General features: G+C 39.8%; 47 protein-coding genes and 1 tRNA gene (2 of these 48 running past the window's edge). 25 read left to right on the forward strand and 23 right to left on the reverse strand.

Annotation, left to right across the window (positions count from 1 at the left end):
• Positions 1-399 carry the 3' portion of a BamJ family beta-barrel-assembly machinery protein gene (gene bamJ / locus HMPREF9455_RS13625; RefSeq protein ID WP_006800293.1) on the forward strand. The gene continues 183 nt to the left of window position 1, outside the view, so 399 of the gene's 582 nt are visible here — the last part of the coding sequence; its start codon lies beyond the left edge, outside the window; its stop codon occupies positions 397-399.
• Between the two features lie 79 nt (positions 400-478).
• Here the strand turns inward: bamJ and cdaA are convergent, their stop codons facing one another.
• The 3 genes from cdaA to HMPREF9455_RS13640 all read right to left on the reverse strand — a co-directional run bounded on the left by cdaA (position 479) and on the right by HMPREF9455_RS13640 (position 3,208).
• Complete coding sequence (cdaA, locus tag HMPREF9455_RS13630) at positions 479-1,273, reverse strand: diadenylate cyclase CdaA (RefSeq protein ID WP_006800294.1); 795 nt, start codon at positions 1,271-1,273, stop codon at positions 479-481.
• Between the two features lie 94 nt (positions 1,274-1,367).
• A complete protein-coding gene (locus tag HMPREF9455_RS13635; protein ID WP_006800295.1) occupies positions 1,368-2,141 on the reverse strand; it encodes a GNAT family N-acetyltransferase in 774 nt (257 codons plus the stop codon).
• Between the two features lie 167 nt (positions 2,142-2,308).
• A complete protein-coding gene (locus HMPREF9455_RS13640) occupies positions 2,309-3,208 on the reverse strand; it encodes a DUF2156 domain-containing protein (protein ID WP_006800296.1) in 900 nt (299 codons plus the stop codon).
• 286 nt (positions 3,209-3,494) lie between these two features.
• Between HMPREF9455_RS13640 and HMPREF9455_RS13645 the strand changes: the two genes are divergently transcribed.
• Positions 3,495-4,103 (forward strand): helix-turn-helix transcriptional regulator, encoded by a 609-nt coding sequence (locus HMPREF9455_RS13645; protein WP_006800297.1) that lies wholly within the window; start codon positions 3,495-3,497, stop codon positions 4,101-4,103.
• Positions 4,104-4,115: 12 nt separating this feature from the next.
• On the forward strand, positions 4,116-4,814 hold the full coding sequence (locus HMPREF9455_RS13650; protein ID WP_006800298.1) for a hemerythrin domain-containing protein: 699 nt from the start codon (positions 4,116-4,118) through the stop codon (positions 4,812-4,814).
• A 6-nt stretch (positions 4,815-4,820) separates the two neighbouring features.
• On the opposite strand, the gene HMPREF9455_RS13655 is transcribed toward HMPREF9455_RS13650, so the two are convergent.
• Positions 4,821-6,299 carry an O-antigen translocase gene (locus HMPREF9455_RS13655; protein WP_006800299.1) on the reverse strand — a complete coding sequence of 493 codons (1,479 nt, stop codon included), beginning with the start codon at positions 6,297-6,299 and terminating at the stop codon, positions 4,821-4,823.
• Positions 6,300-7,044: 745 nt separating this feature from the next.
• Between HMPREF9455_RS13655 and thrC the strand changes: the two genes are divergently transcribed.
• Positions 7,045-8,343 carry a threonine synthase gene (gene thrC, locus HMPREF9455_RS13660; protein ID WP_006800300.1) on the forward strand — a complete coding sequence of 433 codons (1,299 nt, stop codon included), beginning with the start codon at positions 7,045-7,047 and terminating at the stop codon, positions 8,341-8,343.
• Between the two features lie 50 nt (positions 8,344-8,393).
• Here thrC and HMPREF9455_RS13665 read toward each other — a convergent pair whose 3' ends face one another.
• From HMPREF9455_RS13665 to HMPREF9455_RS13675, 3 genes are all read right to left on the reverse strand, one after another.
• Entirely contained in the window at positions 8,394-9,095 is a 702-nt protein-coding gene (locus tag HMPREF9455_RS13665; protein ID WP_006800301.1) for a porin family protein, read from the reverse strand.
• Positions 9,096-9,259: 164 nt separating this feature from the next.
• Positions 9,260-9,886, reverse strand: coding sequence for an outer membrane beta-barrel protein (locus HMPREF9455_RS13670; protein WP_006800303.1), 627 nt, complete (start codon positions 9,884-9,886; stop codon positions 9,260-9,262).
• 316 nt (positions 9,887-10,202) lie between these two features.
• Entirely contained in the window at positions 10,203-12,098 is a 1,896-nt protein-coding gene (locus HMPREF9455_RS13675) for an amidophosphoribosyltransferase (RefSeq protein ID WP_006800304.1), read from the reverse strand.
• 599 nt (positions 12,099-12,697) lie between these two features.
• On the opposite strand from HMPREF9455_RS13675, the gene HMPREF9455_RS21405 reads away from it, so the two are divergent.
• Complete coding sequence (locus HMPREF9455_RS21405) at positions 12,698-12,868, forward strand: hypothetical protein (protein ID WP_157256602.1); 171 nt, start codon at positions 12,698-12,700, stop codon at positions 12,866-12,868.
• Between the two features lie 71 nt (positions 12,869-12,939).
• Here HMPREF9455_RS21405 and HMPREF9455_RS20760 read toward each other — a convergent pair whose 3' ends face one another.
• The 4 genes from HMPREF9455_RS20760 to HMPREF9455_RS13695 all read right to left on the reverse strand — a co-directional run bounded on the left by HMPREF9455_RS20760 (position 12,940) and on the right by HMPREF9455_RS13695 (position 17,505).
• Positions 12,940-13,587, reverse strand: a complete 648-nt coding sequence (locus tag HMPREF9455_RS20760) for a helix-turn-helix domain-containing protein (RefSeq protein WP_006800305.1) — start codon at positions 13,585-13,587, stop codon at positions 12,940-12,942.
• A gap of 145 nt (positions 13,588-13,732) precedes the next feature.
• On the reverse strand, positions 13,733-14,233 hold the full coding sequence (locus HMPREF9455_RS13685; protein WP_006800306.1) for a DNA-deoxyinosine glycosylase: 501 nt from the start codon (positions 14,231-14,233) through the stop codon (positions 13,733-13,735).
• A gap of 61 nt (positions 14,234-14,294) precedes the next feature.
• Positions 14,295-16,061: a peptide MFS transporter gene (locus HMPREF9455_RS13690; RefSeq protein WP_006800307.1), complete on the reverse strand. Its 1,767-nt coding sequence runs from the start codon at positions 16,059-16,061 to the stop codon at positions 14,295-14,297.
• 73 nt (positions 16,062-16,134) lie between these two features.
• Positions 16,135-17,505 carry an MFS transporter gene (locus tag HMPREF9455_RS13695; protein WP_006800308.1) on the reverse strand — a complete coding sequence of 457 codons (1,371 nt, stop codon included), beginning with the start codon at positions 17,503-17,505 and terminating at the stop codon, positions 16,135-16,137.
• A gap of 281 nt (positions 17,506-17,786) precedes the next feature.
• Between HMPREF9455_RS13695 and coaBC the strand changes: the two genes are divergently transcribed.
• Complete coding sequence (gene coaBC, locus HMPREF9455_RS13700) at positions 17,787-18,980, forward strand: bifunctional phosphopantothenoylcysteine decarboxylase/phosphopantothenate--cysteine ligase CoaBC (RefSeq protein ID WP_006800309.1); 1,194 nt, start codon at positions 17,787-17,789, stop codon at positions 18,978-18,980.
• An 85-nt stretch (positions 18,981-19,065) separates the two neighbouring features.
• Complete coding sequence (locus HMPREF9455_RS13705) at positions 19,066-22,983, forward strand: hypothetical protein (RefSeq protein WP_006800310.1); 3,918 nt, start codon at positions 19,066-19,068, stop codon at positions 22,981-22,983.
• 2 nt (positions 22,984-22,985) lie between these two features.
• Here the strand turns inward: HMPREF9455_RS13705 and mnmL are convergent, their stop codons facing one another.
• Positions 22,986-23,909, reverse strand: coding sequence for a tRNA modification radical SAM protein MnmL/YtqA (gene mnmL / locus HMPREF9455_RS13710; RefSeq protein WP_006800311.1), 924 nt, complete (start codon positions 23,907-23,909; stop codon positions 22,986-22,988).
• A gap of 239 nt (positions 23,910-24,148) precedes the next feature.
• Between mnmL and polA the strand changes: the two genes are divergently transcribed.
• The 11 genes from polA (at position 24,149) to HMPREF9455_RS13770 (ending at position 39,542) form a co-directional block, all read left to right on the forward strand.
• A complete protein-coding gene (gene polA, locus HMPREF9455_RS13715) occupies positions 24,149-26,944 on the forward strand; it encodes a DNA polymerase I (RefSeq protein WP_006800312.1) in 2,796 nt (931 codons plus the stop codon).
• A 20-nt stretch (positions 26,945-26,964) separates the two neighbouring features.
• Positions 26,965-28,695: a hypothetical protein gene (locus HMPREF9455_RS13720; RefSeq protein WP_006800313.1), complete on the forward strand. Its 1,731-nt coding sequence runs from the start codon at positions 26,965-26,967 to the stop codon at positions 28,693-28,695.
• A complete protein-coding gene (locus tag HMPREF9455_RS13725; RefSeq protein WP_006800314.1) occupies positions 28,667-30,385 on the forward strand; it encodes a glycosyltransferase family protein in 1,719 nt (572 codons plus the stop codon). Before HMPREF9455_RS13720 ends, HMPREF9455_RS13725 begins: the two co-directional genes overlap by 29 nt.
• Positions 30,382-32,055 (forward strand): hypothetical protein, encoded by a 1,674-nt coding sequence (locus HMPREF9455_RS13730; RefSeq protein ID WP_006800315.1) that lies wholly within the window; start codon positions 30,382-30,384, stop codon positions 32,053-32,055. Before HMPREF9455_RS13725 ends, HMPREF9455_RS13730 begins: the two co-directional genes overlap by 4 nt.
• Positions 32,056-32,129: 74 nt before the next feature.
• The gene (locus tag HMPREF9455_RS13735; RefSeq protein WP_006800316.1) at positions 32,130-33,818 is read left to right on the forward strand and encodes a hypothetical protein; all 1,689 of its coding nucleotides are present in this window, start codon (positions 32,130-32,132) and stop codon (positions 33,816-33,818) included.
• Positions 33,815-35,515 carry a YfhO family protein gene (locus tag HMPREF9455_RS13740; RefSeq protein ID WP_052303094.1) on the forward strand — a complete coding sequence of 567 codons (1,701 nt, stop codon included), beginning with the start codon at positions 33,815-33,817 and terminating at the stop codon, positions 35,513-35,515. Before HMPREF9455_RS13735 ends, HMPREF9455_RS13740 begins: the two co-directional genes overlap by 4 nt.
• On the forward strand, positions 35,493-37,184 hold the full coding sequence (locus HMPREF9455_RS13745; protein WP_006800318.1) for a 6-pyruvoyl-tetrahydropterin synthase-related protein: 1,692 nt from the start codon (positions 35,493-35,495) through the stop codon (positions 37,182-37,184). Before HMPREF9455_RS13740 ends, HMPREF9455_RS13745 begins: the two co-directional genes overlap by 23 nt.
• Before the next feature lie 4 nt (positions 37,185-37,188).
• Positions 37,189-37,398, forward strand: coding sequence for a hypothetical protein (locus HMPREF9455_RS13750; RefSeq protein ID WP_006800319.1), 210 nt, complete (start codon positions 37,189-37,191; stop codon positions 37,396-37,398).
• Positions 37,391-37,834 carry a YqaA family protein gene (locus HMPREF9455_RS13755; protein ID WP_006800320.1) on the forward strand — a complete coding sequence of 148 codons (444 nt, stop codon included), beginning with the start codon at positions 37,391-37,393 and terminating at the stop codon, positions 37,832-37,834. Before HMPREF9455_RS13750 ends, HMPREF9455_RS13755 begins: the two co-directional genes overlap by 8 nt.
• Before the next feature lie 331 nt (positions 37,835-38,165).
• Positions 38,166-38,945, forward strand: coding sequence for a radical SAM protein (locus HMPREF9455_RS13765; protein ID WP_006800322.1), 780 nt, complete (start codon positions 38,166-38,168; stop codon positions 38,943-38,945).
• 45 nt (positions 38,946-38,990) lie between these two features.
• Positions 38,991-39,542 (forward strand): NAD(P)H-dependent oxidoreductase, encoded by a 552-nt coding sequence (locus tag HMPREF9455_RS13770; RefSeq protein WP_006800323.1) that lies wholly within the window; start codon positions 38,991-38,993, stop codon positions 39,540-39,542.
• A gap of 75 nt (positions 39,543-39,617) precedes the next feature.
• Here HMPREF9455_RS13770 and tsaE read toward each other — a convergent pair whose 3' ends face one another.
• Complete coding sequence (gene tsaE / locus HMPREF9455_RS13775; protein WP_006800324.1) at positions 39,618-40,034, reverse strand: tRNA (adenosine(37)-N6)-threonylcarbamoyltransferase complex ATPase subunit type 1 TsaE; 417 nt, start codon at positions 40,032-40,034, stop codon at positions 39,618-39,620.
• A gap of 423 nt (positions 40,035-40,457) precedes the next feature.
• On the opposite strand from tsaE, the gene HMPREF9455_RS13780 reads away from it, so the two are divergent.
• Positions 40,458-41,288, forward strand: coding sequence for an AbiH family protein (locus tag HMPREF9455_RS13780; protein ID WP_006800325.1), 831 nt, complete (start codon positions 40,458-40,460; stop codon positions 41,286-41,288).
• Positions 41,289-41,497: 209 nt separating this feature from the next.
• On the opposite strand, the gene HMPREF9455_RS13785 is transcribed toward HMPREF9455_RS13780, so the two are convergent.
• Positions 41,498-41,579, reverse strand: a tRNA-Leu gene (locus HMPREF9455_RS13785).
• Positions 41,580-41,804: 225 nt separating this feature from the next.
• On the opposite strand from HMPREF9455_RS13785, the gene HMPREF9455_RS13790 reads away from it, so the two are divergent.
• On the forward strand, positions 41,805-43,553 hold the full coding sequence (locus HMPREF9455_RS13790; protein ID WP_006800326.1) for a DNA polymerase III subunit gamma/tau: 1,749 nt from the start codon (positions 41,805-41,807) through the stop codon (positions 43,551-43,553).
• A 5-nt stretch (positions 43,554-43,558) separates the two neighbouring features.
• On the opposite strand, the gene HMPREF9455_RS13795 is transcribed toward HMPREF9455_RS13790, so the two are convergent.
• Complete coding sequence (locus HMPREF9455_RS13795; RefSeq protein WP_006800327.1) at positions 43,559-44,689, reverse strand: hypothetical protein; 1,131 nt, start codon at positions 44,687-44,689, stop codon at positions 43,559-43,561.
• 21 nt (positions 44,690-44,710) lie between these two features.
• Complete coding sequence (locus HMPREF9455_RS13800) at positions 44,711-45,874, reverse strand: exo-beta-N-acetylmuramidase NamZ family protein (RefSeq protein ID WP_006800328.1); 1,164 nt, start codon at positions 45,872-45,874, stop codon at positions 44,711-44,713.
• A gap of 76 nt (positions 45,875-45,950) precedes the next feature.
• Here HMPREF9455_RS13800 and HMPREF9455_RS13805 point away from each other — a divergent pair, with 76 nt between their 5' ends.
• The 3 genes from HMPREF9455_RS13805 (at position 45,951) to HMPREF9455_RS13815 (ending at position 47,672) form a co-directional block, all read left to right on the forward strand.
• A complete protein-coding gene (locus HMPREF9455_RS13805) occupies positions 45,951-46,487 on the forward strand; it encodes an HDIG domain-containing metalloprotein (protein WP_006800329.1) in 537 nt (178 codons plus the stop codon).
• An 87-nt stretch (positions 46,488-46,574) separates the two neighbouring features.
• On the forward strand, positions 46,575-47,072 hold the full coding sequence (locus tag HMPREF9455_RS13810) for an outer membrane beta-barrel protein (RefSeq protein ID WP_157256603.1): 498 nt from the start codon (positions 46,575-46,577) through the stop codon (positions 47,070-47,072).
• Between the two features lie 135 nt (positions 47,073-47,207).
• Entirely contained in the window at positions 47,208-47,672 is a 465-nt protein-coding gene (locus tag HMPREF9455_RS13815) for a hypothetical protein (RefSeq protein WP_006800331.1), read from the forward strand.
• Between the two features lie 66 nt (positions 47,673-47,738).
• Here HMPREF9455_RS13815 and HMPREF9455_RS13820 read toward each other — a convergent pair whose 3' ends face one another.
• The 6 genes from HMPREF9455_RS13820 to HMPREF9455_RS13845 form a co-directional block, all read right to left on the reverse strand.
• Complete coding sequence (locus HMPREF9455_RS13820) at positions 47,739-48,080, reverse strand: hypothetical protein (protein WP_006800332.1); 342 nt, start codon at positions 48,078-48,080, stop codon at positions 47,739-47,741.
• 80 nt (positions 48,081-48,160) lie between these two features.
• Positions 48,161-49,075 (reverse strand): ribonuclease Z, encoded by a 915-nt coding sequence (locus HMPREF9455_RS13825; RefSeq protein ID WP_044216294.1) that lies wholly within the window; start codon positions 49,073-49,075, stop codon positions 48,161-48,163.
• Between the two features lie 5 nt (positions 49,076-49,080).
• A complete protein-coding gene (locus tag HMPREF9455_RS13830) occupies positions 49,081-49,662 on the reverse strand; it encodes a 7-carboxy-7-deazaguanine synthase QueE (protein WP_006800334.1) in 582 nt (193 codons plus the stop codon).
• Entirely contained in the window at positions 49,643-50,005 is a 363-nt protein-coding gene (gene queD, locus HMPREF9455_RS13835) for a 6-carboxytetrahydropterin synthase QueD (RefSeq protein WP_006800335.1), read from the reverse strand. The genes HMPREF9455_RS13830 and queD overlap by 20 nt, the downstream gene beginning before the upstream one ends.
• Before the next feature lie 968 nt (positions 50,006-50,973).
• Entirely contained in the window at positions 50,974-51,525 is a 552-nt protein-coding gene (locus HMPREF9455_RS13840; RefSeq protein WP_157256604.1) for an RDD family protein, read from the reverse strand.
• Positions 51,526-51,572: 47 nt separating this feature from the next.
• Positions 51,573-53,732: a S9 family peptidase gene (locus tag HMPREF9455_RS13845; RefSeq protein ID WP_006800337.1), complete on the reverse strand. Its 2,160-nt coding sequence runs from the start codon at positions 53,730-53,732 to the stop codon at positions 51,573-51,575.
• Positions 53,733-54,148: 416 nt separating this feature from the next.
• Between HMPREF9455_RS13845 and HMPREF9455_RS13850 the strand changes: the two genes are divergently transcribed.
• The gene (locus HMPREF9455_RS13850) at positions 54,149-55,282 is read left to right on the forward strand and encodes a redoxin domain-containing protein (RefSeq protein WP_006800338.1); all 1,134 of its coding nucleotides are present in this window, start codon (positions 54,149-54,151) and stop codon (positions 55,280-55,282) included.
• A gap of 86 nt (positions 55,283-55,368) precedes the next feature.
• Here HMPREF9455_RS13850 and dacB read toward each other — a convergent pair whose 3' ends face one another.
• Positions 55,369-56,814 (reverse strand): D-alanyl-D-alanine carboxypeptidase/D-alanyl-D-alanine endopeptidase, encoded by a 1,446-nt coding sequence (gene dacB, locus HMPREF9455_RS13855; protein WP_044216333.1) that lies wholly within the window; start codon positions 56,812-56,814, stop codon positions 55,369-55,371.
• Between the two features lie 80 nt (positions 56,815-56,894).
• Here dacB and HMPREF9455_RS13860 point away from each other — a divergent pair, with 80 nt between their 5' ends.
• On the forward strand, positions 56,895-57,671 hold the 5' portion of the coding sequence (locus HMPREF9455_RS13860; protein WP_006800340.1) for an AI-2E family transporter. The gene runs 360 nt beyond the window's last position; the window shows 777 of its 1,137 coding nt (coding positions 1-777); the start codon lies at positions 56,895-56,897; its stop codon lies off the right edge, out of view.

Below are 57,671 nucleotides of genomic sequence, written 5' to 3' on the forward strand. Positions count from 1 at the left end.
ATATACTTTAAATATATAGATGATTATGATGCAGAAATAACCAAGACTGCCTCAACTAAAGTCACAGATACAGGAACTCCATATTTTACCGATAGTGTAGCTTATCGCTGCGAAGGTAATTTTCTCTTACAAGATGGAACAAAATATGTTTTTCAGAGTGACAACAATGGTTACATTATGCGTGGCCGGGTAGCTAATCATATCGATGGATTCAGAACAATGCTGCAACATATGCATAAAGGTGAGCAGGTTGAAGTAATTATTCCTTACCAGCTTGGGTATGGTACAACTGCTCAGTATGACTCAAACGGCAATGTGAAAATTCCGGCTTATACTACACTAAGATTTAAGATCTATCTGATAGATATAATTCCTGATAATCCGGGAGAGTTCGATTAGAAATAATAAATCCAGAAAAAAATATAAGGCGTAAAAGTGGGTACTTTTACGCCCTTTTATTTTAGTCCTATTATTAAACTTAACTTCCTGTCATTTTTGTTTTTTTCTTCTTGCGCATACTTCCAATAAGGAGTTCCTGCAACTTCTCAGGAGTTATATTTGCTTCAATCTTACCTTGGCTGACAAATGAAATCTTACCGCGTTCTTCCGATACCACAATTACTTTAGCATCGGTTTCCTGCGATATACCTATAGCCGCCCTGTGCCTTAATCCGAAAGATTTTGGAATATCATGATTCTGGGCTACCGGAAGAATACATCCTGCCGCCTTAATCCTGTTACCTCCTATAATCATCGCGCCGTCGTGCAAAGGAGTATTTTTGAAGAAAATATTCTCAATAAGGCGGGTACTTATATCAGCATCCATCGCTTCCCCGGTATCGGCAAAATTACCGAGTTTTATCTCCTGCTCTATCACAATCAGAGCTCCGGTATAGGTCTTAGCCATATTCATACAGGCCAGCACCAGAGAGGTTACAACAGAATCGTTTAACTCCCCCATATCTTTTGATCTGAATATCTTCGTTATAAAACGGAATGTACGGTTCGATCCCAGAGATATAAGGAACCGCTTTATTTCATCCTGAAAAATAATGATAAGAACAAACAGCCCGAAGTCGGTAAACTTATCGAGGATAGCCCCCATCAGCCGCATCTGCAATACCTGCGAAATAAGTACCCACAGGATTATAAACGCCAAAACACCTTTAAAGATAGCGCCTGTACCGGACCTCGATACAATTCGATACAATTGATACATCACTGTTGCAACCAACAGGATATCAATAATATCTTTTATTGTAAAATTTTCCATTAGCAGGATACAGCATTAAAAATCAAGTACCAAAGATAGTAGATTTCTTTCAGAATCAGCCTAAAAAATCATTCCGGTGTTCTTAAAAAATCTTTTATTCAAGCATCTGGTTCATTACAGGATGATGCAATGGGAATAGACTCCTGAAGGGTTTATCCAGTTCATCTGTTTTATAACCGAACAACAGGCGACAAAGAAAACGGATGTCTTTTATCTCCATATCGGTATGAGAATTCTTTTGTGAATACAAACCATATAGATAATCTGCATCCATTATCCGTGCCATTCCCGCAATGTCGTACTTCTCGGGAAATCCGTCGATAATTTGCTCTTCTACTATGGCTTTGAAATCCGTAAATGTTTTTTGCACACAAAAATCTTTATTGCGAAACAATGCGTCATACGCTTTATATGCCCCGGTTATATCAGGATTATCTTCCAGTATTTTCTTTAACGGATATAACGGAACAGTTCCCTTTTCAAATACTTTCTCATAACCATATTTTTCATAAAAACCATATAGCCAGTCCTCTGCCGGCACAAGAACAGATAGGGGTATTCCTCTCTCTCCGATCACATAATGTGCCCTGTGTATCAACTGGTCCATATAACCCCTTCTGCGATATTCGGGAAGAGTGCACAGTCCTGCTAAATAGGCAAAAGGAATTTCCTCTCCGTAAAATGTCATTGTATAGGGCAGCATTTGCAAAGAAGCGACAGCTTTATCTCCGTCAAAGTATATCAGCGTATTTTCATTCCTATACTTATACTTGAAAAGGATATCCAGAAAATCGTCAGCATCGCCAAAGCACGTTTTCCACATCTGGCGAACCAACGGCATTGTATGTTCATTTGCAAATTGTATCATCTGGGCCCCCTAACCCCCGGAGGGGGTATTTTAACTATATCACATAAACAAATCATTACCTATCACTTAAAGTTTATTATTTATCAAAAGTTGACAACTTTTCTCAAATTCATAATTTCTTACCTACCCTCTCTGCGAGTCCCCCTCCGGGGGATTAGGGGGCTAACTTATATTTTCGGTATCAACATCCCTTCCTCAAGAAGAATATCCGGATAGTAAGACATCTTGGCTTTGCGCAGATTGTCCAGCCCCATATCTTCCTCTCTGTTGATATACATAAATTCCGAGGCTTCGTGCTCAATAAACTGCTGATTGATGATAGTATAAGCACCATTCATATCACCAAATGCTTTTTCCACATGTACCACAAATGAATCTTCAGTCAGCGGTTCTCCTATTGTAAAAGCCACAATCCTGCCATTTACACGCACGGCGCCTCCACGCAGTTGTAAGTATTCGAAATGCTCGAGCATTAGCCTTGTGGCTATATAATCGTAACGCTGGGTTATATTAATCGCAGAGGTCGACTTCTCTTCCCACTCATCAAGCATTCGCACACACTCGTCCAACTCTTTCTTAGAGGTCAATGGAAAGTATTCCCAATCAGGATTGTCCGCTTTGAACCGGTTGATATGATTTCGTTTACTTTGCAGCTTTTTACCAGACAATTTTATCAGCTTTTCTGACAAGTAGATATACTCATCGTTATTCCTGTCGGGAAGGTAACGGAACTTATCAGGCATCTCCTTCTGTATATTCTCCCACATCCGGAGCGTGATTCCTTTCATCTGGAACGGAATTCTATTGTCCTCCGCATCTCTCATTATTAATTCGAAAGCGTCTCTCAGAGGCATTTTGCCTATCGGCATCATATAATAAAGTTGCCCGTCGGAATCCTGAAAGCGAAGAAATATCGTACGATGTTCTATAGCATACATCGTTTTAAACTTGGCATTCCATGCAAACAAGTTAGCAAAGCTGAAGTCACAGGCACGATAAATATTTCCGAAAAAACAGGCATCTATTTCTTTTTTATCGGATAGTGTAATTTGTTTAAAGTTGATCATAAATAACAGGTTACAAGTTTTAAATACAAGTAGTTGTGTAAACAGGCTGACGAGGTCTTTTTCAATTCAAGAATTGTTATATTAGCATATTATCCCATTTATCACTATTCTACTTATTTTCCATTTGCTAAACAAAGCTAGTACAAATATTGTTCTCAAACACATAGATAAAGATATTATCTTTTATTGACATTCTTTATGTCCAATAACATTTGTTAATAACATAATTTATAACGTAATTTGCACTTTATAAAGAATGATTCTATATAAGAAACTGTCATAAAAGATGTCGAATACAAAGAAAGTATTAGCAGTAGCCGAAACATCATATATTATACGAAAAGGGTTGGTCTATGTTCTCTCCCAATTATCCAGTGTGGGAAAGGTCGTAGAACTAAAAGAGATGGAGGATATCAATTATCAGCTCGATATACTCCGCCCCGATGCGGTACTCATCAATCCGATGCTTTTGGGACATACCTCAAAGCAGGATATACGCCAACAACTCAACTTAAATAAAAATATCGCAATCATAGCTCTGGTATATAATATTATTGATGAGCAGTTTTACAAATCGTATGATGCAGTTATCAAAATAAACGATTCGGAATCAAGGATTGAGGAAACATTGCTCAATTGCCTGAATAAAGAACAAGCCGGACAAAGTGACCAGGAAGAACTCAGCGACAGGGAAAAAGAGATCCTTATCAGCGTAGTAAAAGGGATGAGTAATAAAGAAATTGCCGAGCATCACAATATATCCATACACACAGCAATAACTCATCGCCGGAACATTACCCGCAAACTTAAAGTGCACAGTATATCCGGACTAACCATATATGCTATAATAAACAAACTTGTGGATATATCCGAAATAAAGTATCAGGACGAATAAAAATTCAACATCATGCAAAATATCACTATTATATTTAAGAAATCAATGAAGATGTCGGAACTGATAGATGCCGACTACCGGCTTCTTCTGTTGCTCAACCGTCTGAATATATCTTTGGGGTTTGGCGAGAAGAGTGTAGATGCTGTCTGTAAAGAAAACGGATTCGATACCGATTGCTTCCTGTTCCTTGCCAGCTATCAATCCAATAAATCCATCATCAATATAGAAGAGACTTTCAGGGCCCTTCCCCTGGAACCATTTCTCCGTTACCTGAAAAGCTCACATAGCTATTTTCTGGAAAAAAGACTGCCGAATATACGCCGTAAACTGGAGCTTGTTTTCGACACTTCCGAAAAAGGGTTGAAAGATGTTGTGCTTAACTTCTTCGACAACTATACCAAGGAAGTGGAAGAACATATGCTGTATGAAGATGAAGTTGTTTTCCCGTATGTATATTCCCTTATTAACGATTCGGGAGAAAAGAAATATTCCATTAATATATTCGAACAAAGGCACAACGACATAGAGGGTAAGATGAACGATCTGAAACAGATACTGATGAAATATCTGCCCGGAACCATAGACCAGATGCTTATGGTAAACATCCTTACCGAACTGTATATGTCAGAGGAAGAACTTGAAGCCCATACTTTCATCGAAGACAGCCTGGTAATACCAAGGGTAAAAGAAATAGAAAAAGGTAAAATCTAATTCCGCTTATTTCTTTCCGAACCAATCACGCAATTCCGCTATACTGAATACCTTTTTCAGTTTAATATACGCATATACAAGCGATATGGCTAAGATTCCTGTACCCAGTAGCAAACCATATCCTCCGGCATAATATTGCGCTATATAAAAAGCTATTCCTATAAACAACATGTTTATAACTGTCATCTTTATAATATTGCTATCCCATGTAAAGCCCGAAATAGTCTTACCCACGATGAAAACTACCGGAAGATAAACAATATAAGCTATCAGATAGCCCATACCCGTAGCCTCAAGCCCGTATTTCGGGAATAGTAAATAACCGGACAGCAGGTAAACCAGATAAAATATAATCTCTGTGGCTAAAAAAGCGGTCCCTTTGTTCTTTGCCAGCATAATAAAAGCTACAGGCCAGCACAGCACCTTAAAAAAGGTTCCCAGCACCTGCCATCTTAACACGGCATCTGCATGCCCGAATTCCGAGCTGTAGAGCACAGACAGGGCAAAGCCGGCAAACAGCAACATTCCCACAATGATGGGTGAAGCTACTACCAGAATAATATAACTCTGCTCATTCACCAGCTTCTTCACTTTTTCCCCTTCTCCCGCAATAGCCGATAGTCGTGGGAAGAAATCTGATCCCATAGACCGCAGAATAAGGCTCAGATAAACATTTGTAATCACCCATGCCGACTGAAACAGCCCGGCTGCATCGATATCTATACTCCGCGAAACAAAGGTTCTTACGAGGAACATACTTGCTGTACCTATAAATCCGGCGACAACGATGAAAAGGCCTAATTTCAGAGTTTTCAATCCCGATTCGAAAGCCTCTTTATTTGATATATCACTTTTCTTGAAATACAGTTTACGGTAATAGAATTCTACGCATAGAAATGAAAATAGTGATGAAAATACAAAAGCAGGAAGAATCCCATCCAGACCAAAAAGCAGATAAGCAGGTATGGATATAAGCAACCCGAAGAAGCTTCCCAGAAAAGCAGATTTTGCCATTTCGGGAATTCTACGCATCCCCTGCAATATGGAAGACCTGCCCATAGTCAGTATCGCAAGGAATACACAAACCGATAAGCAAGCGATGTAAAAGGTAAAACGACCGTCTTCAAAGGCCCAGACACTAATCGGATAAGAGAAAATGAGACAGGCCAATGCTCCGCAAAGTGCCATTACTCTGAACCATTTATTGAACCGGGTAACAGTTTTGAAAAGTATCTCCTTATCTCCGGAACTATCCGCTTCCGCAATCTCCTTCACACCTGTGGTATCCATACCCAGTCCTCCGGCAGAGCGTATCATCTCTATAACAGAATTATATATACCGATAATACCCACGCCGACCGGCCCCAGCAGAACAGCTATCATCTTATTGCGGATAACGCCGATCAGGATAATGAGTATCTGCGATCCTCCAAAAATAGATGTAGACTTTAGAATCTGATTATATGACGAGTTTTTCTTTTCCAATGCAAAGGCTTATACTGTTGTTATACATGCAAATGTAACAAATAACGTGAATCAGTAGTTGAAATTTAACGTTCTATTTTTTCTAACGCGCCAGCCGGCTTGTTTTTCTTAACTTTTTCTTGATAAAAAGTTACAAAAATCAAGGCTGCATCCCTTTGGCGACCCAAAACCGCAGCTGCGGTGGAGCAAAATAATACGGAATCATTTTCAGTTGGCTTATCAGCCGTGTATAGCAGCTACCCTATTTTGCCCTACACCTCCGCTTTACGGATTGGGTGCCCCGCCTGCGGGATGAGGCCGTTACCGCGATGCGGCGACAGGACAGAGGCTCTTCATGCTTTAGCCCCGCGTGCGTCAGCCCTTGCGCATTAGTGACGCAGGCAGGGTACCCAATCCGTTGCAGACGGCGTAGAATCAAACGGGGCGATAGCCCGTGTGTTTGATTCAGACGGCAAAACGGTTTTGGGTCGCCGAGGAATTGAAAATCGAGGAGCGTAGGCGACTCAACAGGAGTGCTAGCCTTTTGGTTCGTTTTGGGCAATGCCAAAATGAACATTCTGGCGGAACGAAGTGCAGCAGAAAAAAATAGAACGTTTCTATCCTACAATAATCACTTCAACTACTGATTGGCATGAATAACAGTCCGAAATATTTGTCAATCAAAAGAGTGAGATTCGAATATAATGTTTATTCGTTTGTCTCTTCTCTTTCATTTTATTATTTTTGTCTCTCAAATTAATGTAAAATGAAGTATTACAGTACAAATAAGAATGCACCGGAAGTCAGTCTGCAAGAAGCGGTAGTCAAAGGGCTGGCTCCTGATAACGGGCTATATATGCCCGAAACGATTAAAGAATTGCCTCAATCTTTTTTTGAAAATATAGGCAATATGAGCTTTCAGGAGATAGCATATACGGTTGCCGATGCTTTCTTTGGAGAAGATATAGAGCCGGATACGCTCAAGAGTATCGTATATGATACCCTCAGCTTCGATACACCTGTAGTACATGTAAAAGATAATATATACAGCCTTGAACTTTTTCATGGCCCTACTCTTGCTTTTAAAGATGTGGGAGGGCGTTTCATGGCCCGTCTGCTAGGCTATTTCATTAAGAAGCAAGGGCAGAAAGACGTGAAAGTCCTGGTGGCCACATCGGGAGATACAGGCAGTGCTGTTGCAAACGGATTCCTGGGAGTGGAAGGTATCCATGTATATGTTCTCTATCCGAAAGGGAAGGTAAGCCAGATACAGGAATGCCAGTTTACCACATTAGGCCGGAATATAACAGCCATAGAAATAGACGGGACATTTGATGACTGTCAGGCGTTGGTTAAAACCGCCTTTCTGGATGAAGAACTAAACCGGAAGCTGAATCTGACTTCTGCTAATTCCATAAATGTAGCCAGATTTCTCCCTCAGGCATTTTATTACTTCCATGCTTATGCTCAACTTGCTAAGCAGGGAAAGGCCGGAAATGTAGTATTTTCGGTACCTAGCGGCAACTTCGGGAATATTACTGCCGGATTGATAGCTAAACGCATGGGACTGCCTGTAACGCGTTTTATTGCGGCAAATAACAGCAATGATATTTTCTATAAGTATTTGCAAACCGGAGAGTATAATCCCCGTCCGTCTGTACAGACGATTGCGAATGCCATGGATGTGGGGAATCCCAGCAATTTTGTCCGCGTGCTCGACCTTTACGGTAAGTCATTGAACGAGATAAAGAGAGACATATCGGGAGAATGGTACAATGATGATTGTATAAAGAAGATCGTAAAAGCGACTTATGATGAGACCGGATATTTGCTCGATCCCCATGGTGCATGCGGTTATCAGGCATTAAAAGATGAATTGCAGCCGGGTGAGAAAGGTGTTTTCCTTGAAACAGCACACCCTGCCAAATTTCTTGAAACAGTAGAAAGCATCATAGGCAGGCAGGTGGCTATTCCTGAAAAGTTGCAGGCTTTTATGAAAGGGGAAAAACAAAGCGTAGATATGAGTAAAGAATTTGCTGATTTCAAGCAGTACTTACTGAAATAAAAATAATAAAGCCCGGAATTTCCGGGCTTTATTATTATATCAGAGAATGATCAGAATTTATATCCTAAAGTGACATAAGCATTCCTGTTTTTCACTTTTCCATCTCCTCGTGATATATCATATAATCCAAAGTCATACTTAAAGGAGATATTCACATGTTCATACTCTACTCCCAGGCCAATACCAATACCCCAGTCAAATTCACGGAAATGCGTATCGCTGAAGGTCTCTTCTCCCCTTCTCCAACCGTCAATCATTTTTATATAATCATTTAAGCCCATCGAGATAGTTCCTTCCGGTGTTTTTAAAACAACTTCGTCTCCGAGTTCTGTTTGTCCGCCAATTCCATAGGCTATATAAGGGCCTCCTTGTACCATCAGTCTTGTTTTTTGGGATAAGTCAAACTTATACCCTACATGCACCGGTACCTGAAGATAATTAGCCGCCACAGTCGATTTTTTAATACTTAAACTCGTGCCTGCGTTTTCATCTTTATTCAGGAGATCGTATTTAGTTCCCTTGTTTACAAATTCGATAGCAGAAGAAAGGTACAGGTCGCGATTCAGAAAATAGTCAAATGTTAGCCCACCCGTAAATGAATGTTTTATTTTAGTATCGTAAGAATACTCACTAAGATCGGAAAAAGCGAATCCGGCTTTGACTCCGAATAAGAATTTTTTCTCTTGGGCGTTAGCAGACAAGCCAACAATCAAAAATATTGAAGCTAAGGTAATTTTGATAATTTGTCTCATAAAAATGTTTTGGTTAAGATGATGTAGTTTATATTAAGCTGCTTAGAGAAGACAAAGATATATAAATTATTTGTACCCATATACATATAAAACAATTTTTATAATTTCAGAAAATAAAAAAGCCCGGAAATTCCGGGCCTCTTTATATAGTTTCAGAGTGTTTCTTAGAATAAGAATTTGACACCGATAGTCAAATCACCTATTTCGGTTCCATGTGTATCGCCATTGAATCTGAAAGAATTGCTGCTATCACCGCCTTTAGGCTTAGAGCTATTGTAACGGGCGCTCAATACAGTGAAAGATGTTTCTACCGAGATCCAATCGTTGATTATATAATCGAAACCAGGAGCTAATGCTACAGCTATGTTAGTGTCGTTTACTTTCAGTTTGGTATCTCCGCTTCCATATTCAGTACTTCCGAAAGAAACAGGAAGGGCTGCTTGTCCGAAGAAATAGAGTCCGCCACTGATGTTCCAGTATTTTCTGGCAAAAGGCATGATGGCGATATCTGTAGTTTTCTCAGTTTGTACGCCGGCTATTTTTACTTTTCCCGATTCGAATCCTAAAGCTGCACCTACAGCTACGGAAGGAGAAATAAAAGTTCCGACAAGAGGAGCTACAGCGAAGTCATTAACTTTTCTTTCAACAATTTGATCGGAAGAAGTTGTATACGACTTATCGCTTCCGAAGCCTACCTGACCTCCGACAAACCAAGTTCCTTTAAGACCATCTTGTGCATTTGCAAACAGGCATGACAATGCCAAAGCGCTGACTAGTAATATTTTTTTCATTATTTTCTAATTAATGTGATCGTTTTTAAGTCTGTTTGACGGTGCAAATATATATGTATATTTTTTAATTTTAAAACTTATTATGAAAAATTCTGCAGTATATCACACATCTGCTTTGTTTACAATAAGATAGATCAGGAGGAAAATAATTGCATGAAAGAGGAAAAAATAATCATAAAGAAAGTTTAATGGCCTGTATTCTGATAGTTTAGTATCATCCATTATATTCGTCAAATGATAAATTTATATAAAAGACCGGGGCTAAAGGTTATAAACTCTTCAATCCCGGTCTTTGTAAAATATCGTCTTATAAAAGTCAATACGACCTTTTGTCTATTCCTTCTATATAGTTCAGGAATGCTGTATTCACCATCCTGTTGCCACCCGGAGTGGGGTAATTTCCCGAAAAATACCAATCCCCCTTGTGATTCGGGCTAGCCTTGTGAAGATCTTCAATGGTCTGGAACACAATTTCTATCTTAGCCTGTGTTCCCTTTGGCGTAAGCATTTCGGCCATTTTGGTCGATATTTCCTCATTAGAGAATGGCGCGTAAATTTCTTTTACATAATTCACTATCTCTTCTTTCGGCTTGTTCTTTTGCGCAAGAGATTTACGGTATACATCGTCTATAACCGATTGCATTCCTCTCTCTTTCAGTAATTCGATAGCAGCTCTGAATGCTGCGAATTCACTCATACGCGACATATCTATACCATAGCAGTCCGGATACCGGATCTGTGGAGATGAGGATACGATAACTATCTTTTTAGGGTGCAGGCGGTCGAGTATTTTTATGATACTTTGTTTGAGGGTTGTTCCCCGCACTATACTATCATCTATCACTACCAGGTTATCTTCATATGGGCGGACCGAATCGTATGTTATATCATAGACGTGTGCCGCCAGATCATCGCGGCTGCCGTCCTGTGCGATAAAAGTCCGTAACTTGATGTCTTTGATAACGACCTTTTCGGTACGCACCCGCATAGATAATATCCTTTGCAGTTCTTCTTCGGAAATGGATGAACCTTTCTCTGTAATTTTCTTTAGCTTTACATCATTCATATGCTTGTTAAGAGCCTCTGTCATTCCGAAAAATGCAACTTCAGCCGTATTGGGTATGAATGAGAACACCGTATGTTGTATATCGTTATCTATCGCTTTCAGGATAGGTGGCAGAAGTAGCTTTCCCAGATCTTTGCGTTCGTTGTATATATCGGCATCCGAACCCCGGGAAAAATAAATCCGTTCGAACGAACAAGGAGATACATTTCGTGGTTCCTGTATTTGTGAAAACAATACCTGCCCACTCTTTTTAACTATGATCGCCTGTCCCGGGTCAAGTTCTTTTACCTCGGCCACATCGAGATTAAGCGCCGTCTGAATTACGGGACGCTCCGATGCTACCACTACAATCTCATCATCATGGTAGTAGAAAGCCGGACGTATACCGGAAGGGTCTCTGTATACAAATCCGTCGCCACAACCGATAATTCCGCCGATGGTATATCCTCCGTCCCAGTTTTCACTGGCTTTGTTGAGCATGAAATGTATATCGAGATTCTTTTCTATCAGGTCGTTCAGGTCTTCTCCTTTTACTTTGCGGTCTTTACCGAATTTGTCATATTGGAACTGCACTTCCCTGTCGAGATGATGCCCCAGAGATTCGAGAAGAACGAAGGTGTCGGCGTAATCACGCGGGTGTTGCCCTTCAGCTACCAGCGCTTCGAACAGCTCATCAACATTGGTCATATTGAAGTTTCCCGCTAGCGCAAGGTTCCTCGACCGCCAGTTGCTGCGACGCAGAAATGGATGTACATATGAGATGCCACTCTTGCCGGTTGTACTGTAACGCAGATGTCCTAAAAATAATTCACCTGCAAATGGCAGATATTGGCTGGCATATGCAGGATCACTTAATTTTTCCCTGGATGTTTTTTCATAATTCTTGTATACATTAGAGAAGATTTCCGATATGGCGCCCGAACCTGTGGCTCTTTCCCTGAATATAAACTCGCTACCCGGAGGTGAGTCTAATTTTACTACAGCAAGCCCCGCACCTTCTTGTCCACGGTTGTGCTGTTTTTCCATCAGCAGGTATAATTTATTCAATCCATACTGCCATGTACCGTACTTCTTTTGATAGTAGTCAAGCGGCTTTAGCAAGCGTATCATTACGATACCGCATTCATGCTTCAAAGGCTCCGTCATATAAAGATCTCCTTCTATTGAGAATTTGTTGAGAATAGTTATTTTTGAGGCTACAAAGATAATATGATTTTTTCTGTAATCCTAAAAATATTATAGCTGCAATACGGGTATTTTTTCCATAAAGGTTTATCTGTGTATAGATAGCTTTTAGTTCTTTGAAGTAATGAACACCCCCTCAATCCCCAAGGAACTTACAGAGAGAATAAAAAGCTAATTATTAATTCCAATCAGTAGTTGGGTTTTAACGTTCTATTATTTTTTGCTGCACTTCGTTCCGCTTAAATGTTCATTTTGGCATTGCCCAAAACGAACCAAAAGGCTAGCGCTTCGCTCCTCGGCGACCCAAAACCGTTTTGTTGGCTGAATCAAACACACGGGCTATCGCCCCGTTTGATTCTACGCCGCCTGCAACGGATTGGGTACCCCGCCTGCGTCACTAATGCGCAAGGGCTGACGCACGTGGGGCTAAAGCATGAAGATACACTGTCCTGTCGCCGCATCGCGGTAACGGCCTCGTCCCGCAGGCGGGGTACCCAATCCGTAAAGCGGAGGTGTAGGGCAAAATAGGGTAGATGCTATACACGACTGATAATCCGGCTATGGATAATTCCGTATTATTTTGCCCCACCGGAGTTGCGGTTTTGGGTCGCCAAAGGGATGCAGCCTTGATTTTTGTAACTTTTTATCAAGAAAAAGTTAAGAAAAACAAGCCGGCTGGCGCGTTAGAAAAAATAGAACAATTTTATACTACAATATACTGTCTCTACTAATTGGCATTAACAAATAAAAGAAAGTATTATCCATTACTTAAAAGTCGTGACAACTAATCCATAAGAGAATGTTAAAATCTGACAAATCTGACACTTTTCTTAATCTTTTCGGTTGTCATATTTTTCTTCTTTTTGTATTCGGCTTTTCTTTTTTGCGAAGAAGTCAGCTTTTTCATACTCCTTTCTATATACTCCTTTTTCGGAGGGAAATCTGTAATAGATTCAACACAGGTTTCTAATATTTCTTCTGCCGATTCTTCTTTTTCCTCTAAAGTTTCGGGTTCATCTTTAATTATGTATCCTCCGGCGAATTTCTCCTTCCCTTGGGGAGGCCGGGAGGGGCTATCCTTCTTATCCTGCCTTTCCAGCAACATCTTTATTGCTTTCAGGTCGGGAGGGCATTCTTTCTTCGTAATCGTCTTTTGTTTAAAGACAACTTCCCCGGTATATTCATCAGGAACATAAATATCCTTTTCTACTGTTGTATAATAGCCTTCGAGTTTCTTTTTCAGTGAAGCCTGCACCATTGTTATCATTTCAGCTTCGCGGTGTGCCATCGCCTCTTCTATCTCCCGGCGAAATTCCTCTTTTGTATCCATCCAGTAGTAAAAAGTCTGACGGCTGATGCCTGTTGCCTTACATACCTGCGATACTGTGAAAAACTCGTCTTCTATCAGGCTTACAATTTTTTCTGTTAATTCTGCTCCATACTTTGCCATAATGTTTTTTATGGTATAGATAAACGGGATTTCTATTCATGCAAAATTTTAACAGTTGTTGAATATCGAATATCCCGAACGGGAGATACCCCTGCTCGCACAAAGTTGTGAATATAAAGAGTACAAACAGAAAATGATATTTTTGTCATGTACGATGAGCCTTTACGGCATCAATAAAAACCTGCCACTTTTCAATCTTTTCGGCAAGTGTCATCCGTGCATTGGCGGGGCTGGGAGAAGGCAGTGTAATAAATATCCTGTTTTCATCGAAGCCGACATATCTTCTATAAAATTCTTCAGCCTTCTTGCTTGTAAAAAAGATGTGTTTGATCTGAGGATATTTTCTGAAAAACTTTTTGAAATCGTTCGGCTTTTCATTCTTAATACTGCTATCGAGGCTTCCTGTTCCTTCGCATGATTCAAGAACATCCCAGATAGCGATATTATTCTCTTCAAGCAAAGCATTTTTTTCTGCATAGCTGTCCGGCAACGGCTTGTCAAATAAAGTGAAAATAATCTTCCAAAACTGGTTGCTTTTATGTCCGTAACGTTCCTGTTTACGCAAAGACTCTTCGCTGGGCATCGTCCCCAGAATCAATATTCGCGATTTTTCGTTGGCTATTGGTTCAAAAGCTATTTTTCTCATCCTTTTAGCTGCAAGTTAACTGAATAAAATGTAATTTTTCAATCTCTTGTTAACCGAATCGTCATTTTATCCCATGCATCATTTTCATCAAACGCTTTGACAAAAAGAACAGAATCACAGACGCTGCCCCGGCCATAAATACGAAGAGCATAAAGAAATCATAGAGATTGGAGATTCTGTATCCCATAAATACTTTCGGATTCTCCAACTGTTGTTTCTCCAGTGAATTTTGTATTTCAGCTTTCAAGGTTTTATCCTCTACTTTATAGAACATTATCCGGTCGAAAGGAATGACTTTTGCCCCGTCTTTTTCGGTAATATCCTTCTCAAACTCTTCGGGTAACAAAGTTAAGGTATTTTCTTTTTCCACCGATTGCACTGCTGCCAGTTCGATAAGCGGCTCTGGATAATAGCTGCTCAATGTGCCCGAAAATTTATTGGCAGCCGATGTACTCATATACCAGATTGCCATCAGCAGAGAGGCAAACCGTATTGGAGCCAGTTTATTCACCATCGACAATCCTATCGGGGATAAACAGAGTTCACCGAATGTATGTATGGTGTAAAGGCTTATCAGCCAGAGCATGCTTACTTTTATACCCGGCGCAAGGCCTTTCACGCCAAAAGCGATGATCAGGTAACCGATTGCCAGCAGGAATAAACCTATCGATTGTTTATAAGGGGAGGCAGGCTCTTTTCCTTTTTTGCTCAGCTTTGTCCAGATGGCGACAAAGACAGGTGCGAAGATGATAATGGCAACAGCATTTACCGACTGGAAATAAGATGTCGGTATAGTCCAGTCAAACAACCCCACATACCTGTCGGTTTGTTCTTCTGCAAAATAGGTCAACGATGCCCCGGCCTGTTCGAATGCCGACCAGAAGAATATCACGAAAAAAGCGATAATATAAATTACCCAGATACGCGACCTCTCTATTTTAGTCAGTGACGGGTCCGATATTACATATCCGGGCGCCGCAATAGCGAGAGAAAATATAATAGACCCTATGATATCAGTCCTCAACACGATATAAAGCAAAATGAATAAGCCAATCCAGACAGCGCTCCATATAACGGCCAGTTTGATCGTTGATTTATTCTTTGCTACAGCCGGAGTGTCCCCTTCGGGTTTCTTCTCTGCTTCCATCCGCCGTGTGTCCCGGCTATTAGGAATGATACCTATCGCCTCTCCCTCCGGAGTTCGGAGGTATTTATCTTTTAAGAGGATAAAAACAACAACACCGAGCAACATACCGATGCAGGCGGCAAGAAACCCCCACTTAAAGTCGGCCGGATGTCCTGTATCTCCCAAGACACCACAAACAATAGGGGCAAAGAACGATCCGGTATTCACTCCCATATAGAAGATCGTATAGGCTGAGTCCTTCCGTTTATCTTCCGGCTTGTACAATTGCCCCACCATGGTAGAAATATTAGGCTTGAAGAAGCCATTGCCGAATATAAGGAATCCCAACCCCGAAAACATCAGCGTGGTAGCCAACTCCACATTCTCGAAATAACAGCCGGAAAGAAACATAAGGAATTGTCCCATTGCCATGAGCAAAGCACCTGCAATGATGGAGCGGCGGTTCCCCCAATAGCGATCGGCGATGTATCCGCCAATCAGCGGAGTGAGGTACACAAGGCCTGTATAGCTGCCGTATATCTGCGCGCCATACGCCTTATCGAAGAGCAGCGCCTTTGTCATATACAGTACAAAGAGAGCCCTCATTCCATAATAGCTGAACCGTTCCCACATCTCGGTGGCGAAGATCAGGTATAGTCCATTGGGATGTCCTTTTGGAGTTGTTTCTATTTCGGGAGTCATTTATATAAAGTATATCTATTTAAAATCGGTAAAATAAAAAATCCGGTTGTTTTGAGGAACCGGATTTTCAGTTTTATTTTTTTATGTTTGGTAATTCCAGCCCATAACCTTTTTTCTTGTCCTCGCGTTTCAGCAGGAAAGCGACTATGAGGGCGAGTACGCCAAAACAGGTGAAGATAATCATGGGGAGAGTGTAGTCATACAGATTTACTGTTTTTCCATCAACTATACGCTGACCTGTAATGCAATATTTTTCCAACACAATGCCTATCACATACGGAACACCCATCAACCCCCAGTTCTGAACCCAGAAAATAAGAGCATACGCTGTTCCTAATTTATTTTCAGGGATAATTTTCGGTACAGAAGGCCACATCGCCGAAGGAACCAAAGAAAAACCAATTCCCAGAAGCACCATCAGGGCCGTAGCAAACCACCATACATTAAGGATGGGAGCAGCAAATAAAGAATGCACCACAATCAATAATAATGCCCCGATAATCATAATAGTAGCACCCTTACCTTTTTTATCATATATCCCACCAAAAAGCGGAGTAAGAAGTATTGCTCCGAAAGGAAGTATTGCTGGAATATTACCAGCAAATTCAGGTTCTACATTATATTTATTAATCATTAAATCCACTGCATATTTCAAAAATGGAAATACAGCTGAATAGAACAATACACATAAAAAGGCAATCAACCAGAAACCTTTATTTTTGACGATGAAGAGAATATCCGATACTTTAAATGGTTCTGACGGCTCTTCATTTGTCTCAGTGAGAGATTTATCAAGTTTCTTATCCATAACACAGAACACAAGATAAGAAATCAGCCCTACGCAAAGCAAAACCAATCCGAATAATATAGGAGCAGAGATATTACCAAAGTATTTTGCCATTGGAAATGCAGCCGACAAAGCCAGTGTTGTACCAATACGGGCAACCGAGACTTGCAACCCCATAGCCAGAGCCATTTCATGTCCTTTAAACCATCTTACAATAACTTTCGTTACTGTAATGCCGGCAATTTCAACACCCATACCAAAAATAGCGAATCCGATACTGGCGAGCATAACCTGTGAGTTTACACCTAAAAGAGTTCCCTCGAAAGTAGAGCCGTAAGCAACGGAGTAATATTTCAACGAGCATCCTGCAACCATCAGAATACATGCACCTAAGCCTGTAAAACGAACACCCATTTTATCGAGAATAATCCCTCCAAAAATAAGCATAAGAAGAAATACATTGAACCAGCCATAAGCACTGGTAAAAAATCCGTAATCGGAACTTTGCCATCCAAATTCACTTTCCAGTAAAGGTTTCAACGGAGCCATAACATCTGTTATGAAGTAGCCGCAAAACATGGTTAGCGCTACAACACCCAGAACGGCAAATCGGGCTGCCTTCGAGTCGCTTAGTTTTTGTCTTAGTATTTCGGTCATTTTTTGCTTGATTAAGTGATTGTTTTAAATTTTTGCTAGGCAAAAGTATGTAAAAGAATTAGAAAAGTATAGTTTGACACCCTAAAACATAGACATTTGATACGTTAAATACATTAAAGAAATATTTCATGCGATATTATTTAATCGTAATCAGCTATTTTTATTGAAGCGACAAAAGTAATAAGTAGGCCGGTGACTCTAAGATTTAAATAAATTTTATATCCATTTGAACACTCATATTTCTATTAACCGTATCTTTGCTCTCAAAATGTATCGGAAATATGACACTGAAAGATAAACATATCGTATTAGGTATTACAGGCAGCATCGCGGCATACAAAGCAGCATCACTGGCCCGTCTTTTGATTAAGGCCGGCGCGGAAGTGCAGATCGTAATTACCCCGTCCGGGAAAGAGTTTATTACTCCCGTCACATTGTCGGCACTTACAGGAAAACCTGTCGTCAGCGAATTTTTTACCGCTAACGACGGTACCTGGCACAGCCATGTCGATCTCGGCCAATGGGCAGACCTCATGCTTATTGCTCCTGCAACAGCCTCCACCTTGGGTAAAATGGCGAATGGAGTAGCCGACAATATGCTCATTACTACATATATGTCGATGAAAGCGCCTGTGATGATTGCGCCCGCCATGGACTTGGATATGTTTGCCCATCCCGCAACATCCCGCAACCTCGAAATACTGCGCTCGTACGGAAACATTATTATCGAACCTGCTTCCGGAGAACTCGCAAGCCATCTGATAGGCAAGGGAAGAATGGAAGAACCGGAAAAAATTCTTGCGGCTGTCGAGGATTTCTTTACGAAGCAGGAAACCCTTTCAAAAAAAAAAATACTGATAACAGCCGGACCCACTTATGAACGGATAGACCCGGTTCGCTTTATCGGCAACTATTCATCGGGAAAGATGGGTTTTGCCCTTGCCGAAGAATGCGCAGGCCGGGGAGCTGAAGTTACCTTAATTGCAGGCCCTGTATCACTAAAGGTAAATCACCCTAACATTACACGTATAGATGTAGAATCTGCGGAAGAAATGTATAATGCTTCCGTAAAGGCTTTTCCTGCAATGGATGCGGCTATATTATGCGCGGCTGTTGCCGATTTCCGGCCCGAAGAGCAGTATGCGGAAAAAGTAAAGAGGAGCGGTGATATACTTAATATCTCACTTGTACCGAACAAAGATATCGCGGCATCACTGGGTAAAATGAAAAAGGCAAACCAGCTTCTTGTCGGGTTTGCTTTGGAGACGAATGATGAGGAGAACAATGCACTGAAAAAGATTGTGAAGAAAAACCTCGATTTCATCGTACTTAACTCTTTAAATGATGCAGGGGCAGGATTCAAATACGATACAAACAAAATAGCAATACTCAACCGTAACGGAGAACGAAAAGACTTTGGCTTGAAATCGAAAAAAGACGTCGCTTCCGATATTATAGACGAAACCTTCCTCTAAACTCTTTTATCCGGCTGATAACCGGAAAACAAATCCTCCCTGTATTTGTTGATAATAAGATAACTAAACAAAACGACATTGTTTAATGACTAAAAAAGGGAAGAAGAGACTAAGGATCATACTTATCACACTTGCATTACTCATTGCAGGCGGATTTGGCCTTAACTGGTATCTGACCTATCAGTTGGAAGACAGCCTGAGGCAAAAATTCAGGGAAGAAGTTTCGAAAGCGACAAATGGCTTCTACAGTTTTTCATACGATCACCTTTCTGTCGGATTCTTTAGCGGGGAACTGATAATCAATGGGGTTGAACTCATTCCCGACTCGGTCGTTTTCGAAAAATGGAAAAACGGAGACAGTCTACCCGACCTCTACTACAAAGTAAAAATAGATAAGATTCACTTCAAAGGAATAAACCTTACATGGCGCAGGAATTATAAGAATCTGGATTTTAGCCTGTTCGAACTTAAATCTCCTGATATAAAAGTCTTTCAACCACAATTACATTCTTCTCTGAAATCATCATTAGATGGGCAACAAAATAAAGAGCGGGAAACATTATACCAGATGATCTCGACATATATAGATGTCCTGACCGTGAAGCAAATAAATCTGGGGAGCGCTAATATCTATTATATCGTCGAAGACTCTATTTCTCCGGTTCAATACGCACTTAGCGATGCAAACTTCAACGCCTACGGATTCAGGCTGGATAAGGATTCGTATTCATCGGGGAAATTACTCTATTGTGATAACTTTGAATTTACGGCAGACAAACCTCAGCAATTATTATACAGCAACCAGCTTATCCTGAATACAAGAAACATTAAGTTGAGTACAATTGACGAACTGGTACAGATAGAAGGCGTGCACCTGCATCCGACCGATGACTTCTGGGCGGGCAGGACGGAGAAAGCCGGCGCGTATCTGGATGCGACTATAAAATCAGTATTTATTAAAGGAGTTAAATTTAAACGGGAAAACGCTTTGAATTATCTGAATGCCGACTCTTTCGATATTTCTTCCACCGATATTCAATATTATAGTGTGAAAGATAAATCTAACGCTCAGGATGGAGATTCTTTGAAGCAAAATAATGTGAACAATGATCAGACATGGTCCCTGTACAGTATTACATCACCGATTCTCCAAAGTGTATCCATTGGAAAAATCGGTATTGAAAAAACCAAGTTCCACTATACGTTTACTCAAGACGGCAGGTCTGACAAATATTCTTTAGAGCAATTTGATTTCCACGCAAAGAATTTCGTTATCGATTCCTTATCTGAAAAGCAAAAAAGATTCTGGTATGTCGATAATTTTGCCATGGAGGCAACCAATATAAAGGGACTCATTGCCAGCAATAATTCAAATGTAAATATAGCTGCCCTAACGCTCAACACAGAAAGTAAACACTTCAATATCTCTGATATAAGAGTTAATCCGATATCAACCGTAAATGCGCGAAAAGATTATTTTTCGGGTAATATAAAATCAATTCAAATCGACAGTCTGAATTACGACACAGGCGTTTCGGCAGAGAGGCTTAAAATAGAATCGCCCAATATCAGGTATTTCAAAGTAAAAAAGAAGAATAAGCCGGATTCATCGAAAAAAGACGAAATAGAAATATCCGATGACGCTTTGGATATATTCAATCCTTATGCAAACTATTTATCTGTGAAAAACATAAATCTGACAAATGCGAATATTATTATACATGACTTAGGCTCTAAAGATAATTTCCGCTTGCAGAAACTGAATTTCTATGCGGTAAAATTCCTGATTGATGAAGGGACCCGAAAGACAGAAAAATACTTATTCACCTGCGACGATATCGGACTTTCATTTAAAGATTTCGACAACATTCTGCCGGGAAAGCATTACAGATTAAAGATAAAGGATACCAATATTTCGACCTTAACGGGACTGTTACTATTGCGGGATGTAAAACTGATCCCTCAGGAAAATACATGGGATAAAGCTCCGGCAACTTATTACGATATCGATATCCCACTGATAAGGGTGAAAGGGTTCGACAACGACAGCTATCTGAATAAAGAAAAAGCGAAGATAAAATCCCTTGAAATTAATTCGCCGCGGATACAAATCATTAAAACCGCCAACTCAGCGATAAATAAGGATAATGAAACTTCTTCCTATAAAACAACTTCTGTTATAAAAAGTCTGGTTGCCGATAATATAGACCTAAAGAATGTGCAAGTATCTTATATCAACCGGGTATCCCGCGATAGCCTGCAAACAACATTACAGGCTTTACAGCTACATTCGTTACAATGGGATTTAAACAAGGATTTCAGAATAGATAAGTTTGTTCTAGAGTCTCCCAAAGTAGACTATATTGCGAAACAGATAGGTCCTCCCTCAGAGAACAATCTGCAAACGAAAGGTAATCGCGGGGATATAGACGAATTATTAAAAATCTTTGGAAAAAAAGTAACTATAGGAACGTTCACCCTCTCCAATGGAGCATTTAATATCCAAAAGCCGGAAATCAATTTCAAAGCCGAATTGGAGGATTTTAATTTATCCGGTATTGATTGGAATCACCTGACTGGAAAATCATTCCTGGACATGGCTTCTGTCAACATAACAAAACCGACTCTGGATATAAGAAAGAGTAATTCCGGCGATAGTATTCCGGTACAGAAAAAAGAATCTTCGGATACCGACCTGTATTCTTCATTGCGCCCGTATATAAATAAATTATCAATTAAGAAATTCAATCTGGCAGACGCACATATAAACTACGAGCATTCTCCGGATGGAAAGCAACAAAACCAACAAACAGTAAATACGACTAATCTTGTCCTGTCGGGATTCTTCATCGATGCCGATGCCCGGAAAGTAGACATGGAAGATATCCGCTTTAATACTAATAACCTGCACTTCCCGATTATGGATGGCTTCTATACAATTGATATAGGAGAGATAGATATAAACAAGAGAAATGCGAGTTTGGCTCTTTCGGGTATAAAAATGACATCTGCTTACCCCAAAATGGACTTTGCTTATAAGCATCCGACACACATGGATTGGTTCGATGTCACCACAGGGAATATCAGCCTTTCGGGCGTCGATTACCAACGCTATTTCTCAGATAATATACTGGAAGCTAAGCAACTTGTAGTAAAAGACGTTATGCTTCAGAATTTGAAAAATAAAAAGATATATACACCGCCTAAACTCCAACCTCTTATTTATACAAAATTATATGATCTTCCGTTCCGGATATCTATAGATACGACCGATGTTTCCAATTTCTCTGTTATATATGAAGAATTGCCTAAGAATGGAACTGTACCGGGGCAAATTTCATTCATGGGGATGAACGCCCGTATAGACGGACTGACCAACATAGCCTTACATCCTCAGCAATACATGCATCTCAATGCAAACGGCAACCTTATGGGGACAGGTTATTTTACTGCAAAATGGGATATGTCTGTCAGCCCCGATTATGACTGCTTTGTTTTGGATGCACATTTGCATCGCTTCGATTTACGTGACCTGAACCGGATTATAACCCCATTGGCTAAAGCGGAAATAACGAGTGGGATACTCAAAGATTTGACTTTCAGGACAGAAGCATCAAGCATGAATGCATCTGTAGGGATGAAATTCCTCTACAATGATTTAAGGATAAATATACTGAAAGGCGATGACCCGGAGTCTTCAAATAAATTTGTCACTAATATAGCAAATGCATTCCTGCGGTCAAACAATCCGAACAAAGAGAGTTCAAAACCACGTGAACCCTATCTCTATATAGAAAGAGACCCATATCATTCAACATTTAATTATTTCTGGCAGATATTGCAACCTGCCGTTGTGGAATCCGTCGGTGTATCCCAGAAAAAACAGAATTTTGCGAAAAAAGTTACCGGTTTCTTCTCTAAAGTAAAAAACTTCTTCACAGGTAAAAAAGATAACAAGCCTTCTATATCGCAGGAAGATATAAGACCGGAAGTACTTAAATAAGATCATTTATAAAAAAGCCGTCCCTGCCATGTCTCCCTTTCTGCAAATCTCTTCAGAACTTTAGCGGTGAATTCGAAATTTTTCAAGCCCCAATCGGGAGCGATAAGTAGCTGTTTAGGTGACTGCGAAATAAAACGCTCGATAATAAAATCAGGATTTAGCCTTTCCGAAAAATCAATGATTAAGTCGATATAATCATCTACATCAAACAGGTTGAACCATTCGGGATACTCACGATATTGCTTTGCCATAACCGTTCCCTTTATCAGCTGTAACTGATGTAATTTTAGCGTAGTCAGGGGAAGTTTAGATACTTCATCGGCGTGTGCCAATATCTGATCTCGACTCTCGTTGGGCAGTCCCAATATGAGATGGGCACCTGTATAAATACCTTTCGCGGCTGTTTTATGGATAGCGTCCACACTTTCGGCATGCGTATGCCCGCGGTTGATAAATTCGAGAGTAGAATCGAGTGTCGACTCCAATCCATATTCTATTACAAGGAATGTTCGCTTATTCAGTTCTGCGAAATAATCGAGTAATTCGTCAGGCATACAATCGGGGCGGGTACCTATTATCAGCCCCACGACGCCGGAATATGAAAGGGCTTCCTCATATAACGAAATCAGCTTATCGATACTGTCATATGTATTTGTGTAGGACTGAAAATAAGCAAGGTATTTCATTTCGGGATACTTGTAGGAGAAGAAAGCGATGCCATCCCTCAACTGGTCGCTTACGCTACGCTGTTTTCCTCCATATCCGGGACTAAAACTCTGATTGTTGCAGTATGTGCACCCGCCTACAGCTTTCGAGCCATCACGGTTTGGGCATGTAAACCCCGCATTAATCGAGATTTTCTGAACTTTAAAAGGGAAATGTTTGGACAGAAGAGTTCCAAATTCTTTATAATATCTATTATCCATTAGTCGTATTCGAATCTGTGTGCAAAGGTAACAATAAGGTCCGACGTTTTGTTTCTTAGCATGTTATTTATATTTAAGGAAGGAGTAAGAGAGTACATATTTCTTTTACAGAATACTTAGTCAGACAATGTCAAAAATCTCTTCTAATAATTTCATCCGTTATACCCTCCGAACAAAAATTTCCCTTTTGTAATTCGCTGCTTTTTCCGTAACTTGTCACCAATTTTTAATTTATCCCGATGAAATTATTTCTATTAGACGCTTACGCATTAATATACCGTTCATATTATGCTTTTATCAAAAGTCCCAGAGTAAACTCGAAAGGGCAGAATACATCCGCGGTATTCGGATTTGTGAATACACTGGAAGAATTGCTTCGTAAGGAAAACCCGACGCATATAGCCGTTGCATTCGACCCGCCCGGCGGTACCTTCCGGCACGATGCCTACGAACTCTACAAAGCTCAACGACAGGAAACACCCGAAGATATACGAGCAGCAGTACCTCTTATTAAGGAAATTATAGCCGCTTATAATATCAAGGAACTGGAAGTCGCCCGCTATGAGGCGGATGATGTAATCGGTACAATCGCAAAGAAAGCCGAGAAGGAAAACTTCGATGTGTATATGATGACCCCCGACAAAGATTACGGGCAGCTAACCAGCGACCATATATTCATGTATAAGCCGAAGTTTGCAGGAACAGGATTTGACACGCTCGATGCCAAGGCAATCATGGAAAAGTATGAACTGTCATCTCCCGGACAGATGATAGATCTACTCGGGCTAATGGGCGATGCCTCCGATAACATACCCGGATGTCCGGGTGTGGGGCCAAAAACCGCGCAGAAATTACTGGAGGAATATGGTACCATTGAAAATCTGCTCGAGCATACAGCCGATCTGAAAGGCACACTGAAGTTAAGATTGGAAGAAAACAAAGAACAAATTATTTTCTCTAAATTCCTGGCAACCATCAAAACGGATGTTCCTATCGAATTCAATAAGAATGAGTTTAAACGTCAGGAAATCAACGCTGAGAAGCTCTCTAACTTGTTTGAAGAACTGGAGTTCAGAACACTTATAAACCGTGTATTGAAAAAAGACGGCACTCCGGCAAATCCTGTACGGATAACAACCACGCACGAAGCTATACAAGGCGATCTATTCGCGGAATTACTGCCACCAAAAGCCGAGTCGGCGGATACAGTCAACTATTCAGGATTGCAGGAACTGAAGGATATCCCACATACTTATCATTTAGTAGAAAAAGACGATGAAATCGCCAATTTAGCAAAAACAATAGCCTCACAACAATCTTGTTGCTTCGATACGGAAACCACAGGACTTGATCCGAATGTGAGCGAACTGGTGGGTATGTCATTCGCTTTCAGGGAAGGAGAAGCCTACTATGTGCCTGTACCTGCGGATTTTGAAAAGGCCAAAGCCATTGTAGAGCAATTCAGGCCGTTTTTCGAGAATGGGGAAACAGAGAAAATAGGACAGAATATAAAATACGACATCATTGTATTGAAGAAGTATGGCATCCATGTGCGGGGCAGGCTCTTCGATACCATGATTGCACACTACCTCATCAATCCGGAGTTGCGTCATAATATGGATTATATGGCAGAGACTTATCTGAAATATAAAACCATCCATATCGACGAACTTATAGGATCGAGGGGTAAAAACCAGCTCAATATGCGGAGCCTGCGTCCCGACCAGATAAAGGACTATGCCTGCGAGGATGCCGATATTACACTGAAGCTTAAAGCAATACTTGAAAAGGCTATAGAAAAACAGGATTTAGGTAAATTGCTATATGATATAGAATTACCATTGATCTATGTGCTTGCCGATATGGAATATACCGGTGTACGCCTCGATAAAACGGCGTTAGCCGAATATTCAAAAACGCTGACACTAGAGTTGCAAGGGATAGAATCGGAAATATATAAAGCTGCTGAACAGGAGTTCAATATCAATTCTGCTAAGCAGGTAGGTGAAGTTCTTTTCGATAAACTCAAGATTGTAGAGAAACCGAAAAAAACCAAAACAGGCCAGTATGTGACCAGTGAAGAAACACTGGAAAGCATGAAAGATGCTCATTCCATTGTAGGTAAGATCCTCGAATACCGTGGACTGAAAAAATTGTTGAGCACCTATATCGATGCATTGCCTCTGCTTGTAAGTCCGCTCGATGATAAACTGCATACATCTTATAACCAAACGGTAACTGCAACAGGGCGGTTAAGTTCGAGCAATCCGAATCTGCAAAATATACCGATCCGCGACGCGCAGGGGAAAGAAATACGCAAGGCATTCATTGCAGATGAGGCGTGTATCTTCTTCTCGGCCGACTATTCACAGATTGAACTCCGCATAATGGCACACCTGAGCCAGGACCCTACAATGATCGATGCGTTCAACAGCGGAGAGGATATTCACGCCGCTACTGCTGCCAAAATATATAAGATCCCGATCAGTGAAGTAACAGGCGATATGCGCCGTAAGGCTAAGACTGCAAACTTCGGTATCATTTATGGCATATCGGTTTTCGGATTAGCGGAACGCTTATCTATCCCTCGCGGAGAGGCCAAAGAATTGATAGACGGCTATTTTGCCACTTATCCGAAGGTAAAGGAATATATGGATAAGAGTATATCCGTAGCCCGTACCAATAATTATGTGGAAACTGTTTTCGGCCGTAAACGCTATCTGCCGGACATCAATTCGCGGAATACTACCGTGCGCGGATATGCCGAACGAAACGCGATAAATGCGCCAATACAAGGAAGTGCCGCCGATATTATCAAAGTGGCGATGAATCGTATATTCGACCGTTTTGAACGGGAAAATATCAAATCGAAAATGATCCTGCAAGTACATGACGAATTGAACTTCAATGTGGAAAGCAATGAACTGGATAAAGTGCAGAAGATAGTGATAGAGGAAATGGAAAATGCCTATAAGCTGGTCGTTCCATTGAAAGCTGATTGTGGAAAAGGGAAAAACTGGCTGGAGGCGCATTAATTACAAATAGTGTCTGATGCATGAATATCGATAACCTATTGAGGGAAATACAATCGAATAAGAAAAGCCAATATTGCATATTCTTTGCGGTTTTGGTTTTTCTCACATTGTTCATGATGTTTTGCTTCGGTTCGTCGTCTTCCTATTCCGGTTTCGATTTCAGTTTTCATTACAGACGGTTGTACACATTGATTGACGCATTAGAACATGAAGTTTACCCTTCGTTTTATGTCGATTTCGGCAATGTGGACGGATATGGTTATTTCACCAAAGGATTCTATTCCGATATCATCATGGTTCCCTTTGCCCTTATAGGCACTTTTACAAGTGTGTATTTCGCTTACGATCTGATGGTGTTTACTATGACCATCCTGTGCGGCGTATTTATGTATCACACAGTCAATGTCATTTACAAAAGTTCATATGCAGCAGCCATCGCAGCTATACTCTATACCTTTGCCGTTTACCGCCTGTACGATTTTTATCAACGGGGGGCGCTGGCCGAAGCCTTGTCTTTTACATTCCTGCCCATCGTATTCCTCGGAGTTTACTATATCATAAAAGGAGATTACAGGAAGTGGTACGTGCTTGCTATCGGCTACAGCCTGCTTATATATACGCATGCCATTGCATCGGTGCTGATGTTTGTCACACTGTTTATCCTGCTGATAATCTATTCCAAATCATTAATAAAAGAGCCTAAACGCCTTCTCTATCTTATTTTAGCGGGTGTAGCAACTATCGCTATCACATCTTACTATACTTTCCCGATGCTGGAACAATTGTCGTCCGATTCCTTCTATCTGAATACGCATAGTCCGGGAGGGGGAGCAGGATATGGAAAGGTAGGGTTTGACTATATATTATGGGGATTTATTAGTGGAATAGCCTATCCGGAAAAAGAACTGTGGACGGGGGTTGGCATTGTGCTTACACTGCTTCTGTTTTTTCGCTTTTTCATTAAAAGAAAAAAAGATGATAAGCTGAAAAGTGTGGATATTGGCGTAATAATCGGAATATGCTTTATCATAGCCATTTCTCGTATTTTTCCCTGGGGACGGTTTCCGTTCAGCTTACTCTCTTTTATACAATATCCGTGGCGGCTATATGAATTTGTATCTTATTTCTTTGCCATAGCCGGAGCCTATTATTTATCTTTGGTAATTATAAAGAATAAGCAGCGGTTGATAGCTTCTGTAATAATTATTCTTGTAACAATGGCAACGATATATGTGCAAAGTGAGAACTATAAATCTCATGATTCATCGAAGGATTTGCCGGCCGATGTAAGAACTTTAGCATTAGAACCGACATACGAAAACGGATATAGGCTCATCGGACGCGAATATTTGCCGTCTGCATTGGAAGACATTCATTATTCCCACACCAGAGGAGAGAAAGTAGAAGGAAAGGACGAAAGTACTATAATCAGCAATCTGAGGCGCGAATATAATACAGTCGTATTTAATGTATCGTTAAATAAACCGGATACCCTGACACTGCCTCTACTTTATTACCTCGGGTACACAGCTACCCTCAACGGGGAAGAGTTGCATGTGATGCAAGGTCACATGGCCTTTGTAAATATACCTGTAAATGAATCGGGAGAAGTAAGAACCTGGTATGGAGGAACAACGATTCAAAGAATAAGTATATACATATCTCTGATAAGTATATTATCTTTGTGTGTTTATATAACTTTACTAAACAGAAAAAAGAAAAATGGACTGGTTCAGCCGCATCCCCGATAAGATAGCAACAAATAAGAAAAGCCACTTCTGGTTGTTCTTTGCTTTACTATTGTTTCTTTCGGCGGTGATGATGTATCTATACCAGCCGCTTTGCCCGGGGCAGGATTTTTTCTTTCATTACAGACGGTTACAGGCCTTAATGGATGGAATGAAAACAAGCCCTATGCTTATCTATCTTGACTATAATGCCATCGATGGATACGGGTATTTCACAAAAGCATTCTATCCCGACTTTGTGCTTATTCCTTTCGCGTTTATCGGCAATCTGACAAACCTTGAATTTGCTTATCAGTTTATGGTATTTACAATGACGGTACTGTGTGGCGTATTTACATATATTGCTGTAATTTCTATTTATAAGAACTCGTTTGCCGCCGCAATAGCAGCTTTGCTATATACCTTCTGCGTATACCGCTTACTGGATTTGTATCACCGGGCGGCGCTGGGCGAAACGCTTACATTCACATTTATCCCGATTGTCTTCCTTGGGCTTTATCACATTATCAAAGGAGATTATAAAAAATGGTATATTCTGGCAATAGGCTTCAGCCTGATGATTTTCACTCACCTGATATCTTCCGTGCTGATGTTCTTCACCATGCTTATATTTCTTATCATCTATTATAAACCGCTGGTAAAAGAACCAAAACGATTTCTATACCTCGTAGTGGCAGGCATCACGGCCTTGATAATCACAGCCTATTATCTTTTTCCGATGCTGGAACAGGCAATAACCACTACATTCTATTACGAAAGTCGCGAACTAATGGCCAAAACGCAGGACTCGGCACTGCCGTTCCATTGGATTATCTGGGGCATGTTTACAGGAATTGTTACACCTGCACAAGCCTTTATTCCGGGAGTAGGATTTCTGCTTACAGGTGCTGCCGCGCTACGGTTGTTCGTTTATAAGAAATCACCTGAATTACGAAGTGCCGATATAGGGGTTATCATCGGATTGGTATATATTGTAGCCTCTTCCCCATTGTTCCCGTGGTCTGTTTTCCCGTTCAATAAGCTGAACTTTATACAGATGGCGTGGCGGCTCTTCGAATTCACAAGTTTCTTTTTTGCAGTTGCCGGAGGATATTATTTATCACTGATACTAAAATCGAGCAAACGAAAACTTGCAACAGCATTTACGGTTGTTATACTTTTAGTATTGATTATGACTAACGATGCCAAATCGTATGAAATGTATCGCTGCGGTCGTCCTATTACCCAAGTAGCTGCATTCAATAATGACTACCATCTGGGCGGATTGGAATATATTCCTTCGGCAGTACCTTCGATTGAATATTTATATCAGCGTAGGGATAGTATCAGCGCTCTTTATGAAAGGACAAACATTACAAATTTCGAAAGAAAAAACGGTATCACGTCTTTTGATATAGACATGACAGGCGTTGAAACATTAGAACTTCCGTTAATATATTACAAAGGCTATACAGGTAAATTGAATAATCAACAGCTAGATATTGCTGCCAAAAGCAGGAATATTGCCGAGAGCAAAAACGGGTTGGTGCAAATCACCGTTGATGAACCCGGACATATAACTGTTTACTATGGAGGCACGCCGATTCAGAAAATAAGTTATTTTATAACACTTGCAGGTATCTTCGCAACCTGTATTTATATATTTTTGCAAAGGCGAAAACCGACAAAAGGAATTAACACGGACAATAAATGAATCTTCTAAGAGATATACCCGATAAAATAGCTGCAAAAAAGAAAAGCCACTTTTGGATATTCTTTTTTGTACTGATACTCTTATCACTGGCTATGGTATATTTCTATCTTCCGTTCATCCCGGGTCACGATTCTTATTTTCACTTCAGAAGGTTGCAGGCACTTATGGATGGTATAAAAGAAAGTCCGTTCCTTATCTATACAGACTATACGGCTATTGAAGGTTACGGCTATTTCACCAAAGGCTTTTATCCCGATTTTGTACTTATCCCATTTGCAATAATAGGAAATCTGACAAATCTGGATTTCGCTTACCATTTCACAATATTTACAATGACGGTATTGTGCGGGGTATTTACATATATCGCGGTCAATCGTATTTATAAAAGTTCGTATGCAGCAGCTATATCAGCCGTTTTATATACATTCGCCCTGTATCGCCTGCTCGATGTATTTCACCGGGGAGCATTGGGAGAGGCTATCTCTTTCACATTCGTACCTCTGGCTATATTGGGTATCTATGAAATTATAGAAGGCGATTATAAAAAATGGTATATCCTTACCATTGCTTTCAGCCTGCTATTTTTCAATCATGCCCTGTCTACCCTGCTTATGTTCATAACTGTAGTAATATTAGTATTGATATATTACAAGTCTATTCTCAAAGAGCCGAAACGGATTAAATATCTGATCATAGCGGGTATTGTTACTATACCGGTAATCAGCTATGCATTATTTCCGATGATAGAACAGCTGAATTCAAACTCTTTCTATTATGAAATGAACCCGCTGATGTCGATGGAGGACTCACTATTAGGAACTTCAGCCATTATTTCAGGCTTATTTATGGGTATTATATACCCTTTGCGGACGTTCACCCCGGCCATCGGCTTATTACTGACATGTGGTATTTTATTACGGTTATTTGTATCCGGAAAATCCGCACGCTTAAAGAGTGTAGATACAGGCGTAATTATCGGGCTTGTATATGTGTGCATGTCCTCCTATTGGTTTCCGTGGTCTATGTTCCCTTTTAATAAGCTGGGCATAATTCAGATACCATGGCGGCTATACGAATTTGCATCGTATTTCTTTGCTGTTGCGGGTGGCTATTATCTGGCGTTGCTTCTGAAATCGAATCCGCGTAGATTGATAGCCGGTGGATTAGTCGTTATCTGTACTTTGTTTGTCCTGATGAATGATGCGAAACTGTATCATGACACAAGGATTACCGAAGATATAAAAAGAGAAGCATTACCGGAGAACCGTTATCACCTTATCGGCTTGGAGTACCTGCCTGTAAAGGTTCCATCGATAGAATACCTTATTGAAAGGAGTGATTCTGTAAAGAGCGGTCACAGCAATATTTCTAATCTGAAAAGAGATAAAGCCGTAATAACTTTCCATACTGAAACAAACCGTACAGATAATCTGGAATTACCCCTGATATACTACAAAGGATACACGGCGAAACTGAACGGTGAAAACATCTCTGTAAGCGAAAGTGACAACGGGCTGGTACAAATACCTGTAAATAAATCAGGCGACATAAAAGTGTATTACGGGGGAACAACAATCCAGAAACTGAGCTGGATAATAACCTTACTCAGTATCCTCAGCTTGTGTGTCTATATTTTCTTTTCTAAAAGAAAAATAAGTAGGGGCGAATAAATATTCGCCCGAAACAATCGATGGGCAAATATTTATTTGCCCCTACAAGCTAAAAAGAAAAATAGAAATAGTGAATGAATAGTGTAAACGACATAAAAACAGACAGTAAATATTCATTTTGGACATTCCTGTCATTATTATTTGCCTTATCCCTGTTTATGGTATGTTGGTTCGGGCCTGTATTGGCATACGCGGGACACGACTATTTCTTCAACATAGGGAGGTTCAATGTGCTGATTGATGCGTTGAAATTGGGTAATTACCCTATTTACTTAGACTACAACGCTCTTGAAGGCTACGGCTATTTCACCAAAGGATTTTATCCCGACCTAATAATATTGCCGTTTGCGGCATTGGGTATCCTCACAGGGACAATCGCAGCATATAATGTGATGATTTTTACCATGACATTCCTCTGCGGATTGTTCACATATATTGCAGTGAATACAGTATTCAGGAATACATTCGTAGCATCGGTAAGCGCAATTCTATATACATTTTCGGCTTATCATCTGTTCGACTGGTATAACCGTGCAGCTCTGGGCGAATCGCTTTCATTCACGTTCCTGCCTATTATATTCCTCGGGCTTTACCACATCATAAAGGGTGATTACAGAAAATGGTATTTGCTGACAATCGGATATAGCCTGCTTATTTATACACATCTGCTATCATCTTTCCTTACCTTTATTACCCTTGCCCTTATTGTCATCATCTGCTATAAACCACTGATAAAAGAGCCCAAGCGGATAGGCTACTTAGCACTGGCTGCAATAATTACCCTACCTATCGTAAGCAGCTATATACTGACACTGCTGGAACAAATGACATCCAATACATTCTATTACAGCACAAAAGAAAACATAACCGGACAAACCAAACTCGGTTTGCAAGACCTCGGCTGGGGATTTCTTAGCGGAATATTATATCCCAAAACTGAAAATATGGCCGGCACAGGCCCGTTGCTTATCTTACTTGTACTATTAAGGTTGTTTGTAAAAGAGAAGAATTCATCTGTCAAGGTCGCTGATTTTTGCCTTTTAACCGGGATTATTCTGCTTGTCATTGCTTCCGCTGTTTTCCCTTGGGGACGGCTGCCACTCGGATTCATCCAGTTCCCGTGGCGGTTGTATGAATTTATTATATTTTTCTTTGCTATCGGCGGAGCATATTACTTATCTGTGATAGTAAGAAACAGAAAACAGCAGATTGTTGCGGGAAGTGTGATTGTCCTTTTTACTCTTATTACTTTCATTGTAAACAATAACAATTATAAATACTGGCAATCACTGGCCATAAGTGAAGCTCCGCATTGGTTCACAGGAGTTGCCTCGGTAGACAATGAATATTATCTGGGCGGACTGGAATATCTTCCTGTAAATGTGCCGTCACACCATTATATACATGAGCGGGGAGATATAGTGATATCGAAAAATGAAGAAACTGTCATCTCTAATTTTACAAGAAAAGAAGGTGTAACTTCATTTGATATAGATATAAAGAATCCGAGTAAATTGGAACTGCCATTGGTATATTACAAAGGATACGAAGCCTCATATTTAGATAAAAAGAATGGAATGCCCGTTACTGAAAGTGAAAACGGATTGGTACAGATTGAAGCCGGTAAATCGGGGCAAATAGAGGTCGTTTACAGATGGACAGCCACACAGCAATATAGCTGGTATATTTCCATATTGAGCACTATTGGGCTGATAATATATATCTTTGTCTCTAATCGCAAACGGAGTGATGTAAACAAATGATGAATAAAATAAATAGTCTTATAGCAACCATAGCTGCGAATAAGAAATCCCATTTCTGGGTTTTCTTTACCACATTGATACTTCTTTCATTTTATATGACAGAAGTCTTCGGCGCGGTGTACGAGCATCCGGGCTATGACTATTACTTTCACCTGAAACGTTTCGAGGCACTGATTACCGCGCTTCGGGAAGGAACTTTTCCTCATTATATAGACTATGCTGCGGCACTCAATTACGGCTATCTGAGCAAGGTATTCTACTCCGATGTAATATTGATCCCTTTTGCTACACTGGGTATCCTTATAGGTTCGTACAATTCCTTTGAAGTGATGCTGTTTACCATGACCATTCTTTGCGGAATATTCATGTATTCGGCGGTGAAAACAATATATAAGAGTTCGTTTGCAGCTTTTGTTGCAGGGATACTCTATACATTCTCCGTCTATCGCTTCTATGATATTTACAACCGTGGTGCCATGGGCGAAGTCTTTGCCTTTACATTTATTCCCCTGGTATTTCTGGGACTTTACCATATAATTAAAGGCGATTATAAGAAATGGTATATTATTGCCATTGGTTTCAGTCTGCTTATTTTTTCACATGTTATCTCTACGGTTCTCACATTTATTACAGTGGTGATAGTACTTATTTTCTACTGTAAACCATTGATAAAAGAACCCAAAAGATTCGCTTACCTCATTCTCGCGGGAATTGTCACCTTAGCCATTACAGCAGTCTATATATTTCCGCTATGGGAGCAGATGCAGGCAAACACATACCGCTATGAGACCAACAATTGGACGCTGCCTGCCAATGCCAAGATACCCCTCGATTATGTTTTCTGGGGATTGGTGAGCGGATTCTATTACCGGGACGATATATCGATAGTAGGTATCGGTGTTTTGCTGACTTCGGTTATTCTGCTTCGTTTCTTTATCAGGGGTAAATCGGAAATGCTGAAAAGTGTGGATATCGGGCTGCTTATCGGGTTGTTCTATATTTTTGCATCTTCGCAGTTATTCCCGTGGGGACGGTTTCCGTTCACCCTGTTGTCTTTTATCCAGTATCCGGGACGGTTGTATCTGTTGGTGACCTTTTTCTTTGCTGTGGCAGGGGGATATTATCTGTCGAGGATATTTGTGAAAGAAAAAGCCCGTTTCATCGTGGTTTTAGCTGTTATCCTATGTACTGCCATAGTAATATATATGCACAACGATAATTACAGGATTATGCATACCCATATCGGGCAAACAAATGAAAGGCCTGAAGCAAGCAATTTTTTCTACCTGAACGGAGCAGAATATGTTCCCGATAAAGTAGAATCTGCCTACCACATTCTTCTCAGAGGCGACAATATTGCTTCCATAAATGGAAATACGGCGATTGAAAGCCACAGCCGGGACAAGCATATACTGAATATCAGGATAAATACGCAAAGCACAGACTCGCTGGAACTCCCACTCTTCTATTACAAAGGTTACACAGCTCTACTGAATGACAAGGAATTACCAATCACACAAAGTACACACGGACTTATACAGATACCTGTAAATGAAACAGGTGATGTGAAAGTATATTACGAAGGTACAATTATTCAGAAAGTGAGCTTCTATCTGAGTATTCTTAGCATTCTATGCCTCATTATATACATTTGGATCACAAAAAAACGTAAGAATGACAATAAAGCACATAGATAGAAAGACAAAATTCAGGATATTTTTAGTATTCTTTTTCCTCATCTCGTTACTAGCAACACTCTACTACACCCTTGCATCCGATTATCCGGGCGTAGATTACTATTTTCATCTCAGACGCTTCAATGTTTTGATACAAGCTCTATCTGATGGTCAATATCCTTTTTATATCGACACTACGCTCATAGAAAGTTATGGTTATAATGTAAAATCGTTTTACCCCGATCTTATCTTATTGCCTTTCGCATTTATTGGAATATTTACAGGTGCATTGTTTGCTTATAATCTGATGTTATTTACAGCTACATTTCTATGCGGAGTTTTCACATATAAGTTAGCAGAAAGAATCTACAATAGTCCTTTTACAGCCGTAATCAGTGCTATCTTATTTACTTTTTGCCTGTACCGGATGTTCGACATATATCATCGCGCTGCATTGGGTGAAATCCTTTCTTTTACTTTTGTCCCTATCGTATTTTTGGGCTTATATGAGATACTGAAAGGAGATTACAAGAAATGGTATATTCTTACAATCGGAATTTCTCTGATGATATATACTCATTTGATATCTTCCGTACTCATCTTTATCCTCATTTTATTATTCTGTGTTATTTCTTATAAATCTTTTTTGGATAACCCTAAAAGACTACTGTTCCTCATCCTGTCAGGACTGATTAGTTTGCCTATTGTTGCTTCTTACATAATCCCGATGTTAGAGCAAATCAGTTCAAATAGTTTCAAGTTCAATTCTCATGTGGGCGAACTATGGAGGGGACAGTTAGCAATCAGCGCATTGATAAAAGGTCTGCTTGGAGGAATTGTATTTCAAAACAGAATGGTAATTTATGGAAGCGGTATTGGAGTTCTTCTCTTTGCCCCCATTTTGTTACGCTTCTTTGTTAAAGAGAAATCCGAGAAACTGTACATGACAGATATTATCGTTATCATCGGTATATTTCTTATTTTTACTACTACCTACCTGTTTCCGTGGAGTTCACCCTATCTGCAATTCTTCCAATTCATCCAGTTCCCTTGGAGATGGCTCGAATTTTCAAGTTTTTCCTTTGCTATTGCCGGAGGATTTTATTTATCTCAAATTGTCACATCTCAGCGAAATCGCATAGTAACCTGTACTGTTGTTATTATCCTTTCTTTTCTATCAACTATAAATTATATAAATCACTTCGAACGGGAATATACAGAGGGAAAAGTGTCCCCATGGGAGGAAGAGTATTTAACAGAAGAACCGACTATTCATAATTCTTATTATATCATAGGAGGAGAATACCTCCCGGCAAAAGTCCCGTCCATTTTCTATATCCATGACAGAGGAGATAGTATCAGTGTAAACAATGCAGACTCCAAAATTTCCAGATTTAAAAGGGAAGACACAATATTAAAGTTTACTGTAAATATTGCAGAAGCTGATAGCCTGACCCTTCCCCTAATTTATTATAAAGGCTACACAGCATTACTGAACAACAAAGACTTACCCATCACACAAAGCACACACGGGCTTATACAGATACCTGTGAATGAAACGGGTAATGTGAAAGTATATTACGAAGGTACAATTATTCAAAAAGTGAGCTTCGGTATTTCCATTCTCGCTATATTTGCATTATGTATTTATATTCTTATACAAAGAAGAAAGAAACCATTTAAAACGTAATGCAATGCAATATTCTAACTGGGATTACATATACGCCATATTCATGCTCATTTTCGGCATCTTTATGATTATCAGCCCCCGCTCGCTCATGCGCAAGGCCAAATATGACGAAGAAAGCCTGAAAACTGAATCGTGGGTAAAAAAAGCAGGCATAGGCCTGTGTATAATAGCACCCCTTTTCGCCCTCTTCATATACTACAAGATGCATGCTTGACGGCTTCGTCGAATATGGTTATATCGGCCTTTTTCTGGCATCTTTCCTGGCGGCAACTATTCTGCCGTTCGGGTCGGAATTTGTCTTTGCCGGACTGTTGGCTATAGGGATGAATGCCTGGGGATGTGTCATTGTAGCCTCAGTAGGTAACTGGCTGGGAGGTATGACCAACTATTATCTCGGTCGTCTGGGAAAAATAGAATGGATAGAAAAATACCTGAAAGTAGACCGGGGCAAGATAGAAAAGATGCAGCAATGGCTGGAAGGGAAAGGTGCGATAATGGCCTTTTTCAGTTTCATGCCTGTTGTGGGTGATATCATCGCACTGGCTTTGGGTTATATGCGGGCAAATATATATATTGTCAATGTAGCAATGTTCTCGGGTAAATTGTTGCGGTATATATTGATTATGTATGGTGTGAGTTGGATTATATGATGATGTATATTTATTGGGGAAGTTTATCTATACTTAAATCGGTGAACAGTGAACAGTCGGAGAAAGGAAAGCTAGTAATGAAAAATAGTGTAAAAAATGTAACTTTTGTAACTTTTTCTAGAGATAGGCCACTGATGCGTCAGCTACTGTTAACTGATTCAAAAATGTCAGATATGTCAGATTTTAACAAAAATAGTACACTCCAATAACTAACTCTTTTAACGCAAAGGGCGCAAAAGTTGACAATTGGAAAATAGTGTAAAAAGTGTCAACTTTGTCAGGTTTTTTGAACATTGATAATGCTAAATTATTTTTTTAATAGAACAAACTAATGTCAACTATATTATTCCACGAAATAGTTTTCGGACCTATACACAGCCGGCGTCTCGGCAGTTCGCTGGGGATGAACCTCCTCCCCTACGACGGTAAGCTGTGTTCATTCGACTGCATCTACTGTGAATGCGGGTACAACAAAGACTTCAGGACGAGAACAAAACTTCCCGACCGGGAAAATGTAAAGGCTGCGCTTGAAGATAAACTTATCCGGCTCCGCGAAGAAAATGCCGATATTGACGTTATCACCTTCGCAGGAAACGGCGAGCCGACTATGCATCCTCAATTTGCCGGAATCATAGACGATACGATAGAATTACGGGACAAATATTTCCCCAAAGCAAAGATCAGCGTGCTGTCCAATGCCATGCATGCAGGAAAGCAGAAGGTTTTTGACGCGCTGGAAAAGGTAGACAATAATATACTTAAGCTCGACTCAGGTATACTGGAAACTATACGCCTGATAGATCGCCCCAACTCACCGGAATACAGCGTCGAAAAACAAAAGGAGCTATTTAAGCGTTTCAAAGGCAATTTTATTATGCAAACAATGTTTGTAACAGGGAGTCACAATGGAAAAACTGTGGACAATACCACAGAAGAGGAAATCTCGGCATGGCTGCAAATAGTAAAAGAAACAAATCCTCGCGAAGTGATGATATATACGATCGACAGGGAAACACCCGAAAAGAATCTTGAGAAAGTTTCTGTGGAGAAGTTAAAGGAAATCGCAAAACGTATCGAAGAATTAGGAATAAAGGTCAATGTTGCAGGTTAAGTAATATTGATAATCAACAACTCTATAAATAAATTAAACATAATAATGGTAACAATCGTATTCAGCCACCCATGGCATGGTAGCTTTAACAAAGCTATTTTAGACACAATTACAGCAAAATTCGAACAACAAAACAAGGCTTATCAGGTTATCGACCTCCCTAAAGATAAATTCAACCCCTCATTTTCAGAAGCGGAACTTGCAGTATATAATCAGGGAAAGGCTATCGACCCGCTCGTTCTGAAATATCAGGAGATGCTGAATAAATCTGATGAGGCTATATTCATATATCCAATCTGGTGGGGAACAATGCCTGCTATACTGAAAGGCTTTTTTGATAAAGTACTTCTTCAAGGTTTTGCTTTCAGCTATGAAAATGGATGGACTCCATTGCTCAAAATCGGACGGGCTACAGTAATCACAACATCGGAGAGTGCCGGCGAAATATTCAAGCCTTTCGTTCAGGATTATTTTATTCCTAACATGCTCTATTCGGTAGGTATCAACAATGCCACATGGCTCAATTGCGAACACACCTCCACAGGTACCGACGAGATGCGCAAAGACTTCCTCAAGAAAGTGGAAGCTACGGTGTGATATAGAAAACTTAAAATACAAAGGGACAGACTATACAGCCTGTCCCTTCTTATCTTCTTTTAAAGAACCTGAACACTAGGCACCAACTACTACACTTCTACTGCCATCTTCCAAGACTTTGATACTGACATTCACTGTATCGGCCGGCAGGAGGTTCTCAATCAGTTCGGGCCACTCGATAAAACAGAGGCTACCGCTGTAGAAATAATCTTCGTAGCCGAAATCGAAAGCCTCTTCCACTTTGTTGATCCGGTAGAAGTCGAAATGGTAAATCAACTCTCCACTATCGGAACGGTATTCGTTGACGATGGCGAATGTAGGGCTGTTTATAGTATCTGACACACCCAATTTCTCGCAGATGGCTTTGATAAAGGTAGTCTTACCCGCACCCATTTCGCCACGGAATGCAAAGACGGTATTATCTCCCATCGATTTTACGAATTCGATAGCGGCCTGATCCATGTCCTCTAGTGATTTTATTGTAATATTCATATCTAATCATCATTAATTTGATTACAAAGATATATTTTGTCTTGCATTCTTTATGCTTTTTTACGCCTACCTCCTTATTTTATTTGATGAAGTTTAAATAAAATTATCTATATGGAAAGAAGGGGTTATTAAGAATGAAAAAAGCGACAAAAAGAAAAAATCTTCAATTTGTCGCTCTCTGTGCGATAAGGTATCAGATTATCGAACACTTATAGAGGATTTTGTGAAAGTTATTGAGTTTATGAAGTATATTAATTTTATGGATATGGTGAGATGATGCATAAAAGAATTATCCTACCCTTAGGCGTTCTATTCTCGATGATTTAGATTTAATTTATGAGTTGAAAGAGTGGATTCCAAAGCCATAATTAACTTATTGTTATTATAGCTATATTTGAAAAGGAATCTAAAACACACAAATGTATGACTAATAATGATTATGACACAATTTTGATAACAGGGAATGGATTTGATTTAAATTTAGGTTTAAAAACAGGTTATCAGGATTTTATAGTAAGTGATGCTTTCAGTAACTTACTAAAGGCAAACAATCAGCTTTGTATATATCTAAAAAATCAACATGAACTAAATAATTGGATAGATATTGAAAATGAACTGAAAGAATACTCGAAGTCAATATATAAAGATTCTAATAGAAATATATTTAGACAAGAATATCAATCTTTGTGTAAATCTTTATGCGATTATTTGAATAACATAGATATGTCATATGTAGATAATATAGATGAAACATCCCAAGCTTATGAAATTCTCACAGAGAAATTTGAAAGACTATTAATTTTCAATTTTAATTATACATTAAGTATTGAATATCTTTTATATAAGAAAAATTTAAATCATAAAGTTATCAAGGTGCATGGTACTGCTAAAGAGAACAGAATTGTTTTTGGTGTAGAAGATAATGCAAGAATTAATGCAAGTGATGTTTTTTTGAAAAAATCGACTTGCATATGGAACAAAATATATGATATTGATAAAATTTTATCTAATGCAAAAGATATTATATTCTTAGGATATTCTTTAGGAGAAACTGACCATCATTATTTCGAACAGTTTTTTAAGGCTGCTGCTATAAATAATTTCATGGATAGAAGTCGAAAGAATATTTTTATATCATATTATAAAGAAGATAGCATGTATGATATCCTCAAACAGATAGATTACATGACAAGCAATCGAATCCAAGGTCTTAGGACTCATCAAAATTTTGAAATGTTTGATTTAGCAAAATAGTATTGCTTTAATTATTAAAAGAATATATAATCGAAGGTTGCAGTCCAGTAACGTTTTTTCTTTTTTATAAAAATAATTTCAATAACTATTTACAATTTACTTTTTCAAATTTATATATCTGTATGAGATATATAAAATAGAATGTTTTTTCCACTTATATAAAAGAAAAAAGAGACAAAATGGAAAAATTACCAAATTGTCTCTTTGAGTGCGGATGAAGGGACTCGAACCCCCACGCCTCACGGCACCAGATCCTAAGTCTGGCGCGGCTACCAATTACGCCACATCCGCGTAGCTAATTGCGTTAGCGGGTACAAAGGTATAATTATTTTTCTAATAACAATGCTTTATATGCAAAAAATGGAATTTTTGACAAAAATAAGATCATATAAGTCTGAAAAAGACCCGGAAATTCGGAACAGACATACAATTTTTAAGTTAATGCTTTCGGGTAAACTTTAGCTTTTTTCTTTCCGTTTTTTTTCATAGCTTTGTCCTGCTAAAGAAGAAATTGAGATGGATAACTATATAGTTTCAGCACGCAAATACCGCCCTATGACGTTCAACTCGGTTGTCGGGCAACGCGCATTGACCACTACTCTCAAAAATGCGATTGCTTCAGGGAAACTGGCACATGCCTACCTGTTCTGCGGTCCGCGTGGAGTAGGAAAAACAACCTGTGCCCGTATCTTCGCTAAAACTATCAATTGCCTTTCACCGGCAGCAGACGGCGAAGCATGCAATCAATGCGAATCTTGTGTGGCGTTCAACGAACAGCGTTCTTTTAACATCCACGAACTCGATGCCGCATCCAACAACTCGGTAGACGATATCCGTTCATTGATAGAACAGGTGCGTATACCTCCGCAAATCGGAAAATACAAAGTATATATCATCGACGAGGTACACATGCTTTCGCAAGCAGCATTCAATGCTTTCCTTAAAACGTTGGAAGAGCCTCCGCATCATGCTATCTTTATCCTTGCAACAACGGAGAAGCATAAAATACTGCCTACTATTTTGTCACGTTGCCAAATATATGACTTCAGCCGCATTACAATTAAAGATACTGTAGAGCATCTCCAATATGTAGCGTCTCAGGAAAATGTACAGACAGAGCCGGAAGCCTTGAATGTACTGGCCCAAAAAGCCGATGGGGGAATGCGTGATGCATTATCCATTTTTGATCAGGTAGTTAGTTTCACAGGAGGAAATGTAACATACAAGGCAGTCATAGAAAACCTGAATGTACTGGATTATGAATACTATTTCAGGCTTACTGACTGTATCCTTGCCAACAATGTTGTGGACGGGCTGCTCATATTAAATGAAATATTGAGTAAAGGCTTTGACGGCAATAATGTCATAACTGGCATTGCCTCTCATTTCAGAGACCTGCTTCTATGCAAAGACCCGAAAACGGCTGAGTTGTTTGAAGTCGGTGCTTCTATCCGGGACAGATACATTGAGACCGCCAGAAAATGCAACAACGAATTTCTCTACAAGGCAATAGATATAGTCAATGAAAGTGACCTCAATTACAGGCTAAGCCGAAACAAGCGGTTACTATCCGATCTGACCGTCATACGACTATGTCAACTATCTTCCCCTCAGACAGGTTTGGAAGATCAAAAAAAAAAGCAGGTAATTGATCCTATATTTTCGAAACAGGAGGCCAAACAGACTCCTCCAACAAATCAGACAGTTCCGCAGTCCCAAAACAGCCGGCCTGCACCAGCACCTGTTACAAGAAATATTCCAAGTACGCCTCAGCCTGCAAGCAGTACCCCAACCACAAGTACCCCAAAGCCGATGTCAGCCGGGGGATTAGGTATCTCCATATCAGCTTTTGGACAGAAAAAGGAAGAAGAAGCTAAAGTGGAAGTGAAAGTCGAATCTTTAAATGAAAGATTCACCCCTCTCCAACTTATCAATGAATGGAAAGCATTTGCAGAAGCCCTTACTGAGGAACATCATCTAAAGAACACAATGCTCAACTGCCTGCCAAATCTTATAGAAAATACATTATTTGAGGTTGTGGTAAATAATCCCGTACAGGAGCAACGGTTGTTAGAACACAGAATGGATATTCTGATAAAATTGAGAACCCAGCTTCGCAATACTCACATAAAAATGCAAGTTCGTATAAGTGAGGATAATGAGAAGAAACTTGCCTTTACACCAGCAGAGAAATTCAATCTGATGATGGAAGAGAATGAAAGCCTACGCCGGTTGAAAGACGAATTCGGTTTGGAGCTTTCATAAAACAATTACTTTTCTTTCCGATACACCGCCCGGATTTGCTTCTCTCCGTTCAGCTCTATATTGAAGGCATGCTCTGAGATTTCTTTCTTCTTTTTCCTATCGGTAAATGTAGTTTCTGTCTTTATAAGGAGCGATGTAAAGTAAACCCCTTTGTTATCCTTTATGACTTCAGGAAAATCAGATGGCAATTTATACGAAACACTTTTTATTTTCTTGAGTTTAAGAGCTGCCTTTATAGAATCTGCAATAACGGTATTAGGTTGGTTTTGCATATCAAAGAACTTAAGCAACACCGATGCGGAACTCTTTTGTATATCTTTATTATTCACGGACGAAAGAGCTTTAAAGAAGTCGGACAATACTTTCTCTACATTTTTTAGTTCGTCCGCTTCAATGACCTTGAGCTGGCTGAGATATTCATACTTCTGTTTTGCTACATCCTCATATTCTCCTGCATAACGACCTATTTTTACATTATCGAGATAAGCCTGATAAGCATCAGGCGTATTTTGTTCTATTGCCTGAAGCCAACTAAGAGAATCCACTACATGTTTTATTCGCCTTTCATATGGCGTTTGCGGATGGTCTGCCAAAAAAGAAAAAAGAGCATCTACATTCCCCGATTTGCGAAGAGACTCCCATTCATTTCGTTCCTGCTCCCGTAGTTGCATGATTTTATTCTGAGCTTCGTTACTGTATCTCCCTTCGGGATAATGAACCAGATATTTGGAATAACTTAAAGGTGTGTTTTCCTCAATGCATTTATTCCAGTATCGAGATTCCGTTGCCTCCTCGTCTTTATTCTTCACAAAAAGCCCCCCTATACCTAACAAGAGCATAAACACTAATCCTATAGCAACAAAAACAAATAATTTCTTATTGCTTTTCGAAAGGGAAACCCGCTTCAAATTTTCCTCTACACTGTTCTCTATTGGCTTTTCGTTATAAGACGTATCCTCTTCCTCCTCCGGTGCAGCCTTCTCCTCTTCTATAAACATAGATTCAGAATCGTCTTTATTATATAGTAATTCCTCCGGATATGCATTTTGAGCAATTTCCTGACAGTCGCCACAGAAGGTTTCTCCTTCGTTTGTGCTTTTTCCGCAAAGCGGACATCTATTATCGTTATCTGCCATATCCCTTATTTTGTGATGTAGTTAATAATCTGCATACAACAAATATTTCTCCCGCATTGTTCTATATTTAATCAGGTCTTTTTCCCATGTTCTATAAATATCTTCTGCCGACACACCTTTAATAATCTGCAATCTTAGGGCATTCGTACCGGCCAATAGATCCATAAATCTAGGATTTGTAAAAAATGCAGCACCCAGTTCAGATTTTTTATAAAAGTCTATCAGGAATCTCAAATCAAGTCCGGGCTGATATTTATACTTCCTTAAATCAAGTCCGTAACAAGTCTTATTGACATTCAACGGGCTTTTATTTCCCTCATTGGGCCGTGGAGTAAAGGAAAACTTTCCATATTTCGGATTAGGGGTTCCCACTACCTGAAAAGGGAAATCGGTACCACGTCCGATACTCACATTTGTAGCTTCAAAAAAACAGAGGGAGGGGTATAAACCTACTGCCCAGTCATTTGGTAAATTAGGTGATGGTTTTACAGGAAGAAAGTAATAAGCCCCATGATTCCATCCGGTCATTGGGATCACTTTCAGATCAGATTTTATTCCACCTTTCAGCCAGCCTTCACCGTTTATCATCCGGGCTAATTCACCCACAGTAAGTCCGTGCAGAACGGGAATCGGATGCATACCCACGAATGACTTATATTTTAAGTCCAAAACAGGCCCGTCAATACGATCATTGGGATTGGGACGATCCAGGACAATACATTCTTTCCCGTTCTCGGCACATGCCTCCATTACATAATGCATTGTACTAATGTATGTATAAAAACGTGCTCCGACATCCTGTATGTCGAAAATAAGTATATCCGTATCCTTCAACTGATCTGCCGTCGGTTTATAATTTTTCCCATACAGGGAAATGACAGGAGTTCCGGTCTTGGTATCTTTACCATCCACTATCTTCTCTCCCGCATCTGCATTTCCCCGGAAACCATGTTCGGGAGCAAAAATCTTGGTTATATGTATCTTGTGAGATAAAAGTGTATCTAACAGGTGTGTCCCATTAGATAATACGGAAGTTTGATTAACTATTAAAGCAATTTTTTTATCTTTGATTGCAGGTAATAAAACATCAAGCCTGTCTGCACCTAACGACAAGGATTGAGCAAAAACCGTTATATTTGAGATGAGACATATAAGTGTAAGGGAAAATATATAAAACTTTTTCATTTATCTGACTGTTTTGAAAGTGAAAAGCCGTTTTACAAACTTACTTATTTTTATACGAAAAAAGACCGAATGCTATATGAATACGCTAGCTATAATCGAAAAATATTATAAAAAAGACTCGGATCTGTACAATATCTTGGTACAGCACAGTACCGATGTTACCAACAAGGCTTTATCCATAGCTGCAAATCATCCGGAACTGAATATTGACAGCAAGTTTGTAAGCGAAGCCGGCATGCTCCACGACATCGGCATCTTTATGACAAATGCACCTTCTATAAAATGCTTCGGCATAGAGCCTTATGTAGCACATGGCTATCTCGGACGTGTAATTGTAGAGAATGCCGGATACCCTATGCACGCACTTGTGTGCGAAAGACATACCGGTACAGGAATATCACTTGAGGAAATTATTGAGAATAATATGCCCGTGCCTCACAGAGATATGCGTCCTGTGAGCATCGAAGAGAAGCTAATATGCTTTGCAGATTGTTTCTTCTCCAAAACCCGGCTGGGAGAGGAACGGCCGATAGACAAAGTGCGGCAAAGCCTGTCCAAATTCGGAGAAACTTCCGTCCGGCAATTCGACAGATGGTGCGCTATATTCCTATGACAAGAAACAAAACCGAGCCTCCCTTCTTTTAAAAATTCATATCTTTGCTTACGAAACCAATTAATAATACACACAAATAGAATGCCTATGAAGAAAATCCTAATTATCTTAACTATTTGTTTATCTGCAATAACTACGGCTTCAGCTCAAGATCAGACCGGAAAGCTTTCATTTGCCGGAAGCCTCAATTACGGCTCGAAAGTAGAATCATTAGGAATAGGCCTCCGGGCACAATATGGTTTTACCAGCCACCTGAGAGGAACTGCCGAATATAAATACTATATAGACAGGCACAACCTCAGTGCATTCGGGATCAACGCCGACGGACATTATGTTTTCAGTGCCTCAGAAACCGTATCTCTATACCCTCTCGCCGGACTGAATTTAACTCGTTGGACTTACGATCCGGGCAGATCTAATTCCGATGACCCTAAATATTCAAATAACCGCATAGGATTAAATTTAGGTCTCGGAGGACAAGTCTCCCTGGACGACAATACATTTATCCAGATTGAAGCAAAAGAAGCCCTTATCAAGAACTACTCACAATTTGTGGTATCTGTCGGCTTCATGTATCAGTTCTGACGACATAAAAGAGGGATGAAATATATAAAAGGGTGATCTCAACGGGTCATCCTTTTTCTATACATCTACAAACAAATGCCATCCGGGTATTGTTATCTTAGTATGAGTATCTGTAATTGAAACCTTTTTATCATTATGATCAAATCAATCATACCCATAATCGTAATCTGTTTACTTTCCTATGCATGTTCCTTCTCAACAAAGAAAGACAGTCTGCAAACCAGTACCGATAAACCGGCAGAAAAGATAGAGAACATTCCGGCAATGATTCCATCCGGTAACGGAATTATCCGCCTGAATGTAGTCAACGGAAAGGGCAAGGTAGCTATACACAAGAAAAAGAACCAGATCATTTATGTCGAATTCGAATCCAAAGGCTACAAAAAGATTACCGCTCAACTATATTCCACAGACTCACTCGCGAACATCAGATTCTCTCAGATAACACTTCCTAATGGCAGCATGGATGGACCTTTCGACCGGAATCTAAGTTACAGTATACCTTCCGATGGAATCTGCAAACTATCCATCCATGAAAATATGATGGCAGGTGATCCCTGGGGAGGCATTATGGAAGTGGAGGTATCTCTCACTAAATAGGCTGTGACCCAATGAATAAAAAAGCCACTCTTCCGAATGGCTCTCCTATTATATTGTAATCTTTTATTATCTGACAACTATCTTCTGTGCTACTTTTCCCGCCTTTATTATATAAAGTCCTTTAGGTAACTCGAGAGGACAAGTTCCGATACACGTCTTCAGATTGACACTGGTGACCTTTACACCCAGAATACTATATACTTCAAGATAGCCCGATGTAGGAACATTCTCCAACGGAATCCTGACCGTACCACCATTAACTTCAACAATCAGATTCATTGTTTTATCTGTAGTCTGCTGAGGTTCGGACACAAAAATATTTGACGGAAAGTCCGTCTCTCCCGCATGTGCAGAGAAAGTGGCTCCACCAAACAATACAAGGAATAGTATGTTTCTCAAATTTACCATGTATCTATTATTCCTAATATTCACAAATATAGGCATTAAACCTTATAAAAGAATAAAAAGACTAAAAAAAATAAGGGCTTTCACAATTTTTCACGAAGTCCTTCGTTAGCAAGTACAGTGTTTGCAAATACCGCCCTGGCCTCTTCCAGTAAAATATTATTATCAGGATAGCGGGCCGAAAAATGACCCAGCATCAACTTCTTCACATTTGCCATCTTTGCTATTTGTGCGGCTTGCCCGGCGGTCGAATGGCCTGTCTCTTTAGCACGGGACTTATCCGTATCAGCGAATGTAGCTTCGTGATAAAGCAGATCCACACCCTCAATGACAGGTATAATCTTCTCACTATAAGCCGTATCGGAGCAGTAAGCATAGCAACGCGCAGGTTCGGCGGGAGTTGTTAGTCTTTCATGAGGTACAACTTTACCATCTTCGGTAACAAAATCAGCTCCCTGTTTTATTTTCGCCAACTCCCTTATCGGTATATTGTAGAATTTAATCATATCAGGTAGCAGATGCGCCTCTTTTTGCTTCTCCTCAAAGAGGAATCCCGCACAAGGCACTCTGTGCACGAGTGGTATCGTTTTCACTGAAACGGACCTGTCTTCGTAAATAACTTCGCTTACTTTCGGATTGAATACTTCTATTTTAACCTCAAAAGGGTTGTCCTTACAGAAGAAGTCGATTTCGGGGCGAAGTGTATTTTCAAGTCCGGCAACAGTATGTATTACAAGAGCACCCGTTCGTCCCAGAAGCCCCAATGTAGATATCAGTCCGATAAGACCAAAACAATGGTCTCCGTGCAGATGTGAGATAAATATATGGTTAAGACGCCCAAAACGCAGTTTGCTACGCCTGAATTGCAGCTGAGTTCCCTCCCCGCAATCTATCATATATAATTTCTCCCTGATATTCAGCACCTGAGATGATGGATTGTGTAAAGTTGTAGGTGTGGCAGAGCCACAACCCAATATATCCAATTCAAATCTTTCCATTCTTACTACTCGATATGTATCAGTTTGTGCGTTTGCAGGCTGAGCCGCCACTGAGGGTGCAGTTTTATAAGCTCCACACAATAGGCGACATTCTCCAGATTGATTTTATCTGCATCGAATACAGGACTCAGAAAGTAATTATCGGCTTTTGGAAATACCGAGATATCCGGCACCGGATCTCCTGCCTGTATAGGCATACGGATCTCATGGACAAAAGGAATCCGGTTCTTTATTGTTTCATAGTCCTGCTTAGGGCTACAGGTGATATAATCTATCAATGAAGGTACCCTTCGCGTACCATTTGTCTCTATTGCCTGCCTATATCCGTGTTCGCGGAATACAGCCAGATGAGCATCCCTTAACTGGATGGTAGGCTCACCGCCGGTCCATATGATCCACTTGCATGGATAGACACTGATAGCTTCCAGTATTTCGTCCACGCTCATTTCGTCACCATCAGCAAAATCAGTATCGCAGAAACTGCATGCCAGGTTGCACTTTGTAAGCCTGATAAATACAGACGCTTCACCCGTACGCCCCCCTTCACCTTGCAGCGAATAGAAAATCTCATTCACTATCAGCTTCATAGATGGCTGTTGTTTTAGGGGTTTCGGATACTTCTATCGCATATAGCTCGGGAATGTCCTTTTTGAAAATATCATACAGGTACTTTGCCATATTCTCGGCTGTCGGATTGAATGGTAATATATCATTCAGGTGCCTGTGGTCGAGTGTATTGTCAATATACTGCTTCACGCTATCGAGCTCTCTGTAGTCTTTTATAAATCCTACGGTATTCAACTGCTTTGCCTGCAGGTGTACCGTGATCACATAATTGTGCCCGTGCAGTCGCGAACAGGGATGCTCGAGAGGCAAACCCTCGAGTATATGTGAAGCGGAAAACGAAAATTGTTTACTTATTTTATACATGTTATTATTCTATTCCAATCCGGATATATATTTTTCTAATAAAAACATTTCTATCAATGGTACATTTACAACTTTCAACCATTAAAAGGTAACAAAGGTAACACATTTTTTACAGTAGATGGCAAACAGTATTCTCACGCAAAAACGTAAGTCGCAATGTTCAATTTATAACCCATTGCAATATTTGCATTTATTAACTACATTCTATTAAAACCTGACACATCTGACAACTTTTCTTCTATTTTTTTACTTGTCATTTTTATATTCGTTAACAGTGTATGGTTAAAAAGTAACAAAGGTAACACAGAAAACAATTAATAATTAAGAATGAAAAATTAATAATTAGCTTGTCAGACAGAGCGAAGCATCTCTTTCATAAAAAAGTGACAAACTTAACAGGTTTTGCATTCTCTTTGTAGGGGCGAATAAACATTCGCCCGATATTGATTGCGGACGAATGTTTATTCGCCCCTACAGTTTACTCAAAAGGTAACAAAGGTTACACCTTTTTCAATTAATAACTTGTATCTATAATTTTTTGTTCTTCATTTAATACTTACTACTTATCCCAATACTTCAAAGAACTACAAGCTAACGGCTAACGGCTAATAGCTTATTATATAGATAAAGTTTCCTGCTTCTGATTCACGGGTATACGAAAAAACCTTGCTGGCATGGATATTTTGTTCGTATCTTGCTCAAAAAGTAATCGTTCTTTTTGCTTCGCAACACACAGATGGGATGTCTGTGTGAGCCACAGTTAAAAAGCTACAGTAACTTTAATACAATGAATGCAAATAAAAATATAGAGAGAAAGCCAAATACTATACTTGTTATCTGCTGTTCATCTTCTTTACCTGTAAGATATTTCATAGTTACATTCTTTCTACCAATAGTTCGATAGAATAACATTCTTACAGCAGCTCCAATAAAACATATAAACGGAAATCCATACATAATATCGTCAACTATCCTTTTACTACCTTCGTTCCGGACAACCTGTCATGAAATCCGTTTTTTGTAAAAAGAAATGAAACGATGTCGAACGGAGCAATAATCCTCAAAAGAGTCCTTACTATTATATCGGCATTGCTCGGCGCTTCCCCGTTATACGTTACAACTTTTGTTTTGGTAATCATTTTACCCAATGTTTTTTGGAACTTGATCTCCAAACCTGCATAATATAAAATATAAGAAGCGAGTGTGATCAAATAACCGATCAGCATCTGGCTGCCTCTGTGTGCATTTAACGGGAGTGTCAATACGAAGACGGCAATCAACCATATGAATGAATCGATCAGGAAATTAAGAAATCTTATTCCGGAACCGACGGTACTATTCTCTATCTCTATAGCTTTTCCCTCAGCCTCTATTATTCTTTTTATTATATCTTCAATTTCCTGATCCGGAATTTCCCTCTTTGCCAACTCACTATCAGCTGCTTCTAAAGCTTCAGACTGATAATCGTCCCTGCTTATTCGAGTGATCTTTATTAATTCCTCGGCTGTTTTCGAAGACATTATTTGATTAAAATCATTCCCCATAATACCCATAAGCGATTCGTTTCCTATTTCAAAAAATCCTCAAAATAACGGGTTATGTGTTCATGCAAATGCACACGGTCGCGCCCTGTCATATTATGTCCGTGCCCCGGATATATAAAGAAATCGGGATGTGTACCCTTTTTAATGGCAGAATGCAGGAATTGCAAGCTCTGTTGCATCACTACGGTAGGGTCTTCATCACCATGTATAAGCATCAGGCGGCCTTTAAGGTCTCCGGCACGTTCTACCATGCTGGAATTCTTATATCCTTCCTGATTTTCCTGAGGACTATCCATATAACGTTCGCCATACATCACTTCATAATACTTCCAATCTGTAACAGGCCCGCCTGCTACACCGACTTTAAATGTTTCGGGATGGCGAAGCATCAGGTTCAGCGTCATAAACCCGCCATAACTCCACCCATGTACTCCTATACGGTCGGCATCTACATAGGCTAACGATTTCAGGTATTCCACACCTGTCATCTGATCGTCTGTCTCCACCACTCCAAGCCGGCGATGTGTTATATTTTCGAAATCTATTCCCCTGTTCGACGTGCCCCTGTTGTCCATCGTAAATACTACATAGCCCTTTTCAGCCATGTATATATCCCATCCTCTTACCTGTCCCATCCATGAATTATCTACCATTTGGGAATGAGGCCCTCCATATACATAAACAATGACCGGATATTTCTTGTTCGGGTCAAAATTCAGCGGTTTCACCAGACGATAATACAGGTCTGTCACATTATCATTCGCTTTCAACTTACCCAGTGTTATCTCGGGCAACTGCACATTCCTATAAGGATTCTTTGCTGAATAATAAATATATGACTTATTCGATTTGGTTTCAGTAATTGTCACCTTTCCGGGGTTATTCTGTGAAGTGTATCTGTCGCAGATGAATTTTCCCGAAGCGCTAAGCATGCCGTCATGGACACCTTCTTCCTTCGACAGTTGCTCTCTCTTTCCTGTTTTCAGATTCAGTTTATAGATATGCTTTTCTATCGGACTTACTTCGGTAGATACATAAAAGAGATTCTCTCCTTTTTCGTCGAATCCCAGAACAGATGTAACATCCCATTTGCCGGAAGTAATCTGCTTCAACAACTTTCCGGTTGTATCATACAGATATAAATGATTAAATCCATCGCGCTCACTTTGCCACAAGAACTTCGACGGCTCATTCTTCAGAAATAATACGGGATTTTCAGGCTCTACATACTTCGGATGAATTTCAGTAAATAAAGTCGTTTGCAGTTTCCCGCTCGCAGCATCGTAACTCCTTACAATGCAAGTATCTTGCCCCCTGTTAACTTCGGCAATATAGATATTTTTTTCATCGGGACTCCATGCTATATTCGTCAGGTATTTTTCTTTAGGAGTACCTGTTTTCAGATATACTGTTTGCTGTGTAGCAGGATTGTACACTCCCACTGTTACATGATGGCTTTTCATTCCGGCCATCGGATACTTTATATTTTTCAGTTTGGCGATACGCGCCGAAATATCTACTAACGGATAATCGGTAACCATCGTTTCGTCCATACGGTAGAATGCAAGAAGATTTCCTGCCGGCGACCAGAATATACCTTTGTTAATACCGAACTCGTTCCTATGAACAGATTGCCCGGAGACAATGCCCGTATTTGTTTCGTTGGTTACGGCCGTTTCTTTCCCTTCCGAATCCTGTATATACAGGTTATTATCTTTTGTATATGCGAGCATTCTGCTTTTTTCAGACCATTCGTGGTTATCTATCCCGTCTAATGACAGAAACGCAGCCATTATCTTTTTTGTCACAAAGTCATATAAATATATTTTGTCAGGAGTGGCAATCAGTATATTATTCGACTGTGGAGATATAAACTGAATCGTATTTAAACTTTTCAGCGCTTCATCTTTATCAAATCCCATACCTGAATTAATATCCTGAAGGCTAAGCAATACTTGAGGTTTCTCTTTATCTGTATTGGGAGCAATCATTACGGAATCACCTTTTATGTAAGTCAGTTTATCTCCATACCATCCCAATTGGCGAGGCATTTCGGCACGATACTTGCTGAATGTTTTACCTCCGGGCGTCAGGTCTTCTAATGTCAGGGGTATTTCTTGGCTGTATGATTTCATTGGAAGCAAAATGCTTATGGCTAAAAAAAAGGAATTAATAAATTTCATACTATAATTTTATTTTTAAAGGATGGATGGAAACTCGCATGACAAAATTATCCTGTACTTTGGTGAATTGCGATCCATGTTCGTTTTCATACCCATAGCTGATTTTTTAGTGAACAAAGATAGTGAATTTCTATGTCGCAGATTTATCTGACAGGTACAGATTTACACCTCAATAGTTTATTATCATCAAAAGTGGCAATAGGTCAGTCAGTGAATTAGTTTTTTTTTAGAACAATTTATTTTTTTAAACGTTTTAGAAATAAAAGTTATACTTTTGCGTTACTAAGTATAAGAAAGGGAAATTTACACATAGCATAAGAACGTATTTAATGATATATTTTTCAATCTAACTACTTGTGGTATTTTAAATTTAAAAACAACAAATAGGTCCACGACCTTATCTAAAGAACGACAATATGTTAAAAAACAATATATTATACTACACCGGACTTATTCTATTGTTTGTTTCAATAGTCACGTCATGTAGTAAAAATCCAAAAGAATTTGAAATAAGCGGAAAACTCGACAATGTAACAGGTGATCATTTTTTCATGTCGCATGAGATCGGAGACTCCGTATTTATAGACACTGTCGCCATCAGTGCAAAAGGTGAATTTTCTTTCCGTAGCGAAATTGATACACTGACAGAATATTCATTGTACTTTAATAAAAATACAAAAAGCACTTTCGTTCTTGCCAACAAAGGATGGAAGGTAGAGCTTAAAGGCGACGTACTATATCCCGACCTGATAGATGTAAAGGGTGGTGACGTAAATGATGATTTAACGAACTTCAAGGAAAAAAATAAAACTTTGCTCAAATCGCGCGCCGACATATTGAATACTGCCGAAAAGAACATTAAAAACGAAGACAGCCTGGTAGTGAAAGATTATGTGGTGGAACTAAAAAACATTAATTTCGAGTTATCCAATATAGCAGCCGCATATGTAAAAGCAAATCCGGACAAGATAGCCAGCGTAATGTTGATAAATACATTTTTTAAGGATGAGACTTCCATCCCGCGGCTTGACGAAAACCTGTCTTTGTTGAAAGGCAAAGCCATTGACTTTCCACTGACAGCAGAACTTAAAAGTTTTAGGGATAAAATTAAGTTGTCGGCAGTAAATGCTTATGCTCCGGGATTTTCAATAAAAAATATACAGGATAAGACGGTGCAATTATCTGACTTTAGAGGCAAGTATGTACTTCTTCTATTTGCTGCTACCACATGTGATGTATGCCGCGACGAGAAACAAGATGCAATCGATGTCTACAATGAATTGAAAAAGCAAAAAAAGAATATCGAATTCATTTCCATTGTAAAAGATTCAGAACAGGTACCTCTTAGTGAAAATATAGCCGATTCTGTAAAATGGAATATATTACCTGTGAAGGGAGGATGGGCCGCAAAACCTTTCGACACCTATTACATCCGTGAAATACCTTACAACATACTGATTTCACCGACCGGTATCATTCTGGAAAGAGATTTGCCTATCCGTGCAGTTATAAGCAAGATGGAAGAACTCACAGGCGAAAAGAAAAAGTGAGATAAGCAATCAATAATATGAAGTAGGGGCAAATAAATATTCGCCCCTATATTTTTTTTAAATTATCCAATATTTTTCTTACTCCCTCAAAACATCGAGAGCAACAACTTATCTATAGCCTGCACTATCCGGCTACGTGAACCCGTAAAATTATTGACCATTATGGTAAAAGCATATTTCTTATCCCCGTCAATATAGTATCCCGCAAAGCATTGCACGCCATAGATACTGCCGCTTTTCATCGAAATCTTCCCTGCAAGGCGTGTTCCTTTGAGCCGGCTGCCTACAGTTCCGTCCTTCCCTGCTTTGGGCAACGACTCCAGAAATGCATCGGCATACTTGCTTTTTGCCTGCATATACACCAGCAGATCGCACATGAATGCAGGACTCACGGCGTTGGACGGGGCAAGCCCGCTTCCATCGAACATAGTAAGCGCATCGGTATTCAATCCCCGGGCCTTCCATAACTCTTTCGTTTTGTCAATCCCTGCATCCAGGGCAGAGGAGTATATATCTGTCGTTTTTGTACGGCCTACGGTACGTATAAGATGTTCCGCATAGTGATTGTTGCTCCTTACATTGGTATCCTTTATGATATCTTTCAATGGAAAAGACTCGTGGCGATAGAATATATCTTCGTTAAAAGTCTTTCGATTCTTCGAATACATCTGATTGAAATACCTGTCATACGTGCTTTCTACCGTACCCAACTTAAAGCCCTTATCAGTCAACTGCTTTGCCAATACTTCGCCGAGATATAAGCCCGGATCTGGAATATCGCCTTTTATACTGAACGACGGCCTTCCACCGGGGATATCTCCCGAAAGAAGTCTGTTTACAGAGAAAGGTTCCCCGTGAATATATCCGTTGTCCTGCCCTGTAGCATTCATCGTAAGGGTATTGCGGAACGATAGGTTCATTTCAGGCCGGGTCTTTATTATAATGGGACATGTATCGAGACGCATTGTATTGAAAAACAATTCATAGGTATTATCATAAATACTGATACCATAACTTGCCGCAGCATAATAATTACCCATATCCTGATATGTCCATCGTTGCGATACGCCTTCATATCCAAAATAATCATCGACAATGGTAATATCCAGTTTTTTTGTTGAATCGAATTTCTGTCCTATCTGTTCTGTCCATCGGGAAAGGAACTCGTCAGGCGTATTATCCAGATGTTCGGTGCCCAGCGTAGGATCGCCATATCCATGCACCAGCAGCCTGTCCGATTTATCTTTGTCTATAGCCAGAGTCGTCTGATATTTATAATCGGGACCCAATATTTCCAGTGCGGTGGCGGTAGTTACTACCTTTAGTATGGATGCGGGGGTGTATGCCCTGTCTTCATTATGTCCGGCTAGTTTCGTCCCTGACAAGTCCTTTACACAAATACCAACGGAGGCATGTTTGAGCCCCTGATGATTAAGAAAAATTTGTATTCCGGCTTGTTTTACCTGTGCATTCAGTATATAAGGAACTAATACCAAGAATGTTAATAAATATCGGCTCTTTGCTTTCATCATAGACAGATTGTTACGGGAAATAAGAAAAAATAAAATATCTTTGTAAAGATATATCAAATAATTTAAAACAGCATCCGCATATGACAATGGGACAACCATTCGACAAGCCTTTTACTTTCGATCGCACTATCCGACTGCTGATAAGCGTATTGGCTATAGGAGCCGCCCTCTACTTTCTGTATTTACTGAAAGATGTATTGCTCCCTTTTTTCATAGCATGGCTTTTAGCTTATATGCTCAATCCATTGGTACGCTTTTACAAAAGGAAATTAAAGCTCCCTCATTCTATAGCTGTTATACTTACACTACTATCAGTGGCGGGGATATTCACACTACTCGGATTTATACTGGTTCCTCTTATCGAAAATGAAATATGGCAAATCAACAACCTTATTGCAACTTACGATCTGTCGGTAATAAGCCAAAACGGGATTCCGGTAAGTGTGGCTGATATTATAGGTCGGTATGTTGACTACAAAGAACTTCAAAGCACATTGTCGAAAGACAATCTTGCAGAAATTATCCAATATGTAAGCCCTGCCGTAGAATCCCTTTTTTCGGGTACAATATCCTTCCTCTTCGGCCTTACAGTAGTCTTTATTGTTATCTTATACCTGATATTTATATTGCTCGATTATGATAAGATAAATGAACTCTGGAGATTCCTTATTCCACCTAAATACCGCCCGATAGTAGGGCGTATAACACTGGACGTGGAAACCAGCATGAACAAATATTTCCGCCATCAGGCATTTATCTGCTGCATTCTGGCAGTGCTGTATGCTACCGGATTTCAGATCATAGGTTTGCCGATGGCAATTATGTTTGGCCTTTTTGTAGGTCTTGTACATATGATA

Source organism: Dysgonomonas gadei ATCC BAA-286 (assembly GCF_000213555.1).
Classification (GTDB): Bacteria; Bacteroidota; Bacteroidia; order Bacteroidales; family Dysgonomonadaceae; genus Dysgonomonas; species Dysgonomonas gadei.

What these genes read in the sequence shown, in the direction of transcription:
- cdaA (WP_006800294.1), bottom strand. Translation starts at nt 1,273, where the DNA reads ATGGAAAATTTTACAATAAAAGATATTATTGATATCCTGTTGGTTGCA.
- HMPREF9455_RS13635 (WP_006800295.1), bottom strand. Translation starts at nt 2,141, where the DNA reads ATGATACAATTTGCAAATGAACATACAATGCCGTTGGTTCGCCAGATG.
- HMPREF9455_RS13640 (WP_006800296.1), bottom strand. Translation starts at nt 3,208, where the DNA reads ATGATCAACTTTAAACAAATTACACTATCCGATAAAAAAGAAATAGAT.
- HMPREF9455_RS13645 (WP_006800297.1), top strand. Translation starts at nt 3,495, where the DNA reads ATGTCGAATACAAAGAAAGTATTAGCAGTAGCCGAAACATCATATATT.
- HMPREF9455_RS13650 (WP_006800298.1), top strand. Translation starts at nt 4,116, where the DNA reads ATGCAAAATATCACTATTATATTTAAGAAATCAATGAAGATGTCGGAA.
- thrC (WP_006800300.1), top strand. Translation starts at nt 7,045, where the DNA reads ATGAAGTATTACAGTACAAATAAGAATGCACCGGAAGTCAGTCTGCAA.
- HMPREF9455_RS13665 (WP_006800301.1), bottom strand. Translation starts at nt 9,095, where the DNA reads ATGAGACAAATTATCAAAATTACCTTAGCTTCAATATTTTTGATTGTT.
- HMPREF9455_RS13670 (WP_006800303.1), bottom strand. Translation starts at nt 9,886, where the DNA reads ATGAAAAAAATATTACTAGTCAGCGCTTTGGCATTGTCATGCCTGTTT.
- HMPREF9455_RS13675 (WP_006800304.1), bottom strand. Translation starts at nt 12,098, where the DNA reads ATGACGGAGCCTTTGAAGCATGAATGCGGTATCGTAATGATACGCTTG.
- HMPREF9455_RS21405 (WP_157256602.1), top strand. Translation starts at nt 12,698, where the DNA reads ATGGATAATTCCGTATTATTTTGCCCCACCGGAGTTGCGGTTTTGGGT.
- HMPREF9455_RS20760 (WP_006800305.1), bottom strand. Translation starts at nt 13,587, where the DNA reads ATGGCAAAGTATGGAGCAGAATTAACAGAAAAAATTGTAAGCCTGATA.
- HMPREF9455_RS13685 (WP_006800306.1), bottom strand. Translation starts at nt 14,233, where the DNA reads ATGAGAAAAATAGCTTTTGAACCAATAGCCAACGAAAAATCGCGAATA.
- HMPREF9455_RS13690 (WP_006800307.1), bottom strand. Translation starts at nt 16,061, where the DNA reads ATGACTCCCGAAATAGAAACAACTCCAAAAGGACATCCCAATGGACTA.
- HMPREF9455_RS13695 (WP_006800308.1), bottom strand. Translation starts at nt 17,505, where the DNA reads ATGACCGAAATACTAAGACAAAAACTAAGCGACTCGAAGGCAGCCCGA.
- coaBC (WP_006800309.1), top strand. Translation starts at nt 17,787, where the DNA reads ATGACACTGAAAGATAAACATATCGTATTAGGTATTACAGGCAGCATC.
- HMPREF9455_RS13705 (WP_006800310.1), top strand. Translation starts at nt 19,066, where the DNA reads ATGACTAAAAAAGGGAAGAAGAGACTAAGGATCATACTTATCACACTT.
- mnmL (WP_006800311.1), bottom strand. Translation starts at nt 23,909, where the DNA reads ATGGATAATAGATATTATAAAGAATTTGGAACTCTTCTGTCCAAACAT.
- polA (WP_006800312.1), top strand. Translation starts at nt 24,149, where the DNA reads ATGAAATTATTTCTATTAGACGCTTACGCATTAATATACCGTTCATAT.
- HMPREF9455_RS13720 (WP_006800313.1), top strand. Translation starts at nt 26,965, where the DNA reads ATGAATATCGATAACCTATTGAGGGAAATACAATCGAATAAGAAAAGC.
- HMPREF9455_RS13725 (WP_006800314.1), top strand. Translation starts at nt 28,667, where the DNA reads ATGGACTGGTTCAGCCGCATCCCCGATAAGATAGCAACAAATAAGAAA.
- HMPREF9455_RS13730 (WP_006800315.1), top strand. Translation starts at nt 30,382, where the DNA reads ATGAATCTTCTAAGAGATATACCCGATAAAATAGCTGCAAAAAAGAAA.
- HMPREF9455_RS13735 (WP_006800316.1), top strand. Translation starts at nt 32,130, where the DNA reads ATGAATAGTGTAAACGACATAAAAACAGACAGTAAATATTCATTTTGG.
- HMPREF9455_RS13740 (WP_052303094.1), top strand. Translation starts at nt 33,815, where the DNA reads ATGATGAATAAAATAAATAGTCTTATAGCAACCATAGCTGCGAATAAG.
- HMPREF9455_RS13745 (WP_006800318.1), top strand. Translation starts at nt 35,493, where the DNA reads ATGACAATAAAGCACATAGATAGAAAGACAAAATTCAGGATATTTTTA.
- HMPREF9455_RS13750 (WP_006800319.1), top strand. Translation starts at nt 37,189, where the DNA reads ATGCAATATTCTAACTGGGATTACATATACGCCATATTCATGCTCATT.
- HMPREF9455_RS13755 (WP_006800320.1), top strand. Translation starts at nt 37,391, where the DNA reads ATGCTTGACGGCTTCGTCGAATATGGTTATATCGGCCTTTTTCTGGCA.
- HMPREF9455_RS13765 (WP_006800322.1), top strand. Translation starts at nt 38,166, where the DNA reads ATGTCAACTATATTATTCCACGAAATAGTTTTCGGACCTATACACAGC.
- HMPREF9455_RS13770 (WP_006800323.1), top strand. Translation starts at nt 38,991, where the DNA reads ATGGTAACAATCGTATTCAGCCACCCATGGCATGGTAGCTTTAACAAA.
- tsaE (WP_006800324.1), bottom strand. Translation starts at nt 40,034, where the DNA reads ATGAATATTACAATAAAATCACTAGAGGACATGGATCAGGCCGCTATC.
- HMPREF9455_RS13780 (WP_006800325.1), top strand. Translation starts at nt 40,458, where the DNA reads ATGACTAATAATGATTATGACACAATTTTGATAACAGGGAATGGATTT.
- HMPREF9455_RS13790 (WP_006800326.1), top strand. Translation starts at nt 41,805, where the DNA reads ATGGATAACTATATAGTTTCAGCACGCAAATACCGCCCTATGACGTTC.
- HMPREF9455_RS13795 (WP_006800327.1), bottom strand. Translation starts at nt 44,689, where the DNA reads ATGGCAGATAACGATAATAGATGTCCGCTTTGCGGAAAAAGCACAAAC.
- HMPREF9455_RS13800 (WP_006800328.1), bottom strand. Translation starts at nt 45,874, where the DNA reads ATGAAAAAGTTTTATATATTTTCCCTTACACTTATATGTCTCATCTCA.
- HMPREF9455_RS13805 (WP_006800329.1), top strand. Translation starts at nt 45,951, where the DNA reads ATGAATACGCTAGCTATAATCGAAAAATATTATAAAAAAGACTCGGAT.
- HMPREF9455_RS13810 (WP_157256603.1), top strand. Translation starts at nt 46,575, where the DNA reads ATGAAGAAAATCCTAATTATCTTAACTATTTGTTTATCTGCAATAACT.
- HMPREF9455_RS13815 (WP_006800331.1), top strand. Translation starts at nt 47,208, where the DNA reads ATGATCAAATCAATCATACCCATAATCGTAATCTGTTTACTTTCCTAT.
- HMPREF9455_RS13820 (WP_006800332.1), bottom strand. Translation starts at nt 48,080, where the DNA reads ATGGTAAATTTGAGAAACATACTATTCCTTGTATTGTTTGGTGGAGCC.
- HMPREF9455_RS13825 (WP_044216294.1), bottom strand. Translation starts at nt 49,075, where the DNA reads ATGGAAAGATTTGAATTGGATATATTGGGTTGTGGCTCTGCCACACCT.
- HMPREF9455_RS13830 (WP_006800334.1), bottom strand. Translation starts at nt 49,662, where the DNA reads ATGAAGCTGATAGTGAATGAGATTTTCTATTCGCTGCAAGGTGAAGGG.
- queD (WP_006800335.1), bottom strand. Translation starts at nt 50,005, where the DNA reads ATGTATAAAATAAGTAAACAATTTTCGTTTTCCGCTTCACATATACTC.
- HMPREF9455_RS13840 (WP_157256604.1), bottom strand. Translation starts at nt 51,525, where the DNA reads ATGTCTTCGAAAACAGCCGAGGAATTAATAAAGATCACTCGAATAAGC.
- HMPREF9455_RS13845 (WP_006800337.1), bottom strand. Translation starts at nt 53,732, where the DNA reads ATGAAATTTATTAATTCCTTTTTTTTAGCCATAAGCATTTTGCTTCCA.
- HMPREF9455_RS13850 (WP_006800338.1), top strand. Translation starts at nt 54,149, where the DNA reads ATGTTAAAAAACAATATATTATACTACACCGGACTTATTCTATTGTTT.
- dacB (WP_044216333.1), bottom strand. Translation starts at nt 56,814, where the DNA reads ATGATGAAAGCAAAGAGCCGATATTTATTAACATTCTTGGTATTAGTT.